Origin of the sequence: Nocardia ignorata NBRC 108230, assembly GCF_001612905.1 — a bacterium.
Classification (GTDB): domain Bacteria; phylum Actinomycetota; class Actinomycetes; order Mycobacteriales; family Mycobacteriaceae; genus Nocardia; species Nocardia ignorata.
Window position 1 is genome coordinate 115,343 of the sequence record NZ_BDBI01000031.1, and the last position, 56,604, is coordinate 171,946.

General features: G+C 68.5%; 58 protein-coding genes and 1 tRNA gene (2 of these 59 only partly in view). 24 read left to right on the plus strand and 35 right to left on the minus strand.

Features of this window, described 5'->3' with window-relative positions:
* The 3 genes in view from NI2_RS25180 to NI2_RS25190 are tightly spaced (at most 40 nt apart) and all read right to left on the minus strand, a layout consistent with a single transcriptional unit that may run on beyond the window.
* On the minus strand, nt 1–204 hold the 5' end (the start) of the coding sequence (locus NI2_RS25180; RefSeq protein ID WP_067495239.1) for a YcnI family copper-binding membrane protein. The gene continues 447 nt to the left of window position 1, outside the view; the window shows 204 of its 651 coding nt (coding positions 1–204); the start codon lies at nt 202–204; the stop codon falls past the left edge of the window.
* Nucleotides 205–244: 40 nt separating this feature from the next.
* Nucleotides 245–790, minus strand: a complete 546-nt coding sequence (locus NI2_RS25185; RefSeq protein WP_067495243.1) for a hypothetical protein — start codon at nt 788–790, stop codon at nt 245–247.
* A gap of 4 nt (nt 791–794) precedes the next feature.
* Nucleotides 795–1,466, minus strand: coding sequence for a DUF6474 family protein (locus NI2_RS25190; protein WP_067495246.1), 672 nt, complete (start codon nt 1,464–1,466; stop codon nt 795–797).
* A gap of 169 nt (nt 1,467–1,635) precedes the next feature.
* On the opposite strand from NI2_RS25190, the gene NI2_RS25195 reads away from it, so the two are divergent.
* The 4 genes from NI2_RS25195 (at nt 1,636) to NI2_RS25210 (ending at nt 7,842) form a co-directional block, all read left to right on the plus strand.
* A complete protein-coding gene (locus NI2_RS25195) occupies nt 1,636–3,351 on the plus strand; it encodes a TM0106 family RecB-like putative nuclease (RefSeq protein ID WP_371852009.1) in 1,716 nt (571 codons plus the stop codon).
* 53 nt (nt 3,352–3,404) lie between these two features.
* Nucleotides 3,405–5,363, plus strand: a complete 1,959-nt coding sequence (gene htpG, locus NI2_RS25200) for a molecular chaperone HtpG (protein ID WP_067495249.1) — start codon at nt 3,405–3,407, stop codon at nt 5,361–5,363.
* Between the two features lie 257 nt (nt 5,364–5,620).
* Complete coding sequence (locus NI2_RS25205) at nt 5,621–7,342, plus strand: GMC oxidoreductase (protein WP_067495252.1); 1,722 nt, start codon at nt 5,621–5,623, stop codon at nt 7,340–7,342.
* A 50-nt stretch (nt 7,343–7,392) separates the two neighbouring features.
* Nucleotides 7,393–7,842, plus strand: coding sequence for a GNAT family N-acetyltransferase (locus NI2_RS25210; protein WP_067495255.1), 450 nt, complete (start codon nt 7,393–7,395; stop codon nt 7,840–7,842).
* A 54-nt stretch (nt 7,843–7,896) separates the two neighbouring features.
* On the opposite strand, the gene NI2_RS25215 is transcribed toward NI2_RS25210, so the two are convergent.
* Nucleotides 7,897–8,664, minus strand: a complete 768-nt coding sequence (locus NI2_RS25215; RefSeq protein ID WP_067495259.1) for an SDR family NAD(P)-dependent oxidoreductase — start codon at nt 8,662–8,664, stop codon at nt 7,897–7,899.
* Between the two features lie 262 nt (nt 8,665–8,926).
* Between NI2_RS25215 and NI2_RS25220 the strand changes: the two genes are divergently transcribed.
* Together NI2_RS25220 and NI2_RS25225 are read left to right on the plus strand one after the other, a co-directional pair.
* Nucleotides 8,927–9,802, plus strand: a complete 876-nt coding sequence (locus NI2_RS25220) for an SDR family NAD(P)-dependent oxidoreductase (protein ID WP_067495262.1) — start codon at nt 8,927–8,929, stop codon at nt 9,800–9,802.
* Nucleotides 9,799–10,446 (plus strand): TetR/AcrR family transcriptional regulator, encoded by a 648-nt coding sequence (locus tag NI2_RS25225; RefSeq protein ID WP_067495265.1) that lies wholly within the window; start codon nt 9,799–9,801, stop codon nt 10,444–10,446. The genes NI2_RS25220 and NI2_RS25225 overlap by 4 nt, the downstream gene beginning before the upstream one ends.
* Here the strand turns inward: NI2_RS25225 and NI2_RS25230 are convergent.
* The 4 genes from NI2_RS25230 to NI2_RS25245 all read right to left on the minus strand — a co-directional run bounded on the left by NI2_RS25230 (nt 10,422) and on the right by NI2_RS25245 (nt 13,613).
* Nucleotides 10,422–11,129 (minus strand): TMEM165/GDT1 family protein, encoded by a 708-nt coding sequence (locus NI2_RS25230; RefSeq protein WP_067495268.1) that lies wholly within the window; start codon nt 11,127–11,129, stop codon nt 10,422–10,424. The two genes, NI2_RS25225 and NI2_RS25230, sit on opposite strands and share 25 nt — an antisense overlap.
* A gap of 359 nt (nt 11,130–11,488) precedes the next feature.
* Entirely contained in the window at nt 11,489–12,016 is a 528-nt protein-coding gene (locus NI2_RS25235) for a peptidase (RefSeq protein ID WP_067495270.1), read from the minus strand.
* A gap of 141 nt (nt 12,017–12,157) precedes the next feature.
* Entirely contained in the window at nt 12,158–12,781 is a 624-nt protein-coding gene (locus tag NI2_RS25240; RefSeq protein WP_067495485.1) for a superoxide dismutase, read from the minus strand.
* A 220-nt stretch (nt 12,782–13,001) separates the two neighbouring features.
* The gene (locus tag NI2_RS25245; protein ID WP_067495273.1) at nt 13,002–13,613 is read right to left on the minus strand and encodes a hypothetical protein; all 612 of its coding nucleotides are present in this window, start codon (nt 13,611–13,613) and stop codon (nt 13,002–13,004) included.
* A gap of 366 nt (nt 13,614–13,979) precedes the next feature.
* Here NI2_RS25245 and NI2_RS25250 point away from each other — a divergent pair, with 366 nt between their 5' ends.
* From NI2_RS25250 to NI2_RS25265, 4 genes are all read left to right on the plus strand, one after another.
* Nucleotides 13,980–14,339, plus strand: coding sequence for a rhodanese-like domain-containing protein (locus NI2_RS25250; RefSeq protein ID WP_084476747.1), 360 nt, complete (start codon nt 13,980–13,982; stop codon nt 14,337–14,339).
* A gap of 109 nt (nt 14,340–14,448) precedes the next feature.
* Nucleotides 14,449–15,396, plus strand: a complete 948-nt coding sequence (locus tag NI2_RS25255) for a DUF4328 domain-containing protein (protein ID WP_084476749.1) — start codon at nt 14,449–14,451, stop codon at nt 15,394–15,396.
* Complete coding sequence (locus NI2_RS25260) at nt 15,393–16,160, plus strand: glycerophosphodiester phosphodiesterase (protein WP_067495278.1); 768 nt, start codon at nt 15,393–15,395, stop codon at nt 16,158–16,160. The genes NI2_RS25255 and NI2_RS25260 overlap by 4 nt, the downstream gene beginning before the upstream one ends.
* Nucleotides 16,161–16,318: 158 nt before the next feature.
* Nucleotides 16,319–17,239 (plus strand): DUF5926 family protein, encoded by a 921-nt coding sequence (locus tag NI2_RS25265; RefSeq protein WP_067495489.1) that lies wholly within the window; start codon nt 16,319–16,321, stop codon nt 17,237–17,239.
* Between the two features lie 259 nt (nt 17,240–17,498).
* On the opposite strand, the gene NI2_RS25270 is transcribed toward NI2_RS25265, so the two are convergent.
* The 5 genes from NI2_RS25270 to NI2_RS25290 form a co-directional block, all read right to left on the minus strand.
* Entirely contained in the window at nt 17,499–18,047 is a 549-nt protein-coding gene (locus NI2_RS25270; RefSeq protein WP_067495280.1) for a ferritin, read from the minus strand.
* A gap of 86 nt (nt 18,048–18,133) precedes the next feature.
* Nucleotides 18,134–18,661 carry a ferritin gene (locus tag NI2_RS25275; protein ID WP_067495283.1) on the minus strand — a complete coding sequence of 176 codons (528 nt, stop codon included), beginning with the start codon at nt 18,659–18,661 and terminating at the stop codon, nt 18,134–18,136.
* Nucleotides 18,662–18,670: 9 nt separating this feature from the next.
* Entirely contained in the window at nt 18,671–20,131 is a 1,461-nt protein-coding gene (locus NI2_RS25280; protein ID WP_243750034.1) for an LCP family protein, read from the minus strand.
* A gap of 111 nt (nt 20,132–20,242) precedes the next feature.
* The gene (locus NI2_RS25285; protein ID WP_067495286.1) at nt 20,243–21,019 is read right to left on the minus strand and encodes a CPBP family intramembrane glutamic endopeptidase; all 777 of its coding nucleotides are present in this window, start codon (nt 21,017–21,019) and stop codon (nt 20,243–20,245) included.
* A 60-nt stretch (nt 21,020–21,079) separates the two neighbouring features.
* The gene (locus NI2_RS25290) at nt 21,080–21,841 is read right to left on the minus strand and encodes a DUF2470 domain-containing protein (RefSeq protein ID WP_067495289.1); all 762 of its coding nucleotides are present in this window, start codon (nt 21,839–21,841) and stop codon (nt 21,080–21,082) included.
* A 108-nt stretch (nt 21,842–21,949) separates the two neighbouring features.
* Here NI2_RS25290 and NI2_RS25295 point away from each other — a divergent pair, with 108 nt between their 5' ends.
* The 3 genes from NI2_RS25295 to NI2_RS25305 are packed head-to-tail and all read left to right on the plus strand — an operon-like array spanning nt 21,950 to nt 23,986.
* Nucleotides 21,950–22,366, plus strand: coding sequence for a hypothetical protein (locus NI2_RS25295; protein WP_067495292.1), 417 nt, complete (start codon nt 21,950–21,952; stop codon nt 22,364–22,366).
* A 40-nt stretch (nt 22,367–22,406) separates the two neighbouring features.
* Nucleotides 22,407–23,321: a prephenate dehydratase gene (pheA, locus tag NI2_RS25300; protein WP_067495295.1), complete on the plus strand. Its 915-nt coding sequence runs from the start codon at nt 22,407–22,409 to the stop codon at nt 23,319–23,321.
* Nucleotides 23,318–23,986 carry a histidine phosphatase family protein gene (locus NI2_RS25305; protein WP_067495298.1) on the plus strand — a complete coding sequence of 223 codons (669 nt, stop codon included), beginning with the start codon at nt 23,318–23,320 and terminating at the stop codon, nt 23,984–23,986. Before pheA ends, NI2_RS25305 begins: the two co-directional genes overlap by 4 nt.
* Here NI2_RS25305 and NI2_RS25310 read toward each other — a convergent pair.
* The 6 genes from NI2_RS25310 to NI2_RS25335 all read right to left on the minus strand — a co-directional run bounded on the left by NI2_RS25310 (nt 23,983) and on the right by NI2_RS25335 (nt 29,558).
* Nucleotides 23,983–24,813: an ESX secretion-associated protein EspG gene (locus NI2_RS25310; protein WP_067495301.1), complete on the minus strand. Its 831-nt coding sequence runs from the start codon at nt 24,811–24,813 to the stop codon at nt 23,983–23,985. The two genes, NI2_RS25305 and NI2_RS25310, sit on opposite strands and share 4 nt — an antisense overlap.
* Nucleotides 24,810–25,943: a PPE domain-containing protein gene (locus tag NI2_RS25315; RefSeq protein ID WP_067495304.1), complete on the minus strand. Its 1,134-nt coding sequence runs from the start codon at nt 25,941–25,943 to the stop codon at nt 24,810–24,812. The genes NI2_RS25310 and NI2_RS25315 overlap by 4 nt, the downstream gene beginning before the upstream one ends.
* Nucleotides 25,944–25,985: 42 nt before the next feature.
* A complete protein-coding gene (locus NI2_RS25320) occupies nt 25,986–26,297 on the minus strand; it encodes a PE family protein (protein WP_067495307.1) in 312 nt (103 codons plus the stop codon).
* A 110-nt stretch (nt 26,298–26,407) separates the two neighbouring features.
* On the minus strand, nt 26,408–26,758 hold the full coding sequence (locus NI2_RS25325) for a metallopeptidase family protein (protein ID WP_067495311.1): 351 nt from the start codon (nt 26,756–26,758) through the stop codon (nt 26,408–26,410).
* Nucleotides 26,755–27,819, minus strand: a complete 1,065-nt coding sequence (locus NI2_RS25330; protein WP_067495314.1) for a septum formation family protein — start codon at nt 27,817–27,819, stop codon at nt 26,755–26,757. Before NI2_RS25330 ends, NI2_RS25325 begins: the two co-directional genes overlap by 4 nt.
* Before the next feature lie 41 nt (nt 27,820–27,860).
* Nucleotides 27,861–29,558 carry an aldehyde dehydrogenase family protein gene (locus tag NI2_RS25335; RefSeq protein ID WP_067495317.1) on the minus strand — a complete coding sequence of 566 codons (1,698 nt, stop codon included), beginning with the start codon at nt 29,556–29,558 and terminating at the stop codon, nt 27,861–27,863.
* Between the two features lie 80 nt (nt 29,559–29,638).
* Between NI2_RS25335 and serS the strand changes: the two genes are divergently transcribed.
* From serS to NI2_RS25370, 7 genes are all read left to right on the plus strand, one after another.
* On the plus strand, nt 29,639–30,895 hold the full coding sequence (serS, locus tag NI2_RS25340) for a serine--tRNA ligase (RefSeq protein ID WP_067495320.1): 1,257 nt from the start codon (nt 29,639–29,641) through the stop codon (nt 30,893–30,895).
* A gap of 78 nt (nt 30,896–30,973) precedes the next feature.
* A complete protein-coding gene (locus NI2_RS25345) occupies nt 30,974–32,791 on the plus strand; it encodes a putative bifunctional diguanylate cyclase/phosphodiesterase (RefSeq protein WP_243750033.1) in 1,818 nt (605 codons plus the stop codon).
* A gap of 29 nt (nt 32,792–32,820) precedes the next feature.
* Nucleotides 32,821–33,114, plus strand: coding sequence for a type II toxin-antitoxin system Phd/YefM family antitoxin (locus NI2_RS25350; RefSeq protein ID WP_067495328.1), 294 nt, complete (start codon nt 32,821–32,823; stop codon nt 33,112–33,114).
* On the plus strand, nt 33,111–33,371 hold the full coding sequence (locus tag NI2_RS25355; RefSeq protein ID WP_067495331.1) for a Txe/YoeB family addiction module toxin: 261 nt from the start codon (nt 33,111–33,113) through the stop codon (nt 33,369–33,371). Before NI2_RS25350 ends, NI2_RS25355 begins: the two co-directional genes overlap by 4 nt.
* 96 nt (nt 33,372–33,467) lie before the next feature.
* The gene (locus NI2_RS25360; protein WP_307658080.1) at nt 33,468–34,739 is read left to right on the plus strand and encodes an MFS transporter; all 1,272 of its coding nucleotides are present in this window, start codon (nt 33,468–33,470) and stop codon (nt 34,737–34,739) included.
* Between the two features lie 3 nt (nt 34,740–34,742).
* Nucleotides 34,743–35,783: a DMT family transporter gene (locus tag NI2_RS25365; RefSeq protein ID WP_243750032.1), complete on the plus strand. Its 1,041-nt coding sequence runs from the start codon at nt 34,743–34,745 to the stop codon at nt 35,781–35,783.
* Between the two features lie 114 nt (nt 35,784–35,897).
* A complete protein-coding gene (locus NI2_RS25370) occupies nt 35,898–36,944 on the plus strand; it encodes a Gfo/Idh/MocA family protein (protein WP_067495339.1) in 1,047 nt (348 codons plus the stop codon).
* A gap of 67 nt (nt 36,945–37,011) precedes the next feature.
* Here the strand turns inward: NI2_RS25370 and NI2_RS25375 are convergent, their stop codons facing one another.
* Nucleotides 37,012–38,547 carry a Rieske 2Fe-2S domain-containing protein gene (locus NI2_RS25375; protein WP_067495342.1) on the minus strand — a complete coding sequence of 512 codons (1,536 nt, stop codon included), beginning with the start codon at nt 38,545–38,547 and terminating at the stop codon, nt 37,012–37,014.
* A gap of 114 nt (nt 38,548–38,661) precedes the next feature.
* On the minus strand, nt 38,662–39,549 hold the full coding sequence (locus tag NI2_RS25380) for a hypothetical protein (protein ID WP_243750031.1): 888 nt from the start codon (nt 39,547–39,549) through the stop codon (nt 38,662–38,664).
* A 65-nt stretch (nt 39,550–39,614) separates the two neighbouring features.
* Here NI2_RS25380 and NI2_RS25385 point away from each other — a divergent pair, with 65 nt between their 5' ends.
* Nucleotides 39,615–40,373: a lysophospholipid acyltransferase family protein gene (locus NI2_RS25385; RefSeq protein WP_067495346.1), complete on the plus strand. Its 759-nt coding sequence runs from the start codon at nt 39,615–39,617 to the stop codon at nt 40,371–40,373.
* Here NI2_RS25385 and NI2_RS25390 read toward each other — a convergent pair.
* Entirely contained in the window at nt 40,370–41,158 is a 789-nt protein-coding gene (locus NI2_RS25390; protein WP_067495354.1) for a helix-turn-helix domain-containing protein, read from the minus strand. The two genes, NI2_RS25385 and NI2_RS25390, sit on opposite strands and share 4 nt — an antisense overlap.
* Before the next feature lie 85 nt (nt 41,159–41,243).
* On the opposite strand from NI2_RS25390, the gene NI2_RS25395 reads away from it, so the two are divergent.
* Complete coding sequence (locus tag NI2_RS25395) at nt 41,244–42,098, plus strand: NAD(P)H-binding protein (protein ID WP_067495357.1); 855 nt, start codon at nt 41,244–41,246, stop codon at nt 42,096–42,098.
* 46 nt (nt 42,099–42,144) lie between these two features.
* Here NI2_RS25395 and NI2_RS25400 read toward each other — a convergent pair whose 3' ends face one another.
* Nucleotides 42,145–42,561, minus strand: a complete 417-nt coding sequence (locus tag NI2_RS25400) for a hypothetical protein (RefSeq protein WP_067495360.1) — start codon at nt 42,559–42,561, stop codon at nt 42,145–42,147.
* 222 nt (nt 42,562–42,783) lie between these two features.
* Here NI2_RS25400 and NI2_RS25405 point away from each other — a divergent pair.
* Nucleotides 42,784–42,856, plus strand: a tRNA-Gly gene (locus NI2_RS25405).
* A gap of 38 nt (nt 42,857–42,894) precedes the next feature.
* On the opposite strand, the gene NI2_RS25410 is transcribed toward NI2_RS25405, so the two are convergent.
* Both NI2_RS25410 and NI2_RS25415 read right to left on the minus strand, forming a co-directional pair.
* Complete coding sequence (locus NI2_RS25410) at nt 42,895–44,307, minus strand: lipase maturation factor family protein (RefSeq protein WP_067495362.1); 1,413 nt, start codon at nt 44,305–44,307, stop codon at nt 42,895–42,897.
* A 34-nt stretch (nt 44,308–44,341) separates the two neighbouring features.
* Nucleotides 44,342–44,986, minus strand: coding sequence for a histone deacetylase (locus NI2_RS25415; RefSeq protein ID WP_067495367.1), 645 nt, complete (start codon nt 44,984–44,986; stop codon nt 44,342–44,344).
* Nucleotides 44,987–45,320: 334 nt separating this feature from the next.
* Here NI2_RS25415 and NI2_RS34010 point away from each other — a divergent pair, with 334 nt between their 5' ends.
* Nucleotides 45,321–46,019 (plus strand): DUF6636 domain-containing protein, encoded by a 699-nt coding sequence (locus NI2_RS34010; RefSeq protein WP_067495371.1) that lies wholly within the window; start codon nt 45,321–45,323, stop codon nt 46,017–46,019.
* 110 nt (nt 46,020–46,129) lie between these two features.
* Here the strand turns inward: NI2_RS34010 and NI2_RS25425 are convergent, their stop codons facing one another.
* From NI2_RS25425 to NI2_RS25470, 10 genes are all read right to left on the minus strand, one after another.
* Nucleotides 46,130–46,801, minus strand: coding sequence for a MerR family transcriptional regulator (locus NI2_RS25425; RefSeq protein ID WP_243750030.1), 672 nt, complete (start codon nt 46,799–46,801; stop codon nt 46,130–46,132).
* 4 nt (nt 46,802–46,805) lie between these two features.
* Nucleotides 46,806–47,945 carry a serine hydrolase domain-containing protein gene (locus NI2_RS25430; RefSeq protein ID WP_067495373.1) on the minus strand — a complete coding sequence of 380 codons (1,140 nt, stop codon included), beginning with the start codon at nt 47,943–47,945 and terminating at the stop codon, nt 46,806–46,808.
* A gap of 141 nt (nt 47,946–48,086) precedes the next feature.
* On the minus strand, nt 48,087–50,336 hold the full coding sequence (locus NI2_RS25435) for a heavy metal translocating P-type ATPase (RefSeq protein WP_067495375.1): 2,250 nt from the start codon (nt 50,334–50,336) through the stop codon (nt 48,087–48,089).
* Between the two features lie 56 nt (nt 50,337–50,392).
* Nucleotides 50,393–51,322: a DUF8832 domain-containing protein gene (locus NI2_RS25440; protein WP_067495377.1), complete on the minus strand. Its 930-nt coding sequence runs from the start codon at nt 51,320–51,322 to the stop codon at nt 50,393–50,395.
* A gap of 20 nt (nt 51,323–51,342) precedes the next feature.
* A complete protein-coding gene (locus tag NI2_RS25445) occupies nt 51,343–51,543 on the minus strand; it encodes a heavy-metal-associated domain-containing protein (RefSeq protein ID WP_067495493.1) in 201 nt (66 codons plus the stop codon).
* A gap of 52 nt (nt 51,544–51,595) precedes the next feature.
* Nucleotides 51,596–53,011, minus strand: coding sequence for an MFS transporter (locus NI2_RS25450; protein WP_067495380.1), 1,416 nt, complete (start codon nt 53,009–53,011; stop codon nt 51,596–51,598).
* Nucleotides 53,012–53,149: 138 nt separating this feature from the next.
* Nucleotides 53,150–53,929, minus strand: a complete 780-nt coding sequence (locus NI2_RS25455) for a sterol desaturase family protein (RefSeq protein ID WP_084476751.1) — start codon at nt 53,927–53,929, stop codon at nt 53,150–53,152.
* Nucleotides 53,930–53,947: 18 nt separating this feature from the next.
* Nucleotides 53,948–54,733: a FadR/GntR family transcriptional regulator gene (locus NI2_RS25460; protein ID WP_067495383.1), complete on the minus strand. Its 786-nt coding sequence runs from the start codon at nt 54,731–54,733 to the stop codon at nt 53,948–53,950.
* Nucleotides 54,734–55,013: 280 nt separating this feature from the next.
* Nucleotides 55,014–55,658 (minus strand): hypothetical protein, encoded by a 645-nt coding sequence (locus tag NI2_RS25465; RefSeq protein WP_371852008.1) that lies wholly within the window; start codon nt 55,656–55,658, stop codon nt 55,014–55,016.
* A protein-coding gene (locus NI2_RS25470; protein ID WP_067495385.1) for an ABC transporter family substrate-binding protein crosses the window boundary here: on the minus strand, nt 55,655–56,604 show its 3' portion. The gene runs 721 nt beyond the window's last position; the window shows 950 of its 1,671 coding nt (coding positions 722–1,671); the start codon falls outside the window, past its right edge; the stop codon is at nt 55,655–55,657. Before NI2_RS25470 ends, NI2_RS25465 begins: the two co-directional genes overlap by 4 nt.

Sequence of the window (56,604 nt, forward strand, 5' to 3'; positions counted from 1 at the left end):
CAGGTTCGGCACGGTGACGCTCACCGAGGTGGTGGAGGCGGTGTCGGATTCGTTGGGCACCTTGAAGGTGGCAACGGTGTACTTGCCCTTGGCGGCGCCGGGCGCGTCGACGGTGACGTGCGCCGCCGCCGAACCGCAGGCGGCTAGCACGAGAGCGGCCGCGAGACCGGCCGTCGCCGTCCCACGGGTGATGAAGTTGTGCATGGAATGCCTTCTGTCCGAAGAGTTCTGATGTCGAGTGAGATCAGGCGGACAGCGGCGGCGCGCGCGGACAACGCACACCTTCCAGGCGGGCGCCGAGGGCGATGTCGACGGTTTCCGTCCAGCGCGCGGCACGATGAAGGACGGCGAGTCGCGGAACGGTGACTACCGCCCGGATCACGCCCGACGCAACGAGATACAACCGCTCGGCAACGAGAATCAGTGCGGCACAGACGAATGCGGCCAGCAGATGCGCCACGACCATCGGCGCACTCGGCAGGTGCAGCACGTCGAGAACGCCGCCGTGATGATCGAGCGTCCCGGTCAGCGCGTAGTGCCCGGCCCATTGACCCCCGAGGAGTGCCCCCGCTGCCCGCACCCACCCGGCATCGGCACGACGCGCGAAGTTGGGAAGAGCCCGGCGCCCGGCGAACGCGCCCGTCGCGAGCGAAACCAACAGCAACAGCGCTACTTCCGCCGAGCGCGGCACCCCACCACCGGCCATACCGTGCGCGGCGACGGCGAGCGCGCCGACGAGTACGCCGCAGCCACCACCGCGCAGGCGGGAGGTGAGCTGCGGCGTCGTCACAGGTTCAGCGCACGCCGAGGCGGGCCAGCGCGTCGTTCTCCAGGACCGACAGTTCGGTGGAGATGGAGGTGTGCACGGCCTTGCGGCGCGCCGCGGGCATCTGCTCGGCGGTGCGCACGGCGACGGTGAGGTCGGTCAGCCGCGAACGGGCCGCCTCGACGAACTTCTTGGTCTCGCCGTCGGGGGAGTCGGCCGCGATCTTGTCCAGCGCGTTCTCGGTGTTGGTGATGCGGGCCTGCAGGCGGGCGCCGTGGCCGCTGAACTCGCCGAGCTGGTCCAGACCGATGCCGAGCTGCTGTGCCTTGCGCGCGTCGAGCTGCCCGCGCACCAGGGTGGCGCCACGGTAGGCCAGCGGCGCGAGCACCGGGATCAGCACCCGCGCCACCCCGATGTACTTGCGGATCTGGGCCGCGCTGAACAGTTCGCGGTCAGCCTTGGCGGCCAGCTTCTGTGCCGCCTTCTCCTCGGCCTGCAGCGCGGCGATCTGCGCCTTGGCCACCTTGGCCTCGGTGCGGGCCTGCGCCTTCAGCGCGCGGCGGGTGGTCCGCTCGCCCGCCTTGGCCGCCTTGCGCTCGTTCTTGGCGCTGAGTTTCGCCTCGACGGCGGCTTTGTGCTTGAGCGCCTTCGCCTCCGCGCGACGACTTGGCCGCCGCTTACGCTTGCTGAACAACCCCATGAGATCAGGCCCTCCGTCATGCTCGCCAAGTCACGAGGCAGCGCCGTCCGGACCGGCCTGCCGTACTTCGTAGCGTAGTGGGATCAGGGTAGCGATTGGGCAATGTGTCGGGGGTAAGGACCATACTGCTGGTGTGCGTGCAGCCGAGGAGAACTTCGACAGCGGGCCGGTGACGATCCCGGCCCCGGCTTCCGCTGCGCTCGAAACCGAGCCCACAACGGCCACTTCGGCCGCTCGCGGCGGCTCCCCGGCGGCCTTCCTCGACGCGCGCTCGCTCATCGGCTGCCGCCACCGGCTGCGCCTGGACGCCGCCAACCCCGGCATGCTCGCCGAGGTCAGGGAAGACCCGGGCGTGCAGCAGCGGCGCGAGGCGGCCACCGCGTATCGCACCAAGGTCCGCGACGAACTGGTCGGCGCTGCCCCGGACGACTGGGTCGTGATCGATCCGGCGCTGCGTGCCGGTGCGCGCGCCGACGCGACCATGGCCGCGATGCGGGCGGGCGCGTCGCGTATCTGGGGTGGCCTGCTGCCCCAGGAACCCGACACCGGCCGCCGTGGTGGCGCCGAGTTCCTGCTGCGCGACGCCGATCGCGGCGGATATATCCCGATCATCGTCGTCAACCACAAGGTCACCGACCCGCGCCGCCCCGACCCGGCCGATTTCCACCCGCTCACCTCGGACCTGTTCCGCTGGGAGCCGCGCCGCGACAAGCACGTGAAGCTGCGTCCCCAGCCGCGCGACCAGCAGCGCCTCGCCCACCTCTACCGGATGTTGCAGCGCCACGGGCTGGCCAGTCCCGCGCTGGTCGGGGGCGCCATCGGTCTCGCGTTCGACCGCATCCTCGTGCACGACCTCACCGGTGTGCTCGCCGACTACGACCTGCGCTACGCCGACCGCATCGCGGTGGTGCGCGGCGAACTACCCACCCAGCCGTCGAAGGTGCCCGAGTGCCGGCAGTGCCCCTGGTGGGTGCGTGGCCCCGATTCGGACGAGCCCGGGTGTGAGGGCGCGTTGGCGGCGATGCGGGACGTGAGCCTGGTCGCGCCCGGTTCGCGGGCCGAGGTGCTGCGCGTGCACGGCGTGCAGACCATCGACGAACTGGCCGCCTGGGTCGGCGAGGAACCCGACGACTGGCAGCACGGCCCGTTCACCGAGACCGTCGTCACCGCGCGGGCCTGGATCGCCGGCGCGCCGCTGGTCCGGCGCTTCGACACCGTCAGTGTGCGCCGGGCCGACGTGGAGATCGACGTCGACCTGGAGAGCTACCAGGAAGACGGCGCCTACCTCTGGGGCACCCTGCTCGACGACGTGTACCGCCCCTTCGTCACCTGGGACCCGCTGCCCACCGACGACGAGGGCCGCTCCTTCGGCGAGTTCTGGACCTGGTTGATGGCGCAACGCGCGCAAGCCCACGCGGCGGGCAAGACCTTTGCCGCCTACTGCTATTCGCGCACCGCCGAGGACAAGTGGCTCTACGAGTCGGCCCGGCGCTTCGCGGGCAGGCCCGGTATCCCCACCCACGAGGAGGTGCGCGCCTTCGTCGACTCACCCGAGTGGGTCGACATGTTCCAGGCCGTCACCGACCAGTTCATCTGCCCGAACGGCAAGGGACTCAAGAAGATCGCCCCGGTGGCCGGATTCGGCTGGCGCGATCCCGAAGCCGGTGGTGAGGCGTCGATGGGCTGGTACCGCCGTGCCGTCGGTTACGACGCCGACAGCGACCTGTCCCAGCGCACCCGGCTGCTCGAGTACAACGAAGACGACGTGCGCGCCACCCAGGTGCTGCGCGAATGGATGACCACTAGAGCTGTAGTTGAGGTTCCCTCGCTCGAGGACTTCGCGCGCGGCGCGCCCGGTGGACCCGGAGGCGGTAGCGGAGCGTAACCACGCAGGGTCTTCGGGCGCGCCGCAATATGCACAGTAATAACATTGTCGGCGTGACAGAAGCAGTCGAAACACTCGAGTTCCAGGCCGAGACCCACCAGCTCCTCGAGCTGATGATCCACTCGGTGTACTCCAACAAAGACACGTTCCTGCGGGAGCTGATCTCGAACGCTTCCGACGCACTGGACAAGCTCAAGCTGGCCACGTTCCAGGACAAGGACCTCGTCGCCGACACCGCCGATCTGCACATCGAGCTGGAGGTCGACGGCGACGAGCGCGTCCTGACCGTGCGCGACAACGGCATCGGCATGTCCCGTGCCGAGGTGATCGATCTGATCGGCACCCTGGCCAAGTCCGGCACCGCCGAGCTGCGCCGCAAACTCACCGAAGCCAAGTCCGACGCCGCGGCCGAGGAGCTGATCGGCCAGTTCGGTATCGGCTTCTACTCGACCTTCATGGTCGCCGACAAGGTCACCCTCACCACCCGCAAGGCGGGCGAGACCGAGGGCACCCGCTGGGAAGCCGCCGCGGGCAGCTCCACCTACACGATCGACACCGTCACCGACGCACCGCAGGGCACCTCGGTGACGCTGGCGCTGAAGAAGCCCGACGAGGACGATCACCTCTTCGATTACACGCAGGAATGGAAGCTGCGCGAGATCGTCCGCAAGTACTCCGACTTCATCGCCTGGCCGATCCGCATGCAGGTCGAGCGGACCGTGATGGAGGGCGAGGGCGAGGACAAGGTCTCCAAGACCGTCGTCGAGGACCAGACGCTGAACTCGCAGAAGGCGCTGTGGACGCGCCCGCGCAGCGAGGTCACCGACGAGGAGTACAAGGAGTTCTACCACCACGTCAGCCACGCCTGGGACGATCCGCTCGAGATCATCCCGATGAAGGCGGAGGGCACCTTCGAGTACCAGGCGCTGCTGTTCCTTCCCTCGACCGCGCCGTTCGACCTGTTCACCCGTGAGCACAAGCGCGGCGTGCAGCTCTACGTGCGCCGGGTGTTCATCATGGACAACTGCGAAGAGCTGATGCCGGAGTACCTGCGCTTCGTCAAGGGTGTGGTCGACGCGCAGGATCTCTCGCTGAACGTGTCGCGTGAGATCCTGCAGCAGGATCGCCAGATCCAGATGATCCGCAAGCGCCTGGTGAAGAAGGTGCTCTCGACGGTCAAGGATCTGCAGTCGGCCGAGGATCAGACCAAGTACCAGACCTTCTGGACCCAGTTCGGCCGGGTTCTCAAGGAGGGCTTGCTGTCCGACACCGACAACCGCGAAACCCTGCTCACCGTCTCGTCTTTCGCCTCCACCGCCTCCGAGACCGAGCTCACCACGCTCGCGCAGTATGTGGAGCGGATGAAGGACGGCCAGGACGCGATCTACTACATGACCGGCGAAAGCCGCGCGCAGGTGGAGAATTCGCCGCACCTGGAGGCCTTCAAGGCCAAGGGGCTCGAGGTGCTGGTGCTCACCGACCCGGTCGACGAGATGTGGGTCGGCTCGGTGCCGGAGTTCGACGGCAAGAAGTTCCAGTCCATCGCCAAGGGCGAGGTCGACCTGGAGACCGAGGAGGAGAAGAAGGAGACCGAGGCCCTGCGCGAACAGCAGGACAAGGACTTCGCCGACCTGCTCACCTGGCTCGGCAAGACCCTGTCCGAGGTCGCCAAGGAGGTGCGCCTGACCAACCGGCTCACCACCTCACCGGCCTGCCTGGTCGGCGACGTCTTCGACTTCACCCCGATGCTCGAGCGCATGTACCGCGCCTCGGGCCAGGCGCTGCCGGAGTCCAAGCGCATCCTCGAGCTCAACCCCACCCACCCGCTGGTCACCGGTCTGCGCGACGCCTACGACGCGCGCAAGTCCGACGCCGACGAGGGCAAGGTCCCCGAGCTCACCGAGACGGCCGAATTGCTGTACGGCACGGCCGTTCTCGCCGAGGGCGGCGAACTCAAGGACCCCGCCCGCTTCGCCCACCTGCTCACCGAGCGTCTCACCCGCACCGTGTGACACGATGCCGCCCTCGGCGTGACTGCTTGTGCTGCGGCACAGCAGCTCTTGTCGGGGGCGGCTCCTCGCCTGGGGTGCGGCGGCAGCTCCCGCCGGCGGCTGGATGGTCTCACGGCTGGATGGTCGCCTGCGGCAGACGGCCCCGTGCTTGGGCGGTGTTGTGACAGTTCCCAGTCGTGCGTGCGCCGATATATGGCCTCGGGCAAGGACAGTCGAGCCGGATTACGGTTCGGCGCCCGGCTCGTAGGCTCGCGACAATGGTGGACGTGAACACCCATTACGACGTGCTGATCGTCGGATCGGGTTTCGGCGGCAGCGTCACGGCGCTGCGGCTGGTGGAGAAGGGATACCGAGTCGGCGTGCTCGAGGCGGGCCGCCGGTTCGCCGACGTCGATTTCGCCGCGACCAACTGGGACCTGCGCCGCTACCTGTGGGCGCCGCGACTCGGGTGCTACGGCATTCAGCGCGTGCATCGCCTGCGCGACTGTTTCATCCTGGCCGGAGCCGGTGTCGGCGGCGGGTCGCTCAACTACGCCAACACGCTGTACAAGCCGGGGGAGGCGTTCTTCGGTGACAAGCAGTGGGCGGGCATCACCGACTGGGAAGCCGAACTGTCCCCGCACTACGAGCAGGCCACCCGCATGCTCGGGGTGGTCCGAAACCCATTGCACACCCCGGCCGACACGGTCATCAAGGCGGTGGCCGAGGAGATGGGCGTCGGGCACACCTTCGTGCCGACTCCCGTCGCGGTGTACTTCGGCGAGCCGGGCCGCACCGACGCCGACCCGTACTTCGGCGGTGTCGGCCCCGCCCGCACCGGCTGCGTGAAGTGCGGTGAATGCATGACCGGTTGCCGGCACGGCGCCAAGAACACACTGGTCAAGAACTATCTCGGGCTGGCCGAGCAGGCCGGGGCGAGCGTGCTGCCGATGACCACCGTGACGGCCCTGCGTCCGCAAACCGACGGCACCTGGCTCGTCGACACCGAGCGCACCGGCAGCTGGGTCCGCAAGCAGCGCACCACGTTGTCCGCCGACCGCGTGGTGCTCGCCGCGGGCACCTGGGGCACCCAGCGACTGCTGTTCCGCATGCGCGACCGCGCCGTCCTGCCCGCGCTGTCGCCGCGCCTCGGTGTGCTCACCCGCACCAACTCCGAGGCCATCCTCGGTGCGGGCCGCACCACGGTGAATCCCGACATCGAGGTCACCACCGGGGTGGCGATCACCTCGTCGTTCCACCCGACGCCCGACACCCACGTGGAACCGGTGCGCTACGGCCGGGGTTCCAACGCGATGGGCCTGCTGAACACCTACCTCGTCGACGGCGACCAGCGCATACCGCGCTGGCTGCGGGTGCTCGGCATCGCGGGCCGTCACCCGATCCGCACCGTTCGCCTGCTGCGCACCACACGCTGGAGCGAGCGGACCCTGATCCTGCTGGTGATGCAGAGCCTGGACAACTCCATCACCACCTACACCAAGCGTGGGCTGTTCGGCCGCCGCTACACCAGCAAGCAGGGGTACGGCCACCCCAATCCGTCCTGGATTCCGGCCGGGCACGAGGTGACCCGAAGGGTCGCCGAGAAATTCGGCGCCACCGCGGGCACCACCTGGCCCGATGTCTTCGGTGTTCCGATGACCGCGCACTTCATCGGCGGCTGCGCCATCGGCGCCGATCCGGCCACCGGCGTGATCGACCCCTACCACCGGGTGCACGGCTATCCGGGACTGAGCATCGTGGACGGCTCGGCCATTTCGGCGAACCTGGGGGTCAACCCGTCACTCACCATCGCCGCGCAGGCCGAACGCGCGGCCGCGCTGTGGCCGAACCGGGGCGAGGCCGATCCGCGGCCGCCGATGGGGGAGCCGTACCGCCGGATCGCGCCGGTCCCTCCGCGTGCTCCCGTTGTGCCCGCCGGTGCCCCCGCGGCCCTGCGGCTGCCCATCGAACCGGTGGACCGGTCGGCGCTCGGCGCGTGATCCGGATCGAACACCGTGCCGAATAAGCGATTTCGGTCCACCATGGACATATGGGTGGGCACGAGATCCGGCGAGCACGTCCCGAGGACTACGACGAACTGATCGGGGTGGTCGACGACTGGTGGGGGCGGGCCGTGACGCACAACCTGCCGCGCATGTTCCTCGACCACTTCCATCGCACCAGCCTTATCGCCACCGACGACGCCGGAATCTCCGGATTCCTCATCGGTTTCGGCTCGCCCGCACACGCCGACGCCGCCTACATCCACTTCGTCGCCGTGCGTCCCGACGCCCGCAAATCGGGCCTCGGCCGCACCCTCTACGACGAGTTCTTCACGATCGTGCGCGCCGACGGCCGAAAACTGGTGTCGGCCATCACCTCACCGTCGAACTACACCTCGATCGACTTCCACCGCAGCCTCGGCTTCAGGGTCACCGGACCGGTCGCGAACTACAACGGCCCGGGCCGAGCCCTCATCACGTTCGAGCGCGTCCTGTAGAAACGCCGAACGGCGCCTCCCGAAAAGGAAGGCGCCGTTCGGTATTCGAGCTGCTTACCTGGGCGCCATGCGCAGGGCGCCGTCCATGCGGATGGTCTCGCCGTTGAGGTAGTCGTGGCGGGCGATGTACTCCACCAGCTGGGCATACTCGTCGGGGCGACCCAGCCGCGACGGGAACGGGACGCCCGCCTCGAGGTTCTTGCGGTAGTCCTCGGTGACGCCGGCGAGCATCGGAGTATCGATGATGCCGGGGGCGATGGTGTTCACGCGGATACCGAACTGGGCCAGGTCACGCGCGGCGGGAACGGTCATGCCGTGCACGCCACCCTTGGACGCCGAGTACGCGATCTGACCGATCTGGCCCTCGAACGCCGCCACCGACGCGGTGTTCACGACCACGCCGCGCTGACCGTACTCGTCCACCGGCTCGGTCTTGGCGATGGCGTCGGCCGCCAGCCGCATCACATTGAAGGTGCCGAGCAGGTTCACGGTGATGACGGTGCGGAACAGCTCGAGATCGTGCGGGCCGTTCTTCGACAGGATGCGACCCGCCCAGCCGACACCGGCACAGTTCACCACGATGCGCAGCGGCGCCGGGCCCTCGGTCACCTGGGCGACGGCAGCGGCGACCTCGTCGTTGCTCGTCACGTCGGCGGCGATCAGGGTGACACCGTCGGGCACGCTGTCGCCCGCGCGCTCGATGGACTGCGGGATGTCGAGACCGAACACGGTGGCACCCGCCTCGGCCAGGCGCTTGGCGGTAGCGGCACCGAGACCGGACGCGCCTCCGGTGACGATTGCGGCGGAACCAGAAATCTCCACAAAATCTCCTGTGTTATCGGCGGCTGGCGCCGCGGTTCGCGGCGCTGAACCCCGCCTCTTCCCTCCCTACGGGCACTCCTTCGTCGCACCCTTCGGTCAGTCCAGAGGCGGGGACGCGCCGCGAACTTGGTGGTTTTGCGGCCTTATCGGCCTTCTGCCAATAATGCACCATAACGCTCCGGGGTGTGGTGTGGCGCACCCCTACTTCGGTGTAGCCGAAATCGTCGCGAACAGCGGTGTTTGCCGGTGGTAGCGTGCCGTCATGAGATCGTTCGCCGGTCCGAGCGTGGCCGGGCGCAGGGTCCTGATCACGGGTGCCGCGCGCGGGATCGGTGCTGCGCTGGCGCGGCGGCTGGCGGCGAAGGGGGCGCGGGTCGCGCTGCTCGGGATCGAGCCGGAACTGCTCGCCGAGGTGGCCGCGGAATGCGGCGATGTGCCGTGGCGCTACTGCGATGTGGCCGACCCGGCCCAGGTGGGGCGGGTGATTCCGGTGCTGGTCGCCGAACTCGGCGGGCTGGATGTGCTGGTGGCCAACGCGGGGGTCGCCAAGCAGATGGCGATGGTCGGTGGCGACGCCTCGGTGCTCGAGGAGACGTTGGCGGTGAACGTGCTCGGTGTGGCGTACGCGGTGCAGGCGGCGGGTCCGTATATCGCGCACGCGGATGGGTACGTCCTGATGATGTCGTCCATCTCGAGTGCCGTGCAGCTGCCGCTCGGCGGCGCCTACAGTGCGTCGGCGGCCGCGGTGGCCGCGCTCGCGGAAACGCTGCGCTTCGAATTGTCCTCCACGGGCGCCAAAGTGGGCGTCACCTACTTCGCGGGGATCGACACCGACATGACCGTGCGCGGCTTCGACACCGCCGCCGCGCACACCATCCTCGGCGGCACGAGCCTGGCGGGGATCTCGCCGATCGGCCCGGCGGTCGACGCGATGGAACGGGCTGTGGCCCGCCGCAAGGCCACGGTGTACGCGCCGTGGTGGGTGGCGATGGCCCGGCCGCTACGCCCCTTCGCCCAGCTGGTCGTGCAACGACTACACGGCAACAGGGTGGCGCGCGCCGTCGAGATCGCCCGCAACGAGGACGCACCGTTCACCACCGACCAACCGGCCCGGCCGCGCAGAATGGAACGGCAATGAGTGAGGAACCCGGATCGACCCTGCGTCAGCTGCCGCGCGGGCGCCACCGCCTCTCGCGCGAGGAAGTGGTCGCGTCCCAGCGCGAACGCATCCTCGTCGCGATGGGGGAGGCGATGTGCGAGAGCGGCTATGTCGGCACGCCGGTCGCGGCGGTGCTCAAACGCGCCGGGGTGTCACGCGAGACGTTCTACGAGCAGTTCCGCTCCAAGGAGGACTGCTTCCGCGCCGCCTTCGACCGCGCCTCCAAGCTGCTCTCGGACCGGTTGCAGGACACCATCGCCGAACTCGCCGACGCCGACGCGCCGACCCGGATGGACCGCATCCTCACCGCCTACTTCCAGCACCTGATCGACGATCCCGCCTCCGCGCGGCTGTTCCTCGTCGAGGTGTACGCGGCGGGACCGGCAGCGATCGCGGCCCGGATGGACCTACAGCACCGGTTCGTCACGGTGGTCGCGGCGATGCTCGGCGCCGAAACCGACGAGCAGCGCTTCGCCTGCGCCACCTTGGCGGCGGCGATCGGCGCGATGGTCACCGGCAAGATCGCCGGGGGCGACCTCGACAGCCTGTGGGAGCTGAAGGATCAGCTCATCGCGTTGGCGCAGCGCTCGGGCACGGTTTACGGCAACGCCTTCGCCGGCTGATCCACCGGCTCGCGCTCACGCCGGGAGAACCGCCAGGCCAGCACCCCGGCGCCGGTGAATGCGGGGGCGAGCAGGGCGAGCGCGAGGGCGGCGACGCCGTCGACGCCGGGGACGAAGGCGTCGAGCAGGGTTTTCCCGGCGAAGAACAGGAACAGCAGACCCGAGGCGATGGCGATCCCGCGCTCGGGCAGGTGCTTACCCGCGAACTTGCCGACCAGAATCGCCAGCCCACCCGCGGCGACCATGCCCGCCACCGAGCCGATCCACACCGCGAGCCAGCTGTTGTTCGAGGCGAGCGCGGCCGCGGCGAACATGGTCCGGTCGCCGAGTTCGGCGAGCATGAAGGCGGAGATCACCACGAGGAACGCATTGCGGGTGCTGGGTGGTTCGGGGGCGGTCTCGGTGTCGTCGGCTGAGGTGAGCGCATCGCGCAGGGTCCACACGCCGACGGCCAGCAGGGTGAGCGCGGTCACCACCGCGATGGCGCCGGCGGGCAACGCCGTGCCGAGAAAGTGGCCGACACCCGCGGCGATGAGGTTCACGGCCACACTGGCGACGCTGATTCCGGCCAGGACGACCCACCAGCGGTAGCGCAGCGAGAACGTCAGCGCCATCAGCTGCGATTTGTCGCCCAGCTCGGCTAGGAAGATCACGCCGAAGCTCAGCAGGATCGTGGCGATCAATGAATTCAGCTCCCAGGTAACAACTTCCGGCCTGCGGCTGAGACGGGGATGCCTTCAGCCACACCGGTCGAATGATCGGTTTCGTGGCCGAAGGTCTCGCCCACCGGTGACTACCGGTTCGCGCAGCCGGACCGCGCCGGTGGTGGCGGCGATCAGTATGTCGACTGGGCGATTGCGGGCTACTCCCCTTCGCTGTCGTCCACCTTAGCGCGGTTGCTCCCGGAATGCCAATATCGCGTCACCGAAAGGTCAACGGACACAATAAGTTTGGCTGAGCGGCCCCGATAGTTCGGTTCCCCTGAATTCCGGATCGGGAAACCCTGTTGCCAGTGGTTCGCCAGACCGGTACCACGAAAGGCTCAGGCAGCCAACAGCATTGCCAGCACGGCGGTATCCGGGTCGCTGATGAGGTCCATGCCGACCCGGCTCACCAGGGAGGTGACGGTGCCGTCGAGTTCGGCCTCGGCCCAGGCGGCCCGATGCTCCAGACCCAGATGCGGCACGCCGGGCAGCAGCACGCACCCGGACGCGGCGCCCACGCACTCGGGCAGCGACGGCCGGGTCTGCGACGGCGGATGCAGCATCAGCAGGGCGGGCGGCACGTGCTCGGCGAAACGGCCCGGCTCGATCGCCTGGTCACCGACCACCGGGCCCTCGGCGAGGACGAGACCGACGGTGTCGGGTTCCGGATCGTCGGGCAACTCCTCACGGACCCCGAACACGGTGCTGGTGAGCAGCAGACCGGGAAGTGACGCCACCCGCACGGCGAGCACGAGCACCTGCGCCCACTCCTTGGTGGTATCCGGCCACCGCCCCGACACCACGAATCCCCGCAAACGACCATCCGCCTGAAACGGCGTGAACCCGATCGGCCCCTGAACAGTCATGACGACCTCCCGACTTACGGATAAGTCAGGAATAGCCCGCAACCCTATTGGCACACAAGTACCACTGAGTGCCAGGAACTGGTCATTCCACGCAAAAGGCCCCCCGGACGAACGCCGGGAGGCCCTTCACGGAAGTACTACTCACCCAAAGATGAGGCCCTTGCCCTGGTTGACGGCGCGGGCGAAGCGGTCCTGCACGTCGGCCCAGTTGACGACGTTCCAGAACGCGGTCACGTAGTCGGCCTTGACGTTCTTGTACTGCAGGTAGAAGGCGTGCTCCCACATGTCGACCTGCAGCAGCGGGATGATGCCGAGCGGCACGTTCGCCTGCTGGTCGTACAGCTGGAAGGTCAGCAGCTTCTGGCCGAGGGTGTCGTAACCCAGGACGGCCCAGCCCGAACCCTGCAGGCCGTTGGCGGCCGCGGTGAACTGCGCGCGGAACTTGTCGAACGAACCGAACTGGTCGTCGATGGCGGCGGCCAGGTCGCCCTCGGGCTTGTCACCACCGTTGGGGGAGAGGTTCTTCCACCAGATCGAGTGGTTGGCGTGACCACCCAGGTGGAAGGCCAGGTTCTTCTCGTGCAGGAAGATGGCGCTGTGATCGCCCGCTTCGCGCGCGGCTTCCAGCTTCTCCAGCGCGGTGTTCGCGCCGGCGACGTAGGCGGCATGGTGCTTGGAGTGGTGAATCTCGTTGATCTGCCCCGAGATGTGGGGCTCCAGTGCGCTGTAGTCGTAATCCAGATCCGGCAGCGTGTACTCGGCCACGTTGTCCCTTTCCTGTGTCGGGCTGTGTGCGCCCATCCGATCGAGCACACCAACCATCATTCGTACACCCGATCGGTGCAACTGCACACACTCGGCTCTGCATTCCCCCTAGTTCTCGGCCCGCCCGCCTCTGGACTGACCGGAGGGTGCGACGAAGGAGTGCCCGGAGGGAGGGAAGAGGCGGGGAACAGGGCCGAGAACCGCGACGCCAGCCGCAATGTCACAGCGGGGGCGCGACGTCTGCCTTCGATGCGCGGGCGTCGCCCGAGTCGTGGGCGGCCCACCAGCGGCGACCTCCCTCGACGAACTCGGCCATCGGGATCTCGCGGCCGTCCAGGTCGGTAATTGTGATCTTGTCGAACCATACCCGGACGTCGAGTTCGCGCGGATCGATGCCCTCCTCCTGCGAGAACTCGATGACATGCGCGGCGATGCGCTGGTCGAGCACCGTGTCGAAGCTGAGCAGCTCGCTCCACAGCGTCCAGCCGCTGTCGTCGACGTCGATGAACTCCCAGCCGTGCAGGCCGCCGCCGCCGAAGCTCTCGATGGCCTCGTCGAGCTGGTCGATGGTGAGGGGAAGGATGCGGGCGTCGATATCGTCCCAGCGCTGGATGCGCAGTGACGCGGCGACGCGGGTGACACCGGTGAAGGTGAGCAGCACTTTGCGCTCACCGGGTTCGGCGCCGTCGGCGGGCTGGGTGAGCACCGCCAGGCACAGCTGCAGCTTGCCCGCGTCGGCGTCCACCTCCACACCGAGACAGGTCGATTCGGACAAAGCGGTATTCAGGCCGTTGCGGTCGAAACTGTCGAGTAGCCCCCTGCTCTGGTTCATGCGCTCAGGCTACCGATCCGCCCGCCCAGATCCCACGAAATGGGATTTTCACTAGTGATGTCGTTTTTATGGAACCGAAACGGTCCGGCGTGCGTCCAAGTAGATGTCGGGATCATTGCGGACGCGAAATCCCGACGTCAGCGGCGAACGACCGCTCCGGGATGTCAGGAGGGGAGTCCCGGATCGGTCGTTCCCATGCCGCGCGAACCAGCGCGAATCCCCCTCGACGGGCGACTCGCCCGGATTATGTGCTGATCGATTGCTGAGACCTGTGGATCGGGCTGTGGATTCTGTGGATAGCCGAGATCGGTCCACAGACCACGCACACGGCGCCCGGCACCGCTTCGGGCATGGCAGGATCGAGGCGTGACGAGCTCCGATGTCCCCACGGTGCCGGTGGGCGAGGTACCGGCCGGGTTCGACCGCGCGGAACCGGTCCCCGGCGCCCAGCTGCTCGACGTGCGCGAACCCGACGAATGGGAACTCGGGCACGCACCGGGCGCCGTCCATATCCCGATGGTCGACGTCCCCGCCCGCCTCGACGACATCGACATCGACGCCGAGGTCTACGTGGTGTGCAGGCAGGGCGGGCGCTCGATCGAGGTGGTCGAGTACCTGACCCACATCGGGTACGAGGCATGTCATGTGGCCGGGGGCATGGTCGCCTGGCAGCGGACCGGCCGTCCGGTGGTCGCCGACGGCGACCACGAAGCCAAGATCTACTAGTCCGGAACGGGGTGCGCGGGTGAGTTCGGTGGTGCAACCATGTGCACGCTGTGGCGCGCGGTGGGCCGTGCAGGGCGCGCCGATGCACTGGTGCCCGCGCTGTCGTGGCGTGCTGCTGTCCCCGGGCAAGGTCGACGCGCCGCCGGAGAAACGCAACTACCGCTGGGTCGCCCGCAGGCCCGATCATCGCGACCGCCGCGTCAGCGCACGCACCGTGCGCGCCGACCCCGGCCCGACTCCCCGCTACACCGAGGTGCCGCGCTGGGGTCTGCTCGATCCGCCGCCCGCCCAGCCGCGCGCACCGCGCAGGCCGTTGCGCGGCATCGCCGACCGGCGTGACCGGCTGCTCGTCATGATCGCGGCGGCGTTCGTGCTCGCCGGTATCGCCGAATACGGCCGCTACCTGATCCTGCTGCAGAACCGCACCCGCCTGATCCCGAGCTGGCTGCTCTGGATCTCCGACGCCACCGTGTGGCTGTTCGGGACGCTCGCGCCGATCCTCGCGCTGCTGACGGCGCTGTCGCTGGTCGCGTGGCTGATCGAGGCCCGCCGGGCCGCCTTCGCGGCGCACGGCAGTCGCGACCCGCGCCGATCGTGGACACTGATCGCCGGTTGCGTGATCCCGGGTGTGAACCTCGTCTGGCCCGGTGTCTTCCTCACCGAACTCGCCGCGGCACATCCCGATCCACGCGCACTGCGCGCGGTGCGGATCTGGTGGGCCGCCTGGGCGACGAGCGGGGTGCTGTTCCTCGCCGCGACGCTGTGGCGCAATGCCTCTACCCTGCAAGCCGAGGCCGACGGCGTCTCGTTCACCGGGTTCACCGACCTGTGCGCGGCCGGCTTCGCGGTGCTCACGCTGTGGACGGTTCGCCTGCTCGAGGGACGTGACCTGCGCGGGAATCCCCGTTCGGCGCACCGTCTGCTGATCGCCGCCGACCCGGCGCAGGAGGTCATCGCCCCGGTGGAACCGGGCGGTGCGAGTACGGCCGAGGAGACAGAAAGTTCGGAATCCGCCGAGCCGGGCGAGAATCCGCACAAGGAGGTTGTGGCCAAGTGAGTCAGGGCAATCGCGCGCCGTTCGTCGTCGCGCACCGTGGTGCGTCGGGGGAGCTTCCCGAGCACACTCTCGCCGCCTACGAACTCGCCCTGACCGAGGGCGCCGACGGGGTGGAATGCGATGTCCGGCTCACCCGCGACGGCCACCTCGTGTGCGTGCACGACCGCACCGTCGATCGCACCGCCGACGCGACGGGCCTGGTCAGCGAGCTGACCCTGGACGAGTTGCGCGACATGAACTTCGGCACCGAGGACGCACCGGCGGGCGTGCTCGCCCTGAGCGACCTCATCGGCCTCGTCCTCGACTGGCGCAGCCGCCCGACCAAACTCTTCATCGAGACCAAACACCCCGTGCGCTACGGCGCTCTGGTGGAGAACAAGGTGCTCGCCGAACTCCAGCGCTTCGGCATCGCCACCCCCGCCTCGGCGGATCATTCGCGCGCGGTGGTGATGTCGTTCGCCGCCACCGCGGTGTGGCGCATCCGTCGCGCGGCGCCGCTGCTGCCGACGGTGCTGCTCGGCGAATCCTCGCGCTTCCTCGGCGGCGGCGCGGCGACGACGGTCGGCGCAACGGCGGTCGGTCCGTCGGTGAAAACCCTTCGTGAGCACCCGGAACTCGTCGACAAGGCCGCCGCGGCGGGCCGGGCCACCTACTGCTGGACCGTCGACGATCCCGAGGATGTGCAGCTGTGCGCCGACCTCGGCGTCAGCTGGGTGGCGACCAACCACCCGGGCCGCACCAAAGCGCTGCTCGCCACGCTGTGACATCAGCGGCCGGGGCCGCGGTTCTCGGCGCTCGACTCCGCCTCTTCCCTCCCTCCGGGCACTCCTTCGTCGCACCCTCCGGTCAGTCCAGAGTCGGAGGCGCGCCGAGAACGGGGGCGCGGGGCCGCGACGTGATCGGCGGCCATAAACTCCGTGCCGTGGGTAAAAGCAAGCGGAACAGTCCTAAGCCCGACAGTAATCGGGCTCAGCGTCTCGCCGAGCGGCGTGCGGCGCAGGAGCAGGCATCGGCGGTCGTGACGCGACCGTTCGAAGGTCTTGCTGCCGAATGTGATCTGGTGGCGCTGCGGGAGTTCGTGCCGTCGGCGACCGCGACCTTGAAGCTGGCGCCCGGCGTGGCCGCGCAGCGCGAGGTCACCCTGGCGACGGTGCTGCCCGGCGCGGTCGCCGCCCTGGTGCGCGCCGGTGACGAGCCGGTCGGCTTCGTCGGCACGCAGATGCAGTTCCGTGGCGCCGATCCGTCGGCCGATATCGCCGCCGCGATCCTGTGGACGCAGTCGGCCGAACCTGGCGAGTCGCTCACGGCCCCGGAGACCGTCGAGGGCGGGCCGCGCTTGGCGGACGTCATCGATCCCGGTGCCGACCTGGAGCTCACCGTGCACCAGGACTTCGACTGGTGGGTGCCCGAGGGCGTGACCCCCGACCCGCAGGTGGCGGCGACCATCGAGCAGGCCAAGCAGGCGATCATGCCCTCGGCCCGCCTGGATCTCGGTGCCGACGGTGTCGGCGCGGCGTGGTGGGTCGACGCGGGCGAGAAGGCGCACGTGCGCTGGGTGCGTCCGGAGGACGAGGACGCCCTGATGCTCGCGCTGGCGCGGGTGCACGCGGCCGGCGGCCTGCACATGGGCGAGGGCTCGCGGTTCGCCGGTTCCTTCCGCACCCACGGTGTGCTCGTTCCGGTTTTCGATCTCGATCCGGAGCGTCACCCCACCGAATGGGAGGCGCCCGCACGCGAATTCGGCGCGCGCCTGGCCGAGGCGCTGGCCTCGGACGTCCCGATGACGAGCGAGGAGCGGCGTTCGCGCGATGGTCTGCGTTCGCGTCAGGTCACCCTGCGCTGAACATTTCCGTGCGGATGAAATTAATGAAACATTCCACTTTCACACTGTTCGGTCGGTTAGGTTGACCCCAACGCCGACGCTCGGCGTCAGTGAAAGTCGGAGGACATCATGGAATTTCTCGGCTCTGTTGCCGGTCTCGCACAGATGGTGATCGGCACCATCCTCGCCAACACCGGCTCGGGCGGTTCCGGCTCCGGCTGGTGAGACGACGAAGGGATCGGCCCGGTACGCCCGGGTCGATCCCTTCACCACTTGCGGGTCAGACGCTGCCGCCGGCGACCGACGGCGCGCCCGAGGCGTCCTTCGGGGTACTCAGCTCACGCCACATGAAGGCCTCCAGATCGAACAGGTTCGACCCGGCGCGCTCGGCGATATTGAGCAGCGTCGTCATGGCGGCGACCTCTTCGACCTGTTCCTTCAGGAACCACTGCATGAACTGCTCGCCGAGGTAATCGCCCTCTTCGCGGGCGGTACTCGCCAGCCGCACGATCTGATCGGTGACCGTCTTCTCCTGGGCCAGCGCCAGCTCGATCGGCTCGCGGGCGTTCTCGAAGCTCGACTTCGCCGCGTCGATGCCCGCGATCTCGACGCTGATATCGCGATCGAGGAAATACTGCACGATCATCATCGCGTGATTGCGTTCTTCGACCGACTGCGCGTAGAACCGCTTGGCCAGCTGCGGCAAGTCGTTGTTGTCGAACCACACCGCAATGGCGATGTACTGATGTTCGGCGTTGAACTCATGCCGGATCTGGTCTTGGAGCAGGCTGTGGAATTTGCTGCGGGGGGGTTCCGGATGAATCGACATGTCGGCCACATTAGCGCTGGTCAGAAGGCTTGTCATCCAAGTGCAGCCTTATTGAGGACAGTATTTCCTAAGCAAGTATTTCCTAACTAAGCCCGGCCTTCACCCGCCATTTTCGGAGCCGTCGCATACGTTTTCGCAGTTCCCGGCAGTTCGCGCCGAACAAATTCTTCCACATCGAACAAATTGCCGTCGCGATCGAGCACCGCGAGCAAGGTGGTGAGCGCGGCGACCTCGTCGACCTGCTCCCGCAGGAACCATTGCGTGAACTGCTCGCCGAGATAGTCACCGGCCGCGCGAGCAGTCGCCGCGAGCGCGCTGATCTGGGTGGTGATCGTCTCCTCGCGTGCGAGCAGGAACGCGATCGCCTCGCGCGGGGCATCGAAATCGGGACGAACCTCGTCGAGCCCGCCGACCCGCACCGCCACGTCCCGGTCCAGCAGGTACTGCACCATCCGCAGCGCGTGCCCGCGATGTCGCGCCGCATGGGCATAGGTCTGGTCGGCGAGCTGCGGCAATCGCTGCGCGTCGAAGTAGACGGCCGCGGCCAGGTACTGCTGGGCCGCGGTGAGTCCGTGGCGGATCTGGTCACGCAGGAGTTCGGTGAAGTCGGCCATGCGTCGACGTTACCGGGTGAGCAGATCCTCCGGAATCTGTTGATCCTTGGCGAGCGCGTCGAAGAAGCCGGGCGCCTTGGCCTTGTCCCAGAGCAGCACATTGCCCACATCGGTATCGGTGAAGCCGCCGATCGGCACGCTGGTCGTCACCGTGTCACCGCGCATCGCCCAGCCGAGCGCGCCGAGGTTCCAGATGTGGTCGCCGTCGTCGACCTTCAGCGAGCCTGCCACGCCCGTCGCCATCGGCCACAGCGCGAACGGATTGGCGAGCGTGCCCATGCTCGTCGCCTTCTTCAGCAACGCCGACATGAACATGCGCTGATGATTCATCCGGTCCACATCGGCGTTCGGGGTCGCGCGGGTGCGCACGAAACCCAGTGCCTGCGGGCCGCTGAGTTCCTGACAGCCCGCGGGCAGGTCCAGACCGGCCAGCGGGTCGACGATCGGCTGGTCCAAACACATTTCGATACCGCCCAGCGCGTCGACGACACTGGCGAAACCACCGAAACCGATCTGGGCGTAATGGTCGATGCGCACGCCGGTGGCCACCTCGACGGTCTGTACGAGCAGCGGTGCGCCACCGAGCGCGAAGGAGGCGTTGAGCTTGTCCTTGCCGTGGCCGGGGATGCTCACATACGAGTCGCGCGGCAGGCTGACCATGGTCGTCGGGCCGGACGACGGGATGTGCACCAGCATGATCGTGTCGGTGCGTTCGGGCCCGGTGTCACCGCCGGTGGCCAGTTCGGCTTCCTGGTCCTCGGACAGGTCACCGCGCCCGTCGGAACCGACGAGCAGCCAGTTCGTGCCGGGGGTGTCGCCCACCCGGTCGCTGTAGGAGGCGAGGGCGGGGATGCGGGTCAGCGAGTTGTCCAGGTAGATGACACCGGCGATCATGCCCGCGATCAGCGCGACGACCACCACCGTGAACCAGCGGAACGGGTGGCGCCTACGACGGGGACGCGGTGGACGTGGTGCGCGGCCTCCGGCCACCGGCGGTGGGGTGCGTCTGCGTGGCGGCACCGCGTCGTGATGGGGTACCGGTCGCTGTGTCGGGGCGTGCTGCACCGGTTCGCGTCTGCGCGGCTTCGGCTCGCGTGGAGCCGGGGGCGCCTGTGGGGGCTGAGACGCCTGTGAGTAGGCGAGCGGTTGGTTGTCGCGGCCGTCGCGGTGCAGGACCTGGGTGGGTTCGATGTGCGAGGCGGGGCGGCGGTCGTGCGGGGTGTGGCGAACGGTCGGGCCGTCGGGCGCCGGGTAGCCGGGTCGACCAGCGCCGGGCGGGGGCGGCACGGGACGCCGCGCGTCGGGTGCGGGGCCGGGGCGGCCGGGAACGGGCGGGGGTCGCCGGGCGTCGGGCGCGGGTCGGCCCGGGACAGGCGGAGGTCGCCGGGCATCGGGCGGCGGGCCGGGGCGGCCGGTCGGCGGCGGCACCCGGCGCCTGCGTGGATCATCGCGTGGGTTGTCGCCGTTCATCACTGTCGAACTCTACTGATCGTGGGGTGCGCGGGGTGGGTTTGCGTGCGCGGTCACTACTGCATACCCATGGTCGACCCGACCGTTAGCGCGCCGCGCGGTGACACGCCGTCACGGTAGCCAACCGACGCGTCCGCGCAGCACGTTGTAGCCGAGATAGGCGACGGCATCGATGAGGGCGTGCGCCAGGATCAGCGGCCACAACCGGTTCGTCCGCTGCCAGTATCGGCCGAAGATGAGACCCATCACGATATTGCCCAGGCCACCACCGAGGCCCTGATACAGGTGGTAACTGCCACGAAGCAGCGCCGAGGCCAGCAGCGATTTGTTGTCCGACCAGCCGAGTTTGCGCAGCCTGCTGATGAGGTAGGCGACAACGATCACCTCCTCGGCGACCGAATTCGCACAGGCCGACGCGATGAGCACCGGCAGCCGCCACCAGTGTTCGTCGATCGAGTTCGGCACGATGGTCACGCTCACTCCGAGCGCGTGGGCGAGCAGATACAGGCCGAGCCCCGGTATCCCGATCACCGCCGCGAGCGCCACGCCTGCGATCGCGTCGGTGCGGCCGAACCGGGCCAACCCGACCAGGCGCGGCCCGATTCCGCTGCGCCACAACAGGTAGAGGCCGAGCGCGGCCCACGCCGACAGCCGCGTGATGCCGACGAGTTGGAACAACAGGTCGATGACCGAGTTGTTCGAGCGCGACGCGTTCAGCGCGACCGTCCGCCCGCCGACCCCACCCGGTGACAACGCGGAATCGAGCAGTGAAAGCCCCGCACTGATCCCGCTGAGCCCGAATGTCACCAGCAGTACGACGCCGATCTCGACCCGGATCCCGAACCGCTCGCGTTCGCTCAGCTGGGTCTCGGGAGGTTCCACGCGCATGCCGCGCAGTGTAGGCAGGGAATGTCGTCCTGCTGCCGTTCAGCCTTGATGTCTGGGTGGTTATCTGCGGCGCAGGCCGTTCAGGAAGGGGCAGCCGGCGAGGAGGCGGACGGCCTTGCTGAGCGATTCGACGTCGTCGGCGGGGGCCGAGAAGGGTAGGCGCACATCGTGATCGGCGTCGATGCTCTCCACGCGCAGTGTCATACCGTAGCGGTCGATCGACAGCGGGTGGACTCGGCCGCCCTGCAGGCGGGCGGGCAGGTGGCGCGCGAGTTGGGCGATGAGGTCGGCGTGGTCCTCGGCCATGTGGGCCAGCCAGGCGCCTTCCATCTCGCAGAACGGGTCGGCGGTGGCCGCCCGCAGGTCGGCGTGGTCGACGGATTCGGCGCCGGAGGTGTCGGCGAGCACCGCCGAATTCACCACCACCCGAAGCAGGGTCGCGCCGTGGCCCACGTCGAGCAGGCCGGGATGCGGGAAGTCCTTGGCGATTTCGACAGCGAGCGCGCGCTGGGCGTGTGGCGGCACCTGACGCACCCAGCCGCGCAACCACACCAGTGCGCGCACGGGTTCGCGCAGCGGCAGGGGTGCGTGGTCGGTGAGTTCGAGCACCGCGGAGGTCTCGTTGGCGGTGGCGGCGAGGGCGGCGGCGAGCGAGTCGGCGGGTACGGCGATCACCGCGTCACCGCAGCGGCGCAGGTGATGCAGGGTGGTCGGCACGGGGTCGATGCCGGGCAGTGCGAGCACCGCGGTCTCCGCGCGCAGACACGCACTGCGAACGCGCTCGGCAGTGGTGGGCGCGAGAATCGTGGTGGGGCTCGACATGTCAACCTCCGCGACGGTGAATAAGGTAACCCTAAGCTAAGTTACGCGGCGGGTTCGCGCAAGAGGTCCGCCGCCGACACGCCGCAAGCGTGCCTCTACCGTGGTCGAATGGCGCACGACGACACCACCTCTCCCGGCGAACCCGTGCTGGTCAGCCTGTCGGCCCCTCGCCGAAGCCTCGTCGCCGGCTTGATCCGACCGCTCGGCAGCACTCCCGACGGCACACGCGTCGTCGACGTCGACATCCCCGACCCCGAACTGGCCGCCGCCCTGGTCGAGGCGGCCCACGCCGACAGCGGCTTCGTCGCCCGCACCGAGCGCGGCCCCCGCGCGCTCGCGGTCATCGCGGGCACGGTCGCCGCGCTCTGCGGCGAGGACATCCCCTCCGCGCTCGCCGCACCCGATCTCCCGTTCCTCACCGCACTGAAACCCGCCGCTATCGAGGCGACCCGAACCGTGCTGCTCGCCATCGAGACCGGCGATGAGCAGTCGGTTCGCGCGGCGGTGTCGGTCCTCCAATCCTGACGCGGGGCGCGCGGACCGCCCGTCCAGCTAATCTTTCTGTGTGCCGCGTATCGCGTATTTCGGGCCATCCGGAACCTTCACCGAGATGGCGCTGGTGCAGTTCGAGAAATCGGGGGCGTTCGACGAACCCGTCGAGCGCATCGCCGCGCCCAGTCAGGGTGCGGCACTAGACCTGATCCGCTCCGGTGAGGTGACGGGCGCCGTCGTCCCGATCGAGAGCTCGGTCGAAGGCTCCATCCCCGCCACCCTCGACTCGCTGGCCGTCGGTCCGCGCCTGCAGATCGTCGCCGAGACCGAACTCGAGGTCACCTTCACGATCCTCGCCCGGCCCGGCACCGCCCTCGCCGACGTGCGCACCCTCGCGGCCTACCCGGTGGCGGCCGCGCAGGTGCGCGAGTGGGTGGCCAGGAACATGCCCGAGGCGACGCCGTTCATCTCGGCCTCCAACGCCGCCGCCGCCGAGGACGTGGTCGCGGGCACCGCCGACGCCGCCGTCTCCACCGCCCTCGCCGGTGAACGGCTCGGCCTCGTCGCCCTCGCACAAGGTGTGGCCGACCACGAGCAGGCCATCACCCGTTTCGTGCTGGTGCGCAGGCCCGGCGTCGCCCCGCAGGCGACCGGTGCCGACCGCACCTCCGTCGTCCTCGAACTGCCCAACGAACCGGGCTCGCTCATGCGGGCCTTCGCCGAATTCGCCACGCGCGGTGTCGATCTCACCCGCATCGAATCGCGGCCCACCCGCACCGGCATGGGCACCTACCGGTTCTACCTCGACTGCGTCGGCCATATCGACGACCCGGCCGTCGCCGAGACCTTGAAGGCGCTGCACCGCACCGCCCGGATCCGTTTCCTCGGTTCGTGGCCCGCCTGTTCGGCGGTCGGCACCCCGCCGCCGTCGGACGAACCCGCCGCGGAATGGTTGACGCAATTGCGAAAGGGGGTCGCGGACCTATGACAAACCGCGCGAAGCTGATCCTGGTCCGCCACGGCGAGACCGAGGGCAATGTGGCCCGCATCCTCGACACTCAGGTACCCGGCCTGCCACTCACCGAACGCGGTGTGGCGCAGGCAAAAGCATTCGGCGGCACGCTGATTCGCCCGCCCCGGGTGCTGGTGTCCTCGGAGGCCCTGCGCGCCCGCCAGACCGCGGGCTACATCGAGGCCGCCACCGGCACCACCGCCCAGGTCCTGCCCGACCTCTACGAAGTGCAGGTCGGCGAACTTCACGGCCGTGCCGACCGCGACTCCCACGAACTGTTCCAGCGGATCTACCGCGGCTGGCACCACGGCGAACTCGACACGCGAACCCCCGGCGGCGAATCCGGCCGTGAGGTGCTCGACCGCATCCTCCCGGTCCTGGCCCAGCTCCGCACGCAGTACCTGGAGGGCGACGAGGACGGCGACGTGGTTGTCGTGAACCACGGCGCCGCAATGCGTTTGGTCGGCAAGGAACTGGCAGGCGTCGCACCGCCGTTCACCACCAACAACCACCTCGACAACACCGAGACGATCGAGCTGCTCCCCACCGAGGACGGTGGCTGGGAATGCCTGCGCTGGGGCCGATTCACCCCACCGTTCACCGTGAAGGCCGACCCCACCCCGGACGACCCGATGGGCTAAGCGCCCTGGACGGTGGCCTTGAATTCCTCTCGGAGCGGGAGGGATTCGATGAGGTCGGCTACCGCTGTGCGGAGGCGGGCGTTGGTTCCGGTGGCGATGGACGACCACTTCACGCCGTCGTCGGCGACGCTCGCGGTGATGATGAAACGTCCTGCGCGCGTGTTGAACACGGCGATGTGGTTGTCCTGCACATCGCGGGTGCCGTCACCGTAGGCCACGCCGACGATCTCGGCGTAGGAGTGGATTTCGACCAGCGCCGAGGCGAGCGTCTTCGCGTCGGTGGCGGGCTTGCCCACCTCGCTGAGCCGCGCAGCGGTGGCGGCCGCGTCACCGGTGTCGCCGAAGATCGGGGCGAGCTGCTCGGTCGGCGCGTTCATGCCGTACAGCTCGAGCGCCTCGGTGGCGCCGAGGGCTTGCAGCACCGCACCGGGGAGGTCGAGACCCGCGTCGTCGATGACATAGGAGTCCGGCCCGCGCAGGGCGACGACCGCGCGATCGTCGCCCTGCGCAAGACAGAACCGGTTCACCTGGCCGGCGACCACCCACCGCAGCGCGATGATCCACTGCGGCCGGTAGAGCACCCGCAAGCGCTCGGCGAGTTCGGGTACCACCACGTCACCGAACAGCAATTCCCGTTCGGTGAGCAGCTTTTCGGCTGCCTCCATGGCCGCGTCGTGCGCCGAGACATGGTCGTAGCGGCCCATGGCGTCGAGCACCACGGGCATCTCGTCGAACTGCAGCTTCTCGAGCAGGAACTGCATCTCGTCGAGCGAGAGCACCACCGCCTCGAGCAGCGATCCGCCGCCGCCCCCGCCGAGCACCGTCACTTGGCCGATCCGGTGAGATCGGCGCCGATCACTCCCTCGGCGACATAGCGGCCATCGGTGAACGCCTCGTCGGAGCGCCCGTAGTCGTTCGCGTCGTGTTCCTCGTCGTCCTCGCCCTTGGCGCGGTTGCCGAGCAGCGGGTTGGCGGCCGGCGCGGTGGTGCGCGCGGGCGCGGTCTCCGAGCGGGCGACAACGGTCTCGCCCACCGGCGCGGCAGCGGGAGCGCTCGCCGACGGTGCACCCCAGCCTTCGGGCAGCTTCAGCCCGCTGCCGCCGAGCGACACGCCACCGAGGCTCGCCGACGCGGTGGACATGCCACCCATCGCGGCGACTCCGGCACCGGCACCGGCGGCCATCGCGGGCGCGACACCCGCGGCGGCGGGAGCGGTCGAGGTGGCTGCCGACAGCGCGGTCGCACCGATATTGCCGACCGTGCCGACACCACCGGACACGACACTGCCCGCCACGTTCGCGGCCTGGGTGGCCGCGCTGACCACGCCGGGGTTGGACACGAACGCCTGCGCGGCGGCCACGGCGGTCTGCAGCGGATCGCCACCGCCGAACTCGCCCTGAGTGGCCGAACCGGCACCGCTGGCGATGGCGGGCGGCATGGCGAACTCACCGGGCGTGGTGACAGTTGCGGTGGTGGCGGCCTCGTAGGTCTCCATCACCAGCGCGGCGCGGATATCCATCGCGTGCCGGGCGACCTCGGCCACCTCGAACGCACCGGACACCACGCCGGGCGGGTTGGCCGAAGCCGCGACCGCCGCATTGGTCGCGGCGATCTCGGGAAGGCTCGGCATAGCGATCGAGGCGACCGTGTAGGCGGTGGCATTGGCGGCGGCCTTGGCGCTCATGGTCGCGGCCATCACGCTCTGCTGCCCGGTCCACTGCAGGAACGGCGCGAGCCGACCGAGCACGGCCAGACCGTTGAGGCCCTGCAGGCCGACGCCGACCTCGGCGATCACGCGGGTGACCGTGAAGGCGGCATCGCCCCAGGCGGCGGCAAGAGTGCCCCAGGAGGTGGCGGCGGCCGAGATCGGAACGGCATGGGCGCCCGCGTTGAGTGTGGTCGAGTTGACTTCGGCCATGCGCGGCAGCCAGAAGACCCCGGTGATCCCTGCGGTCATACTTTTTTCTCCCCTGAATGAATGATCGTCGGCGGGTTCGGGCTACACCTGGACGGCGTTGATAGTTGCCGCGCCGGCGATATCCTCGCCGATGTGGGTGACCAGCTGCGAGCGCAGGGTCGCGGCCGCGTGGTGCAGCTCGAGAATGCCCTGGGCGATGGCGCCGTCGTGCGTAGCCGCGGCGCGGTTGAAGTGACCCGCCGCCAACAGCGAGACCTCTTCCGCGCCCGAAGGCAGCACGTGCGTGGTCGGCCCGGCCAGCGCGGCCGCTGCGGCGAGCCGCTCGGCGAGCAGATCCAGTTCGGCGGCTGCGGCGAGAACGATTTCCGGTGCGACGAGAACGTGTCCAACCATGACCCGACTCCTTCTAGTGGCGACTAACGGGAACCACGAGAATTCCCCCTACGAGTGATAGGACGCGAGAGCGGGTCGTTCGGTTCCATCGATTTCCCCACCCAACTTCGCTAGCCCCATCCCAGCTCATGTAGCCGGTCGTCGTCAATCCCGAAATAGTGTGCTATTTCGTGGATCACGGTGATCGCGACCTCCTCGACCACCTCGTCGTCACTGCTACAGATGTCGAGAATAGCCTCCCGATAGATGGTTACGGTATCGGGAAGCGAACCCGCGTAGTAACTGTCGCGTTCGGTGAGGGCGACGCCGTGGTAGAGACCGAGCAGCGATGGCTCCTCGTCGTTACGTGCCTCCACCAGCACAACGACGTTGTCGATCGCCCCGGTGAGCTCGGGTGGGATGAGGTCGAGCGCGTCGCCGACCAGCTCCTCGAACCGGTCGGGCGACATCCGTTCGGTCATCGCGGTTGTGGCTGCGGCGGCAGCGGTGCGGCGCCCGGCAGTGGGGCCGGGGTGGAGCGGCCGGTGTTGGGCGGCGGAACCGGAGCCTGTCCGTCGATCAGGATTTCCCCGCGCGCCGAACCGACGATCGGCGCGAAACCCTCACGGTCGGCGCCCTTTCCGAGCCAGCAGTCGAGTTGTCTGCTGCCGGCGAGCCAACTGGTCGGTTCGAGATAATCGAAGAACAGCGTGAGCGTCTTGTTGCGGATCGCGTCGGGACTGCCGAGGTATTCGGTGGACAACCGATTGCATTCGGCCTCGACGAACTTGTCCTGATCGGCCTCCGAGGGTGGTCCACCGGTGAAGTTCTTCCCCAGGTCGACGTTGCCGACGATCTCGACGGCGTGCGGTTGCGCGCAGTCCACCGGGTCGGTCGGGAGGTTCTGGTTGATGCCGAGGCAGGTGCCGACGGCGTGCACCTTCGACTGGTCGCCCTGGGTCGCCGAACCGGTCGAGGCCGGACTGGCCGACGTGGCGGCCACCTGCAGACCGCACCGCAGCGTGCGGTCACCGTGCTGCCAGCCCGCCGGGCTCGGCGACATCACGTTCACCATGTACTTGCCGCGCGGATCGAACCGCCCACCGAGGTAGCGCTGCACCGCGGGCACGCAGTGCTCGTCGCGCAGCTCGGTCATCCGCAGCGAGTCCGGGTGCCGGGTGCCGTCGCCGAACTCGCGGCCGGGGTAGGCCTTCAGGTCGACGACACCGGCCACCTCGAACAGGTGCTGGTCGGCGCAGTTCACTTTCAGCAGGTCGCTGCGGTCGGGCTTGCCCCAGGTCAGGCAGTCGCCCTCGTTGGCGCTGCTGAATTCCTTGTCCCTGACCACGGGCGCGGCACCGGGCTGGTGTGCCTCCACCTTGTCGGATTCGAAACCGGTCACCGTCATCGTGACCAGCGCCGCGAGCACCGCGCCGAGCGCGCCGATCAGCAGTCCCCACCGCAGTTTCGTCGCCGACAGATGCAGCGGACCGGCGCCGCGTTCAGCGGTTTTCTCGGCCGGGTCGCTCTGATGATCGGACACGACGGCGATTGTATGGGAGCCGATCGGCGCGGCGGGCGGGCTCAGCCGCGCAGGGCCGAGACGAAGATGCCGGGCAGTCTGCGCAGCTTGCCGTCACCGTAGAAGCCGGTGAGCTTGCGACCGGTGGCCGCGGCGGTCTTGTTGGCGACGAACCACGGCGGTTTCGGGGTGGTGGCGAATTCGCCCGCGAACAGCGATCGGGGCGCCGGGCGGAACGGTCCGCGCACCACCGTGCGTTCGACGTCGTCGAGCAGGAAGGCGTTGTGGACGACGCCGATGCCGCTCTGGATGTCGTCGATGGTGTGCCCGGGGAAAGCGCCCCAGCTCGCACGTGGCGTCAGGAACGCCAGACCGGTCCACGAGTTGATCGCGACGGTGCCGTAGCGCAGGTTCGCCACGGCCGTGTCGAAGGCGTCGCCGAGTTCGCTGATGCTCGTCGGATGCGCGAGCAGGTTGGCGCCGAGGGTGCCCATCAACTCGTCGTTGGCGAAATCGACCGCCTTGTCGAGGAATTCCGCGCCCGTGCCGGGCAGTTCGACCACGCCGAGGACGGGGGAGAAGTACTCGGTGCGCAGCAGTGGGGTGCCGGTCATCGGCAGGTTCTCGACGAGGACGCGGCCGTTGGCACGCCCGGCGTCGGGGTAGCTGGTCAGCGCGCCCTCGACGCGGGTGTCGCTGCCGGGGTAGTAGGCGGTGCGGACGGGGGCGTTGTCGATGGCGGCGCGCAGTTCGGTGAGGAACTGGTCCTTCTGGTCCCAATCGGCGCTGAGCACGACCGTCTGCGCGGCCACACAGTTGTAGCCGCCGTTGTGCAGGCGCATCGTCGCCACGTGCTCGGCCTGGAACTTCAGGTCGGCCTTGTTCCACTTGCCCGGCACGATGATGCACGGCGCCACGCCGCCGAGTTCGCTGGTGATCGGCTTGGTCAGCGCGGGCTCGCCGGCCTGCTTGCGGCGCTGCGCGTCCTCGCCGACACCCCACACGATCGCGTCGTGGGTCGGCGCGCCGCCGGTCATGTGCACGTGGTCGACCTTCGGATGGTTCACCAGGTAACCGCCCTCGGGCGCGCCGCCGGTGAGGATGCGTACCACGCCGAGCTCGATGAACGGCGCGAACACCGCCTGGAACACCGGCAGCAGCGGATCGGTGATCGGGTTGAGCTTGAGCGCGACCACCCGGTTGTTGGCGTAGAGCTCGTAGAGGGTGTCCAGCGGCGCGATGGACATGATGTTGCCCGCGCCGAGCACCGCGCCGACACCGTTGGTCTGCTTCGGATCACGCTGTGCCAGACCGGCTTTGCGCCGCGCGGTGGCCGCGTCGACACCGGGACGCAACCACACCTCGGCGCTGAACCCGTTGAGCAGCAGCCAGTCGTAGAAGCCGTGTGGCAGCGCGGGCACGCTCACCCGGCCGCCAGGAGCGGTACCGAGGTCGACGCCGTCGATCGGGCTCGCGCCACGCTCGAGCGCCGCCAGCGACTCGCTCAGCGCCTTGGCGCTCGCCAGCAGCGTCATCGGGCCCGACATCCACTCCTCACCGAGCAGGGGGCTGTCGGCGTCGAGTTTCTTGATGGTCCTTGCCGCGGCCACCCACGACTCGGCGTCGCGTGCGGTGAGCGCGTGCAGCTCGTCGAGCAGCTCGCGGCGGCGGCGCAGATCGGTCGCGGCCCAGGTTTTCGCCCCCTCGGTGAGATCGTCGAGCGCGGTATCGATGACGGCGGTGTCGAAAGTGGTACTCACCCCGCAACTATGCCCCCGTCCGGGCACGTTGGCATAGGCCGAAATTCTGAGGATCGCGTAAACAACTAGGCTGTTTTCTCATGATCGACCTCCGATTCCTGCGCGAGAACCCGGAAGCCGTCCGTGCCTCGCAGCGGGCCCGCGGTGAGGACCCCGCGCTCGTCGACGCCCTGCTCGAAGCCGACGCTGCCCGCCGCGCCGCCGTCGCCACCGCCGACTCCCTGCGTGCCGAACACAAGGCCATGGGCAAGGTGATCGGCAAGGCGAGCAAGGAAGAACGTCCCGCGCTGCTGGCCGCCGCCACCGACATGTCGGCCAAGGTCAAAGAGGCCGAGCACGCCCAGAGCGCGGCCGACGCCGATCTCGACGCCGCACATCGCGCCATCTCCAATGTCGTGCAGGAAGGTGCGCCCGCGGGCGGCGAAGACGACTACGTCGTGCTCGAAACAGTCGGCACCCCAGCGCAATTCGACTTCGAGCCGAAGGACCATCTGGAACTCGGCGAGTCGCTGGGCCTGATCGACATGGAACGCGGCGCCAAGGTGTCGGGCTCGCGGTTCTACTTCCTCACCGGTCACGGCGCGCTGCTGCAACTCGGTCTGCTGCAATTGGCGGCGCAGCGGGCGGTGGCCAACGGCTTCACCATGATGATCCCGCCGGTGCTGGTGCGCCCGGAGATCATGGCCGGTACCGGGTTCCTCGGTCAGCACTCGGACGAGATCTACCACCTCGAGGACGACGACCTGTACCTGGTCGGCACCTCGGAGGTGCCGCTGGCTGGGTACCACGCCGACGAGATCCTCGACCTGAGCGCGGGCCCGAAGCGGTACGCGGGCTGGTCGTCGTGCTTCCGTCGCGAGGCGGGCAGCTACGGCAAGGACACCCGCGGCATCATCCGCGTGCACCAGTTCGACAAGGTGGAGATGTTCGTCTACACCACCCCCGACCAGGCCGCCGAAGAGCACCAGCGCCTGCTCGCCTGGGAACGCGAGATGCTCGCCGCGATCGACGTGCCCTACCGGGTGATCGACGTGGCCGCGGGCGACCTCGGCAGCTCGGCCGCGCGCAAGTTCGACTGCGAGGCGTGGGTGCCCACCCAGCAGACCTACCGCGAGCTCACCTCCACCTCCAACTGCACGACCTTCCAGGCGCGCAGGCTCTCGGTCCGCTACCGCGACGAGAACGGAAAAGCCCAGATCGCGGCGACCTTGAACGGCACGCTCGCGACCACCCGCTGGATCGTGGCGATCCTCGAGAACCACCAGCAGGCCGACGGTTCGGTCCGGGTGCCCGAGGCGCTGGTGCCCTTCGTCGGCACCGACGTTTTGACACCGTAGAGCTTTCCACTGTTTGCTGGTCAGGCATTTGTGTGATGTGGCAAACATCGGAACCGAACAACATCTAGGCTGGTGCTCGTGCGAGGAATCGGGGCGCGCGGCGATACCCGAACCCGGGTGCGGGCGGCATCGGCGTTGGCGACGGCAAAAGTCATGGCCAGGACAACGGGGGCGTTCTACGTTCTCGGCGGTGTCCTCGGCCTGACCATCACTGCCGTAGCGCCGGGCGACGACGGCAACAGACTGCTGGTCGGCACCGCCGCCGCGGTCGCGCTGCTGCTCGGTCTGACGCTGCTGGCCTGGGGCCCGCGCATGCCGCACGCGCTGCACCACCTCTACCTGGCGACCGCGACCGTGCTGGTCACCATCGCGGTGCATTCGTTCCCGAACCTCGTCGGCGGGATCACGCTCGCGTCGTTCTATGTCTTCATCGCCTGCGACGCGGCACTGTTCTTCGCCTGGCCACAGGCCGCCGCGCACATCGGTCTCGCGATGGTGCTGTGCCTGTGGGTGCTGCCCGATCGCGGGCTGCCGTGGTGGTCGGGCCTGATCCCCGCCGGGGTCACTTTCGGGGCCGGGGTGGTGGTCGGCATCCTCACCCGCATGGCGTCCGACGCCGATATCGACGTACTCACCGGCCTGCTCAACCGGCGCGGCTTCGAAAAGCAGCTCAACCCGGCGATCGACGCGGCCGGACGCGGCGGGCAGGGCCTGTCGCTGGTGCTGGTCGACCTCGACCGTTTCCAGAAGATCAACGACCACCTCGGTCACCGCGCCGGCGACGCCGTTCTGCAGCGCGTGGCCGACACCTGGCTCGACCTGCTCGCCCCCGACCAGGTGCTCGCCCGCTTCGGCGGCGACGTATTCGCGCTGCTGCTGCCCGGCACCACCGAGCAGGCCGCGATCCTGCTCACCGAACAGCTGCGTGCGGCGGTGACCATGGGCTGTTCGGCCGGTGTCACGTCGTGGCAGCCGGGCGAGTCGGGCTCGCTGCTGATCAGCCGTGCCGATGTGGGGCTGTACCGGGCCAAGCAGGCCGGACGCAACCGCACGGTGCTCGAATCGTCGCGGCAGTTGCCGCTCGCGGTCGAGCTGCGCGAGGCCATCGACACCGGCGCCCTCGACGTGCACTATCAGCCGATCGTCAGCCTCACCGAGGACGGCGGTCAGGCCGTCGGTGTCGAAGCATTGCTGCGCTGGTCGTCCAACGCGCAGCCCGAGGTCACCACCGAAGGCCTCATCCGGGTCGCCGAGGAATACGACCTCATCTCCGACCTGGACGAACTGGTGTTGCGCCGCGCCTGCGCCGACGCCGCTCGCCTGCAGGAGAGCTTCGCCTCCCTGAATCTGACACTGAACGTGAACGTCTCCAGCCTGGAACTGGCCGAAACCGACTACGCCGAACGGGTCGCCACCATCCTCAACGACACCGGTTGGCCCGCCGACCAACTCGTGCTCGAGGTGACCGAAAGCGAACTGGCCGCCGAATCCCAGACGGCCATCGCCAACCTGCACACCCTGCGCGACCGAGGCGTGCGCATCGCCATCGACGACTTCGGCACCGGCTACTCCTCACTGAGCCGCCTGGCGACCATCCCCAGCGACATCCTGAAGGTCGACCAGTCCTTCGTCGCCGCCATCCGCTCCGATTCCCCCGCCCCGCCCCTACTCGGCGTCATCGCCGCCCTCAGCAAGTCCCTCGACCTGCAGGTCATCGCCGAGGGCGTGGAAACCGAATACCAGGCCGCCGTCCTCACCGAACTCGGCTTCGCCCTTGCCCAGGGCTACCACTACAGCGACTCCCACCCGGTCTCCGACCTCATCAACGACCTCAACACCCCCCACTCCGACGACGACGATTCCCTCGCCGCCAACGGCTGGATCCCTCTCGGCTGATCTGTACAGAATTCCTGTACAGTGATTTCATGAGGCAGATCAGCTACACCGAAGCCCGCGCGACATTGGCGAGTGTGCTGGACGCCGCCACCGATGACCTCGAAGAGGTCGTTGTCACCCGCGCGGGGCACGACGCGGCCGTCGTCGTTTCACTACGGGAGTACGAGGCGCTCAAGGAAACTGCGCATCTACTGGGCACTCCCGCGAATGCACGGCACCTGCAACGCGGGCTGGAAGAGTTCGCGGCGGGTGGCTTCGCTCCGCAGGCGCGCCTCGATGTTCCCGATGGTGATGCAACCGGTGACTCGGCCGGTGTCGCGTGAAGCTGGAGTTCTTCTCCGAAGCCTGGGCGGACTATGTCTGGACAGTCGCCAATGACCGTGCTGCCGCTCGCAAGATCAACCGCCTGTTGGACGACATCGCGACCAATGGTCAAGCCGATGGGATCGGCAAGCCGGAGCCACTGCTGCACAGTCTTTCGGGCTGGTGGTCGCGCCGGATCACGCAGGAACATCGGTTGGTCTATCGGGTCGACGGCGGTGTGATCCGGATCTTGTCGTGCCGTCATCACTACGAATAACTGCTTGACGGGTGGTTGGCGCCGGCGAACGATGGACGCATGCGGATGCTCATCTACGGCTGTTGACCTTTCTCGCTGTGTAGGCGCCTGGCGGCGGTGGTGAGTCGTGCGCCGGGCAGCGTGCGTGGGCTCGGGGTTCGCGCGGTGGTGTTCAAGGGCTCGCGGGATCTGCTGCCCATCTACGCGCTCTACGGTGTGCTTTTCGCTGATCACGGGCTCGGGACCGCGCAGATCTCGTTGCTGCTCGCGCTGTGGTCGGTGACGGCGTTCCTGCTGGAGGTGCCGTCCGGGGCGTGGGCGGACACGGTGTCGCGGCGCGGTCTGCTCGTGTTCAGCGCCGTGCTGCAGGCAGCCGGGTTCACGATCTGGATGGTCGCTCCCTCGTTCGCCGGGTTCGCGGTGGGGTTCGTCGTGTGGGGGATCGCCGGTGCGCTGGAATCGGGCACGTTCGAGGCGTTGATCTACGACGACCTGGTGGCGCGAGGGGAAACCGCCCAGTACGCGCGCATCATGGGCTGGGCGCGGGCCGCGCAGGAGTCGACCGTTCTCATCGCGATCGTCGCGGCCGCACCGCTTTTCGCGTGGGGTGGGTACGGCCTGGTCGGCTGGGTGAGCGTCGGCGTCGGTGTGGTCCACACCGTCACCGCGCTGGCACTGCCCCGGGCACCGGTGGCCATTTCGGCCACGGAAGTCGATGCGCTGGAAGACGAACGGACGCCACCTCCCGGAGTCACCACACCACCGGGCGTTGTCGAGGCGGATCGACCGGTACGCAAGCGCTATGTGGCGATGCTCCGGACCGGGATCGCCGAGTCGATGCATGTGCGACGAGTGCGCCGCGGCGTGCTGCTCGGCGCACTTCTCTACGGCGTCACCGCTTTCGACGAATACTTCGGCCTGCTCGCCGTTTCCGGCGGTGCCTCGCCCGCCACCTCCGCCTTGCTCGTCGGCGTGACCGTCGCGGGTTCGCTGGCCGGTTCGCTGTTGGCGGGGCGCACCGAGTCCGCGCCCGCGCGGCTGGTCGGAGTCGCCCTGTTCGTCGCGGGGCTTCTGTTCATCGCCGGTGCGTTGGCTGTCGGAGCAGGTCTGCTGTGGATCGGATTCCTCGGGATCGCCGTGGCGTACGGGATCGACTTCAATGCCGAGGTCGTCGCCGGCGCGCGCCTGCAGGATGCGATCGAAGGGCGCGCCCGGGCAACGGTCACCTCGGTGGTCGGCTTGCTGTCGGAGGTGGTGGCGTTGGCGGTCTTCGGTGTCGTTGCCGCTGCTACACAGTGGGTTTCGATGTCTGTGGCGATCGCCGGGTTGGGAGTGGTGTTGTTGGCGGCCGGGCTGGTCGCACCGAGTTGGTTGCCGGGACGGAAATGATCGTTGGCAACCCGGCCGAGTACGGATCGCCACCGAGCCGCCGTCGGTTCGCGCGTCGGTAGTGTCGAAAGCTACGACGGCGGAAAGGGCGGAGTGGTCGGACGCAACGGTCTCGGAGCGATCTTCGGGTTCTGCATAGGCGGCGGTGTCGCGGTGCAGGGACGGATCAACGGGGCACTCGGAGCGGAACTCGGCGACGGTGTCGCGGCCGCCACGATCAGTTTCGGAATCGGTCTGCTGGCCCTGCTGATCGCCTTCGCGGTCAGCCCGACCCTGCGATCGGGCCTCGGCTCCGTCCGCACCGCCACAACTGACGGCAGCCTGCGCCCCTGGTACCTCTTGGGCGGCGTGTGCGGTGCGTTCTTCGTCGCGAGCCAGGGCCTCACCATTGCCGCCATCGGCGTCACCGCCTTCACCGTCGCCGTCGTCGCAGGCCAGCTCCTCAGCAGCCTCGTCGTCGACCGGGTAGGTCTCGCACCGAACGGCCGGACACCGATCACCTGGTGGCGGGTGCTGGCCGCCGGCCTCGGCATCATCGGTGTCGTCCTCGCGGCGAGCGGCCGCGACGCCCCCGCCCCCGCTGACACCGGTGTCCCCGACTACCTGCTCATCGCCCTACCTGCCCTCGCGGGCATCGGCCTGGCCTGGCAGCAGGCGGTCAACGGCCGCGTCGGCGCAGTCGGCGGTCCCTTCCCCGCCACCCTCGTCAACTTCACCGTCGGCCTGATCGCCCTCTGCCTCTTCGACACCTACACCCTCCTCACCAAGGGCCTCCCCACCCAATTCCCCACCACCCCCTGGCTCTACCTAGGCGGCCTGATCGGCGTAGCCTTCATCGCCCTGGCCGCGATCACCGTCAGCATGATCGGCGTCCTCCTCCTCGGCCTCACCTCGGTAGCAGGCCAACTCGTCGCCGCCCTCCTCCTCGACACCGCCGACGGCCGCCTGGCGCCCTCGGCCCTCCTGAGCTGCGCGATCGTCCTGGTCGCGGTGATCATGGCGAGCCGCGCCAGCACCTCGTCAGCCGACGATCCCCGCAGCTGACCAACCGTTGTCACGGCGGGCGCTGTACATTCCTGCGCCGGGCCGTGGAGAAACTACCGAAGCGGTGAACGAGGAGGGGATACTCGGGCGGGGATCGTCGACGGAAGGGTCGGGATGGATCAGCTCGGGGTTGCGGTTGTCGGGTTCGGGTTGGCGGGGGCGGTGTTTCATGCGCCGTTGATCGCGGCGGAGCCGAGGATGCGGGTGGCGGCGGTGGTGACGTCGTCGGCGGAGCGGGCCGCGCAGGCGCGGGCGCAGCATCCGGGGGTGCGGGTGTGGGAGAGCGCGGAGGAGATGTTCGCCGAGGCCGACGATGTGGATCTGGCGGTGATCGCGACACCGAATCGGACGCATGCGGAGCTGGCGGTGAAGGCTTTGGTCGCGGGGTTGCCGGTGGTGGTCGACAAACCGTTCGCGGTGAAGTCGGCCGATGCCGAGGAGGTGGTCACCGTCGCCGAGCGGGCGGGGCTGCCGCTGAGCGTTTTCCAGAACCGCCGCTGGGACAACGACTTCCTGACCGTGCGGGCGTTGATGGACGGCGGTGAGCTCGGTGAGGTGCGCCGGTTCGAGTCGCGGTTCGAGCGGTGGCGGCCGGTGTCGAAAGGTGGCTGGCGTGAGGTCGGCTCCGCCGAGGACGGGGCGGGGATCCTGTTCGATCTGGGCAGCCACCTGGTGGATCAGGCACTCACCCTGTTCGGCCCGGTCACCGAGGTGTACGCCGAACTCGACCAGCGCCGCCCGGACGTGCAGGCCGACGACGACGCCTTCATCGCCCTCACCCACGCCTCCGGCGTCCGCTCGCACCTGTGGATGAGTGCCGTCGCGCCCCAACTGGGTCCGCGTATGCGAGTCCTCGGCTCCACCAACGCCTACACCGTCTCGGGCCTCGACCCACAGGAAGACGACCTGCGTGCCGGCCGCCGCCCGGACGACGGGAACCCGTGGGGCACAGTCACTCCCGACAAATGGGGCACCTTCGGTGCAGGCGGGGACCTGAAGACGATTCCCACCCTCCCCGGTGACTATCCGGCCTTCTACGCCCAGATGGCCGCCGCCCTACTGGACGACGCCCCGGTTCCGGTCGAGCCCCACGACGCCGTGGAAACCCTGCGCATCCTCGAATACGCCCGCCACGTCGCCACTCCACCCGAAGACGACTGATCCCACCCACCCGGCAAGCCGACGGCCGGCCCACGGCGGGGGCTGTGTCGGGTGGTCGCCGCCCGGATCAGAGCTTGGCGGAACGCAGTTCGTGCCCCTTGGACGTCTTGCAGCGCCCCGACTCCAGGTCCCACTGCCACCCGTGCAGGTTGCAGGTGAGGTTGTTGCCTTCCACCACACCGAATTTCGACAGGTCGGCCTTGAGGTGCGGGCAGCGGCGCTGCACTTCCCAGCCGTCGAGTTCGATGGTGGCCGAGTCGTCGTGCGCCTCGGCGAACCAGCCGTCGGCGTAGGCGATGCGCTCGTCGGTGAGGCACTTGAAGAAGGTGTAGAGGAATTCGTTGTAGCCGCCGATACGCCACGCCTGGAAGCGGGTGGACAGGAAGATCGTGTTCACCCAGTCCGGTTCGTCGTCGCGCAGCACGGTGCGCACCAGTTCGGGGGCGATACGGAAGCCGTAGCGGTAGCGCCCCTCGCCTTCGATGGGCTCGCGCACGGTGCGCTGCGGGAAGTCCAGGACGATGGTTTCCTCGCCGAGCACCAGGCCCACGGGGTAGCCGATGCCGTCGCTGATGAGCGCGCTCTGCTTCATGATCGGCTCGAACAGCTCGCGCAGCGGCTCGAGCAGCGAACCCTCGCCGTGCTCCCACGTCGCCTTCTCAGCGGCGAGCACGGGTGCGAAGCGTTCGGCCATGTCGGCGATGTAGGCGGCCTTGTCGCCGTAGATGCGCTGCGGGTCGAAGGGGTGGGTGAGGTCGAGTTCGGCACCGCGCACGTCGGCGACGGAACCGGGGATCATCAGGATTCCGCCCTTGTTGCCGTGGATCTCCATCTGCTCGAGAAACACGATCTGGTCGGGGAAGATGTTGCCCTCGTCGCCGCGGTCGTCGTTGAGGCAGCGCAGTTCGTCGTCGAGGAACACCGGCGGACCGGCCGAGGGCACCACCCAGGTGGCGCCGACCTGCTCGATGTAGGAACGGGCCCGGTCCATGCCGCGCTGACGCTTCTGCTTGCCGAAGTTGGCCTTGGTGCGCGCGGGGATGTCGTAGACGGCCGGGTACCAGATGGCGCCCGAGTACTGCAGCAGGTGAATGTCGATGTGCCCGAACGCGTCGTGGATCACGTCCATGTCGACGGGGCGGGCGTCGTTCATGTTGAAGCAGGTGGTCTCGCCGTCGGAGACGAGGATGCCCGAGTCGCCGATAGGGCCGTCGGCGGGTGCCCGCAGCGCGACGATCATGATGTCGAGCGAACCCTTCGGCCCGGTGACGGTGTGCTTGACCGAGTCCTCGGTCTCGAAGAACTCGGTGAAGCCGAGCGCCTCGAGTTCGCGGCGCAGATCCGGCACCGGGTAGTCGGGCAGCAGGACCGTCGCGTTCTTGTTGACGTGCTCGCGCAGCAGTGCGGCGTCGAAGTGGTCGCGGTGCAGGTGCGAGACGTAGAGGTAGTCGACGTCGCCGAGCGCCGCCCAGTCCAGGCCGGTGTTGTCCGGGAACGGGAACCACGACGCGAAGTAGGCGGGGTTCACCCACGGGTCGCACAGGATGGTCCCGGCCTCGGTTCGGATGTGGAAGCCAGCATGTCCGACACTGGTGATCTGCACGAGCTATGTCCTCCTACCAGGATCTGATTCGCCGACGCACCGGGCTCGACCTGGTGACGCGAGCCGCCGCCGAGCTCTGACCACTGCGGCGGCACCAGCCAACAAGGGTAGTGGCTAAACCGTTACATCACCGATGCAGTAGCCCTCGGGGGTCGAGACGACGGTGAATGTGCGCGTCCTGGTGCCCCCGGGGGAGGTGGTCACCGGGACCTGAACCGCCAGGTAATCCCCCTGAACTCGTTCGGATGATAGCTCTTGGTCGGCGAAGGAGGTGACATTGCCTACTTTGCCCGAGTCGGTGGCCAGCGGGGGTGCTGTGGGGTTGCCGGTGCCCTGTGGGTCCCAGGTGGCCGGGCTCGCCGCGCAGGTCAGGGGGTGTATCTGTTCGGTGTCGTCCGAGTTGAGAGGTTTGCCCGTTGCGCGGGCCAGGTAACGGCGGACGGTGTGACGCGCGTCGGCCTCGTCGTAACCCGGCTCGACACCGGCGGCGAACACCCGGCCGCAGGCGTAGCCGGTGGCGATGTCACGCTGCTCCACGGTGATCGTCGTCGTCGCGTTGCGCCAGGTGACGGTGTCGGCGGTCGCGGTGCCCGGCCTGCTCAGGGCGGCGAGGATCGACTGCGGGTCGACGTACATGTCGGCGACGGTGCGCGGCGGGATGGTCCAGCACTTGTCCTGTAGCTCGGTGACCGTCGCCGAGCGCAGGTCGGCGGCCCAGCGGCGCACGGCGGTCACGGCATCCGGGTTCCCCGCCACCGCACCGACCTGCGGTGTGTCGGCGGGGAGCGGCTCGGTGGTCGGTACCGGTGTGGTCGCGGCCTCGGTGGCGGTCGAAGACGCGGCGGCTGCCGAGGTGCTGGTGGCAGGCGCGACCACCGGTTCGTCGCCCGGAATGCCCGATACCGAGTCGCAGCCGGCGATCAGCGCGGCGGCGGTCAGGCCCGCGGCCAGCGCACTCGCGCGACGGGTCGGAGCAAACGGGGGCAGCTGAGCGCGTTGCACTTCGACGTTCCTCATTCCTTGGCCGGGTGCCGGAAGCGGCGATCTGCGACTACGCTAGCTGAATTGTGGAACCCGTCTACCGGTCGATCATCGGCCTGGCCCGAACCGTCTTCTTCCTCGAAGGTCTGAAGTTCACCGTCAAGGGGGCCGAAAACATCCCCGCGACAGGTGGTGCCGTGGTGGCGATCAACCACACCGGCTACATGGACTTCACCTACGCCGGCCTGCCCGCGCGCACCCCCAAGCGCTACATCAGGTTCATGGCGAAGGCGGAGGTGTTCGACAACAAGATCTCCGGCCCGATCATGCGCGCCCTCAAACACATTCCGGTCGACCGCACCGCGGGCGCCGACTCCTACAAGGCGGCGGTGAAGTACCTGCGCGACGGCGAACTCGTCGGCGTGTATCCCGAGGCGACCATCAGCCGCAGCTTCGAGATCAAGGAATTCAAGTCCGGCGCGGCCCGCATGGCGCTCGAGGCCGACGTGCCGATCATCCCGATCGTCATCTGGGGCGCCCAGCGCGTGTGGACCAAGGGCTTCCCGAAGCGCCTGGGCCGCACCAACACCCCGATCTCCATCGCCGTCGGCAAGCCGATCAAGCCCTACGAACCCGTCGGCGACCTGACCGCCGAGCTGCGCGGGACCATGCAGGCCATGCTCGCCGACCTGCAGAAGGACTACGAACACGAGCCCGGCGCCTACTGGGTGCCCAAGCGCCTCGGTGGCAGCGCTCCCTCGCTGGAGGAGGCCACCGCTCTCGACAACGCCGAGGCCGCCGAGCGGTTGGCCCGCAAGGCCGAGCGGGCGAAGCCCGAGAACTAGGCGGGCGACCGGCAACGCATCGGTGGTGGCAGCTCGCCGCGCAGGTAGGCGGCGGGCGGCACACCCATCAGGGTCCGGAAGTCGGCCGTGAGGTGGGACTGGTCGTAGTAGCCGGTCGCCGCCGCGAGGTCCGACCACGGCGCCTTGCCCGCGGCTGTGAGGACGCGCCGTACGCGGTCGATCCTAACGAAATGCCTGGGCGACAACCCGATTCCGGCGGCGAAGAGCGAGCGCAGCTGGCGTTCGCTGACCGCGAGCCGGGTGGCGAGGTCGGCGACGGTCGGTGCCGCCCCGACCTCGGAGATCGCCTCGCGCAGCACTATCCGGTGCGCCCGCTCGGTTGCGCTTTCCGAAACAGCCTGCGGCAGCCTGACTCCCAGGTGCTTGATCGCCTCGGCGGTCGACAGGTGGGTCAGGGAGTCGGTGATCGTGGCGAGCGGCCCGGGCAGCTCGGCGAGGGAGACCACGCGATCGGTTAGCTCGGCGGCCGACACCCCGAGCAGCTGACCGGTGGTCCCCGGCGCCAGACGCAGTCGCACGCAGCCGCCGGGCCGCTCGGCCTGGGAGTACGCCGCCTTCGTCTGCGCGCCGATGACGAAAGCCGCCCTGCGACCCGAGGATTCGGTGCGCACGACCACCGTTGTCGAGGTGACGGGCGGATGGGCGAACGGTTGAGTGATGTCGTGACGCGTAGGCGTCGCGGTGAGTTCCGTGAGCCACGGTCGCAGCGAATCCGGGGTCGGGACCCGTGTCTCGATCCGGCCCGGGGTCAGGTACCTGCTCACACCGTCAACAGTAGGTGTCCGCGCAGCGACTGTCCGTGCCGATTTTTCCTATCCGCGCACCGGGTCGGGCCGACATGCTCGACGCATGATTCTGATCACCGGTGCCACCGGCACCATCGGTAGAGCCCTGGTTTCCCAGCTCGCCGCCGACGGCGTCGCGGTCCGCGCCACCACCCGTGACCCGCAGAACGCGACCTTCCCTGCCGGGGTGGAGGCGGTGGGCGTCGACTACCGCGACCCGGCCACGTTCGCCCCCGCGATGGCCGGAGTCCAGGCCGCTTTCCTCAACGGCCTGCCCGGTCCGGACGACACCGGTGTCGACGCCGCCCTGGTCGAGGCCGCGCGCGTAGCCGGAGTGCGCCGCGTGGTGAAACTGTCCATCATCGGCGCGGGCGACCCACGCCTCGGCGCGCCGGGCGGCTGGCATGTGCCCGGCGAGGACGCGGTGCGCGACTCCGGCCTGGAATGGACGATCCTGCGCCCCAACACTTTCGCCTCCAATACGCTCAGCTGGGCCCAGCCGCTGAGCACGGGGCAGCCGGTGCCGAACCTCACCGGTGACGGCAGGCAGGCGGTCGTCGACCCACGCGATGTCGCCGCGGTAGCCGCTGTCGCCCTGCGCACCGGCGACCACCACGGTCGGACCTACACACTCACCGGTCCCACCCTGCAGACCGCGCGTGAGCAGGCCGCCGTGCTGGCCGCGGTGCTCGGTCGCCCGATCGCCGTCACCGATATCGCCGAGGACGACGCACCGGAGTTCATGCGGTCGGCGGGACTGTCGCCCGCGTTCGTCGAAGCGGCTTCGCAGGGCCAGTCCTTCATCCGGCACGGCCACAACGAGCTCGTCACCGACGACATCGCCGCCGTGCTCGGCCGCCCACCCCGCGACTACGCCGAATGGGCCGCCGACCACCGCACGGCCTTCACCGAGCATTGATCCGTGTCGGGCCCGCAAGCGGTGCTCCGGACCCGATACCCCCCGATCAGTTCATGCTCAGCACCCACGAGCCGTTGCAGCCCCAACTGGTGTTGCGTTTGGCGTCGTAGGTCCAGACGGGGTTGATCGGTGGGTTCACCCGCACATGCCACCGGCCCGACGGCGACTTCACGGCGTTGCCCTCGCGGGTGACGATCTTGACGTCGTCGTGGCCGAACGACCAGGAGCCCCGGCTGGTCGGGTAGTCCAACCGCATGCGGACCCGGCCGCCGGTGTGGTTCTGCACCACCAGGCAGGAACCGGGGTGGTTGATGTCGATGGCGTAGTCGCTGAAACCCTCCTCGCCGCCGTTGTCGGTGGTGTCGACGAAGCCGACGGCATCGGTGATGTCGGCGTTCGCGGGGCCGGCGACCATGACGGTCGTCACAGCCACGGCGGCGGTGAGCAGTCCGAGAGTCTTCAATCCCTTACCTCCCCTGAGTGGCGGCAATGGTTGCCGACCTGCGAATAAGCCTCCCGCGCAACGGCTTCCGCATTCTTATCGCGGGCTTAACGGTGTGCCCGATCGCCGGGGCGGCGGACCGTCCGAGCGGCGGTCAAGGGGGCCTGATTTCGTGTTTCGGGGGAGGGCACGCTAAAGTTCCTTCTCGCACCACGAGGCCCGGATCGGGCCGAGGACGTGCACGCGGATGTAGCGCAGCTGGTAGCGCATCACCTTGCCAAGGTGAGGGTCGCGAGTTCGAATCTCGTCATCCGCTCAACGAAAGCCCGGCCTGGATGCCGGGCTTTTCTGCTGTCAGTACCGGTTCAGGCGGTCACGCGTGAGTGGCGGCAGGAACTCGCCGATGAGTGTGCGGCGCCACCAGATTCGCTGCCCGAACAGTTCGGCCGGGGTGCTGAACTCGTATTCGTAGAGGTGGGCACGCACATAGTGCGGTGGGGCGTCGGGGAACGGATTGGGACCGAGCAGGCGCAGGGTGTCGGGGTCGTTGCGCAGTAGCCGCGCGGCCAGCGGCAGCGCCCACGAGCGGGCGTAGGCGGGCGAGATCGCGGCGAACCACATCAGCCAGTCCAGGCGCAGGTGGTAGGGCGCGAACTGGCGTGGCATGCGACGCGGGTCGCCCGGTTTGCCTTTGAACGCGTATTCGCGCCACACCGTGTCGTCGGTGAGGTGGGTGCCGTCGGTGCCCTCCAGCACGATCTCGTAGCGGGTCCGGCCGATCGACCCGAACGCGCCATAGGTGTTGACCAGGTGCAACGGGTCGAAGGAGGCGTTCATCTGCTGATTCGGCGAGAGCATATTGCGCACCGGCCGGTAGCTCGCCACCACCACGAGGGCCACGTAGGCGACGCAGACGCCGACGAACCAACCCGGCGCAGCGGGCGTGGACTGTCCGCCGGGCAATGACAGCGCGGTGGCGGCCAGCAGCAATGTCACCCAGTTCAACCAGGCGAAATTGCCCGACAGCACAAGCCACAGCTGGGTGACGATGACGATCGCCGCCGCGATACTCGCCACCGGCTGCGGCGCGAACAGCCCGAACGGCACGATGAGCTGGGCGAAGTGATTGGCCGCCACCTCCACCTTGTGCAGCGGTTTGGGTAGGTGATGGAAGAACCAGCTCAGCGGACCGGGCATCGGCTGGGTTTCGTGGTGGTAGTACAGGCAGGTCAGGTCGCGCCAGCACGGATCGCCGCGCAACTTGATCAGTCCGGCACCGAACTCCACCCGGAACAACAGCCACCGCGCGGCCAGCAGCACGAGCAGCGGCGGGGCGATGGTGTCGTTGCCGAGGAATATCGCCAGGAAACCGGCCTCGAGCAGCAGTGATTCCCAGCCGAAGCCGTACCACAGCTGACCGACGTTGACGATCGACAGATAGAGCACCCACAGCGCGAACCACAGCAGCACGGCCGCCCACAGCGGCACCGCGTCGGCCAGACCCGCCGCCACCGCGACCGCGAGCACCACCCCCGTCCACGACACGGCGGCGAACAGCCGATCCGAATAGCGCAGATGGAACAGGCTCGGTGACTGCCGCCACGACGAGCGTTCGAGGAAGCGGGGAATCGGCAGCATGCCGCGTTCGCCGAGCAGGGCCCGGAACTGGAGTGCGGCGGTCAGGAAGGCGACGGCATAGATCACCGCCAGGCCGCGCTGGAAGATCAGCCTGCCGTACCAGTATTCCGGTGCCGCGAACCACTGCATGCGCTCGCTCCTGGGAGATCGGCCCTTCGGTGGACTACCCGGTGTCGTGCGTCGATAACAGGGCGGCGCGCAGTTCGCGCTCGTCCCATTGTCCGGCGACACCGGGTCGCGTCCGCAGGTAATCGACGATCCGGTCGGTGTCCCAGCCCTGACCTTCGCGCAGCCCCGCCCCGATCATGGCGAGATATCGGGCCGAAGGGCGCTGTAGCTCAACGGCTTCCGGTAACCAAGGGGCCGTGAACGTCAGGATCGGCACGTCGTCCTCGTCACCGAGATGGACAACGGTTTCGTAGCGTCCCGGTCCGAAGCGGACCCGTCCCTGTTCGACGACCCGTGACACGTCGAATCCGCGGCCGGGCGTGCGGTACATCTCCTGGTCGAGCATGTCGGCGAACTGGTCGAGGGTGAGCAGATACCCCCTGGCGACGGCATCGGTCGGCCAGCCCGGTGCGGTCTGGTCGGTGTAGAAGGCGACGCCGCCGGTCCATACCGGACTCTGCCAGGCGAAATACACGGTGCCGGGCACGGTGAGTGCGCTTGTCTTCGCGGGCGGGGTGGGGTCGCGAAAGCCCGCGTAGAGGTGGTCGGTGCCGGGTGGAGTTCCACCGAGGCGGTAGTAGTCGAAGCGGGCCGCGCACATGTTGGAGCCGTATGCCGCGTACCAGATGTGTAGCGTCACAGGCTCATTCCTGGCAGGTCTCGGTTCGGAACACCGAAGAAACGGATTGATCCACCCCCTCGATTGTCCCTGTGAGAGCGGGAGAACCGAAGGCCGCAAAAATCTAGAACGATTGGTCGAAATACTGCCGCTGGGCACTCGCTGGCGACAGCCCGCCGAGGAAAGCGTGGGATCAACAACATGCCGAGATGTACCGGAATCCCTGCAACGACAACGTGAGAGCGGATGTCGATCCGGAAGGTCAGAGGGTTCGTGACCGCTCGGCTGTAACGACCAACCCCATCATCAACGAATGACCATTCGGTCGGGAAAGCTAACGAGCGGAGATGTTTTCATGCGTACTGTCCTCATGGTGGCAGCTGTTGTGGCATTGACCGGAGGGCTCACCGCTTGCGGCGCGGAGTCGGGTTCGAGCCTGCCGAGCACTACCACTCAGCACTCGGCCACCTATTCGTCGGACGCACCGAGCACTGCCCAGCCGTCCAGCGCACCTGATGCCGGTTCATCCGACGCGAGCTCACCGGGGGCGACTTCGCCTGGCGCGGGTTCGCCGGGCGCCGGTAACCCTGACACCGAGGCGCCGGATACCCCGAAACCGTCGACCGCCCCGGCCCCGGACAAGAACGGCTTCACCACGGTCGACGCGGCCAAATACCTGCTCGACGGCGGCTACTACTTCCAATCACCCACCGGGAACATCATGTGCGGCATCCTCACCGCCGCCCCGTACGGTGTCGGCTGCCAGCTGGGCAAGGCGAATATCATCTCGCCGAAGCTGCCGAACTGCACCGACGCGCCCAACCGCAAGGTCGCCGCACACCTCTATCAGGGCAAGTCGGAGCTCCTGTGCACCAGCCAGGGCATCTTCGTCGGTATCCCGCAGGACGGCTCACCCGCCGGCGGCGCGGTCCTGAACTACGGCCAGTCCGTCACCGTCAACGGCTACACCTGCGACTCCTCATCGCAGGGCGTCCGCTGTATGGCCGACGGCCATGGTTTCGCGATCTCGGCCGACGACCAGCACGCCTTCTGAGCGCCGCGTTACCTCGGGATGTGGATGCCCGCCGCGCGCAGCTTCGTCTCGACGAGGGCGCCGAGCACGCCTGCGGTGGAGGTGGGTTCGTGGCCGTGGTGGGCGATGAGCTAGTAGCGGGTGGCCGCCTCGGTGCGGGCTTGCATACCGGTCACGATTCGCAGATGCGCCGGGTTGGCGAGGTAGTGCTCGATCATCTCGTTGGCGAGATTCTCGATGCGGGGATCGTCGGGTGCCCAAGCCGCGGCCTCGACACCACGCCGCAGCAGGGCGACGAAGTTCGGGTCCTCGATGGCGTTCTCGACGTCGGTGAGGTAGTCGTCGAACCCGTCGGGGACCAAGGCCCGCGCCAGCACCCAGCCCTCCCTGGTCGCAGCGACCTCGGCCTCGGGAAAACCGAGGCTCGGCATCCGTTCCAGCATCGCGACCGCGCGGTCGGGCAGCAGGGCTCGATTGCCGTCGCTGAGCCGGTGCAGCGTGTCGCGCCGGGCGGTGAGCTCCTCGATGCGCTCGGTGAGCTGACGTCCGACCTCGGCCAGGGCGGTGGCGAACTGGTCGGCGTCGGCGTCGAGCAAGGGTTCGATGTCGGCCAGCGGCACCCCGGCGGCGGCCAGCGTCCGCACCTGGACCAGCCGCAACAGTTCGGCCGAGCCGTACCGCCGGTACCCGGCGCTGTCCCGTTTGGGCTCGGTGACCAGGCCGAGCTTGTGATAGTGCCGCACCGTCTTCACCGTGACACCGACGAACGCCGCCGCCTGCCCGATCGTCACCCCGTTCCGCATGCGCTCAGCTTGCCTTGTCCGACAGAGCGTTTCCCGGTTCACCGCCGAACACCGCGTCGACCAGCGTCTTCTGCGTGACCTGGAAGACCGGCGCCAGTGTCATCTCCGCGTCGTCGACGAAGGTCAGGTACGCGGTCATGGTCACGCTCGCGTCGGGGGTGCTGTACATCAGTGTCGCGTAACCGGCGATCCCGCCGTTGTGGGTGATCAAGGTGGCGCCGCCCTCGGTTTCCTGCACGAACACCCCGAGCCCGTAGGGCATGCCGGGGATCCCGGTGTCGTGGGTGCGCAGCATCTCGGCCAGCAGCGGTTCGGGCAGCAGCGTGCCGTCGAGCAGGGCGCGGATGAAGGTGTGCAGGTCGGCGGTGGTCGAGATCATGTCGCCGCCGGTGCAGACCCAGGACGGGTTGTGCAGGGTGACGTCGACGGTGTGCTGCTCGCCGCCGTCGCTGTAGCGGTAGTAGGCGTGCGGGTGCGGTTCGGGCAGATCCGTCGAGGCGCCGGGCAGCACGGTGTCGGTCATGCCGAGCGGGCCGAAGATCAGGCGCTGCGCCTCCTCGGCGAGCGAGCGGCCGGTGACCTGCTCGACCAGCAACCGGGCGATGATGTAGTTGGTGTTCGAATAGCTCCAGCCGGTCCCCGGCTCGAATCGCGCAGGCTTCGAGAGGGCGAGGTTCGCCAGGTCCTCCGGTCGGTAGGTCTCGAACCGCTTGTCGACCCACTCCTTGCCCGCGATGGTGGAGGGCACGCCGGGCACGATGGTGCCGTCCTCGTACAGCTCGCCGGTGATATTGAAGATTCCGCTGGTGTGCTGCAACAGCATTCGGACGGTGACCCGTTCGTCGAGTGCGTAGTCGGGCAGGTAGCCGATCGCCGGTGCGTCCAGCTCGATCCGGCCCTCGGCGACCAGCCGAAGCACGATGGCGGCGGTGAAAGTCTTGGTGTTGCTGCCGATTCGGACGTGACCGTCGACGGGCGGCGGTGTGGTGGCGCCGAGTTCGCTCACCCCGGCGCTGCCCACCCACTCGCCGTGGCGGTCGTGCACCCGCAGTGACGCACCGACGAAACCGTTGTCGACGATGCGCTCGATGAGTTCCTGGAGTTCCGGACGGTCCTGAGTGGCTGGGGTGTTCGTGTTCGACATGGTGATCGCTCCTGTTCGCGTGATCGGCTTTCCGCCGCTGCGACCAAGGCTCCACCCTGACCTTGGGTCAACCGCAAGAGTGATCTGGATCACCGAAAGAGCGGGGCGGCAAGGTAACTGCCGCCCCGCTCTTTCCGCGCGCTACTGCGCGGTCGACTTGAACCGACGCAACCGCAGGCTGTTGCTCACCACGAAGACCGAGCTGAACGCCATCGCGGCACCGGCAAGCATCGGGTTGAGCAGGCCCGCCATGGCCAGCGGGATCGCGGCAACGTTGTAGGCGAAAGCCCAGAACAGGTTGCCCTTGATGGTGGCAAGGGTGCGGCGCGAGAGGCGGATCGCGTCGGCCGCGGCCCGCAGGTCACCACGCACCAGGGTGAGGTCGGCGGCCTCGATGGCCACGTCGGTTCCCGTGCCCATCGACAGGCCGAGATCGGCCTGAGCCAGGGCGGGTGCGTCGTTCACGCCGTCACCGACCATGGCGACGACCTTGCCCTCGGCCTGCAACCGCTTGACCGTTTCCACCTTGTCCTGCGGCAGCACCTCGGCGATCACCTGTTCGATGCCCACCTCGGCGGCGATGGCGTTCGCCGCGCGGGCGTTGTCGCCGGTGAGCAGGATCGGGGTGAGGCCGAGCCGGCGGAACTGCGAGATGGCCTGTGCGGAGGTCGGTTTCACCGCGTCGGCGACCACGAGCACGCCGCGTGCCTTGCCGTCCCAGCCGATCGCCACGGCGGTCTTACCCGTCGATTCCGCGTCGGCCATGGCGGCGGCGAGGTCGTCACCGAGGGGCTGCGACCAGTCGGCCAGCAGTCGGGCCCGGCCCACGATCACGGCGTGACCGTCGACGACACCCTGCACGCCGAGACCCTCGATATTGGCGAAACCCTCCACCTGGGGCAGCGTTCCGGCATCGCGTGCGGCCTTGGCGATCGCCTGGGCGATCGGGTGCTCCGAGGAATCCTCCAGCGCACCGGCCAGTTCCAGCACGCGGGCCTTGTCCTCACCCTCGGCGGGGATCACGTCGAGCAGGGTCATCTTGCCGGTGGTGACGGTGCCGGTCTTGTCCAGCACGATGGTGTCGACCTTGCGGGTCGATTCCAGCATCTCGGGGCCCTTGATGAGGATGCCGAGCTGCGCGCCGCGTCCGGTGCCGACCATCAGTGCGGTCGGGGTGGCCAGGCCGAGGGCGCACGGGCAGGCGATGATGAGCACCGCGACTCCGGCGGTGAAGGCGGCGGCGATGGAACCGCCGGTGCCCAGCCAGAACCCGAGGGTGGCGACGGCCAGCGCGATGACGATCGGGACGAAGATGCCCGAGATCTTGTCGGCCAGGCGCTGGGCCTGCGCCTTGCCGGTCTGGGCGTCCTCGACCATCTGCGCCATCTGGGCGAGCTGGGTGTCGGAGCCGATTCTGGTGGCGCGCACCAGGAGTCGTCCACCGACGTTCACGGTCGCACCGGTGACGGTGTCGTCCACGCCGACCTCCACCGGCACCGATTCGCCGGTGAGCATGGAGGCGTCGACGGCCGAGGAACCCTCGGTCACCACACCATCGGTGGCGATCTTCTCACCGGGGCGGACGACGAACACGTCACCGACGGCCAACTGCTCCACCGGGATTCGTGTCTCCACACCGCCCCGCACCACGGCCACGTCCTTGGCGCCCAGCTCGAGCAGCGCCTTCAGCGCGGCACCGGCGCGGCGCTTGGACCTGGCCTCGAAGTAGCGTCCGGCCAGGATGAACGTGGTGACGCCCGCGGCGGCCTCGAGGTAGATGCTGCCGGTGCCGTCCATCCGGGCGATGGTGAATTCGAACGGGTGCGTCATACCCGGTGTGCCCGCGGTGCCCCAGAACAGTGCGTACAGCGACCATCCGAACGCGGCGAGCGTGCCCATCGACACCAGGGTGTCCATGGTCGCGGTGCCGTGCTTGAGGTTGGTCCAGGCCGCCTTGTGGAACGGCAGCGCGCCCCAGATCACGACCGGCGCGGCCAGGGTGAGCGAGAGCCACTGCCAGTTGGTGAACTGCAGAGCGGGGATCATCGCCATCGCGATCACCGGGACGGTGAGCACCAGCGACACCAGCAGGCGGGTGCGCAGCGATGCGGTCGGGTCGTCCTCGGTGGGCGCGTCGGTGGTCTCGGGCTGCTTCGGGGCGGGCAGTGCCGCGGTGTAGCCGGCCTGCTCGACGGTGGCGATGAGGTCCTCGGGGGACACGTCACCGGTGACATCCACGCGCGCCTTCTCGGTGGCGTAGTTGACGGTCGCGGTGACGCCATCGAGCTTGTTGAGCTTCTTCTCGATGCGGTTCGCGCAGGAAGCGCAGGTCATGCCACCGATCACCAGTTCTACCTGGCCGGTGCCCGGTGGGTGTGTCACGGCGGTCATGGGATGCTCCGATCGTTTCCTGATATCGATTCTTGCTGAAGGTTTGCGGGTGGTGCTCAGTGGCCGTGGCTGGGGGTGCCGTGGTCGGCCGGTGCGCTGGTCGGTGCGGGAGTGCTCGCATCCGACTGGGCGACGCGCAGGGTGAACTCGGCGGTGCGGACCACGCCCTGGTGCTGGAAGTCGAGGAACAGGCGGTAGTCGCCCGCGCTCGGTGCGTTCACCACGAAGTCGATGCCGGGACCGGCCGGTGTCACGCCGTCGCCGGGCGTGCCTTCGGGGTGAACGTGCAGGTAGGCGAGGTCGGCGGCGCGCAGGGCGACCAGGTGACCGTAGGCGCCGAGGTAGGGCTGCAGGTCGGTGACCGGCGTGCCGTCGCGGCTCACCGACAGCGTGACCTTCGAGGACTGGCCCGGAGCCACGGTTCCGTTCAGCGCGACGGTGTACTCGCCGACCTTGGCGGTGGCCGCCGGTGCGGGCAGCGCCTGGACGTCGTAGTTGCCCGCCACGCGCAGGTCGGCACCGAGGGTCAGGTTCGACCCGCCCGCCGGGGTGAAGTCGGCGAACACCCGGTAGTCACCCGCCCGGCTCAGGTTCAGCGGCACCGACCAGGTGCCCGCGGCGTCGAGCACCGGGTGGACGTGCTGGAAGGCGGCCATGTCGCGGCGGACCACGATCAGGTGCAGGTCTTTGTCGTGGCTGGTCTGGTACTCGGTGAGCGGTGCGCCGCTCGCGTCGAGGATGCGGAACGAGACGGGCGTCTGTGCCGCGCTCTTCACGACCGTTGTGTCGAGCGCCAGCGTGTAGCCCTGGTCGGTGACCAGCAGGCCACCGGGCAGGTCGTCGGCCGGTGCCGCCGCCGAGTGCTCGCCGTGCCCGGCCGGAGCCTGGGTGGGCTCCGGACCGACCAGGGCGCCGACACCCAGAGCGATCCCGAAGACCGCCGCGAGGCCGAGGGTGAATCCGGCGAACTTGCCTGTTGCGTTCATCGGGATGCTCCGTTTCGGTTTCAGTCTGCGAGCTGGAAGCCGGCGGCGGTGACGGCGTCGGCGAGGGTGGTGCGGTCGGGGGCGGCGCCTTCGATGGTCACCGAGCCTGCGGCCAGGTCGACCTCGACGCCGGTGACGCCGGGCAGGGCGCCGACCTTGTCGCGCACCTTGTTGGTGCAGCAGCCGCAGGTCATGCCGGTGACGGTCACGGTGGTGCTCATGATGTTCTCCTCTGTCGTCGTCATAGTTACCATACCCCCCTAGGGTAAGCTGTCAAACCTGGGCGGGGGTCTTGTCCTCGGCGGGGCTGCGCAGGGTCGCCGCCGCGATGCCCGCGCCGACGAGAGCCAGCAGGCCCGCGCCGAGGAAGGCGGCGGAGTAGCCGTCGGTGAGTGCCGTCGGATCGCTCAGTTCACCCGCGCCGAACGCGGCCGCCACCGCCGTCATCGCGGCCAGGCCGAGCGCCGAACCCACCTGGTAGCTGACATTGACGATGCCCGAGGCGAGCCCGCCCTCCTCCGGTCGCGCCGCCGAGATAGCGGTGCCGAGCGAGGGGATGAACGCCAGCGACATACCGCCCGCGGCCACCAGCGAGGCCGGCAGCACGTCGACCCAGAAATTGCCGGTGGGGCGAACCAGCGACATGATGCCCAGGCCGAGACCGAGCACCACCAGGCCGGTCACGATCATCGGCTTGGCGCCGAACCGCTGCATCGCCTTCGGGGCGAGCACGACCATGCCGAGCATGATGAGCGTCGTCATCGGCAGCAGCGCCGCGCCCGAGGGGAACGCGCTGTAGCCGAGTACCTGCTGCAGGTACAGGTTGAGGAAGAACCACATCGGCACCCACGCGGCGGCCAGCGCGAACTGGGCGAAGTTGGCGGCGGCCAGGTTCGGTGCGCGGAAGATGCTCAGCCGCATCAGCGGTTCCGAGCGGCGCGACTGGATGGCGACGAAGCCGGCGAGCAAGGCGGCGGCCACGGCGAGCACACCCCAGGTCTGCCCGGATGCCCAGCCGACCTCCGGCGCCTGCACGATGGCGTACACGGCCGCGGCCAGACCGGCTGTCACAGTGACGGATCCGGCGAGGTCGATGGATCCCTTACGGGCGGGCGCGGCGGGCATCAACAGCGGAACCGCGATCAGCGCGAGCACGGCGATCGGGATGTTGATGTAGAAAACCCAAGGCCAGCTCACATATTCGGTGATGACGCCACCCAGGAACACGCCCGCCGTACCGCCTGCCGGCGCAGCCGCGCCGTACACCGCGAGTGCCTTGGTGAGTTCCTGTGGCGTACCGCCGAACAACATCATCAGCAGCGTGAGCGCCGACGGTGCGATCAGCGCCGAACCGGCTCCCTGGATCGCGCGACCGGCCAGCTCGACGCCGACCGAGCCCGCGGCACCGGCGATCACCGAACCGACGGCCAGCACCAGCCAGCCGGCCCCGAACACCCTGCGGGCGCCGAACAGGTCCGACAGCCGTCCGCCGAGCAGGAGCAGACCGCCGAAGGCGATCACGTAGGCATTGAAGACCCAGGTGAGATTTCCGGGGGTGAAGCCGAGTTCGGCCTGCATCTTGGGCAGCGCGATCCCGATGATCGAGGTGTCCATGATGACCATGAATTGCGCGGCGGCGATCACTGCCAGCGCCCACCATCTGCGGGTGGATTGCGATTGCGTAGTCACGACTTTCGTCCTTTCGAGCGGAGTGCGTCTCGTGGACGATACCTTACCCCCCTAGGGTATGAATGTGTCAAGAGTGGATTCGCTCGAACGGAGAACGCCCGGCTCGCGGGGTGCGAGCCGGGCGTCAGGGACGGAGGGTCAGTGTGCGTGCAGGTTTCGGGCGGTCGGTGAGGTCGGCGTGGTGGCCGGGTCCGGCGCGGTGCCGAGCAGTCGATCGGCCGTGCCGGTGGTGGTTACCGTGAACCAGTAGTGCTCGTTCTTGTAGTGGTGATGGCGATGATTACGCCAAATCGCCCGATACGCGGCATGTTTCGGCTTGTAGTCGGTGTGGATCAGGTAGTGCGTCCACTCGTAGAGCAGGCCGAGAACGGTAATGGTGAGCAGGAAAGTGAGGCCGAGGCCGAGGCGCGGGAACGCGAGCAGCGCGATGGCCACCAGGGCCGCGATGGTGAGCAGCAGCGACTTCGGCGGGATGAAGATCAGCGGCACATCGCGCGGGTCGGTGTGGTGGGCGCGGTGTTTGCGGGCCAACTCGCTGTCGAGAGTGATCGGACCCAGATGCTGTGGCCGCCAATGCAAAACGGTGACATGGATGATCCATTCGATCAGCGGGAATGCCGCGAGGAACAGGATCGGCACCAGTGCGTCGGTGAGCCGCCAATCCCCGACCAGCACGCGTGCGACCGAGGCGACGATCAGTACCGCGCCGATCATCCACGGCGACGGATGCCGAAGGAATTCTCGCCCCGCCGCGTCCAGGGACACGCTGCGGCGAATTCGGGCCGAGCTGCCGGCGGATTCGCTTCGCTTCGTGGGAGGCAGGTGCTCGCCGGAGCCCGAGCCGGTCCGTTCGGCAGCCTTCTCGCCTGTGCCGGTGACGGTTTCGTGCGACGACGTTGTCGGACGGTCAGTAGTCATGGTGCTTCCTCGGGTGGATCATGCCCCGTCGAGGGCATGGATGAGAGCGGTGGTCGCCGGCTCGAGCAGTGCCCGAGCGCATTCGGCGGCCCGTTCCGGCTCGCCCGCGTCGATCGCGGCGGCCAGGTCTCGATACGCGCCCCCATTGCCCACCTCGGCGGACATGATCGGCGCGAGCGCGGCCAACGCGGGTTCGTAGGCGGCGCGCAGCATGGAATACATCAGCCGGAACGCGATCGAGTCGGCGAGATCGAGCACGTGATCCCAGAATTCGAGCGCGATCCGCTGCTGGGTGAGTGGATCCGATTCGGCGACAAGCCTTTCGACCGAGTCGTGCAGGAGCGTCAACACGCCGTCCACCGCCGATTCCGCGATGGGCGTCGGCGCGGCCTCGGCCGACGGGGTCGTGCCGCCCCCGCGAGCGGCCTCCCCGCGCACCCGGCGCGCGGCGAGCTCGGCGATCTTCGGCCCGTTGTGCAACCGCGCCTCGAGGATGCTCCGCGCGACCGCCGGATCGATCGAGTCCCCCCGAAGCAACAGCCGTGGCAGCACCTCCAACCCCGAACTGCGCCGATAATCCAGCACAGTCGTGGCTTCCCCCTGCCGCACCGAGACCAACCCAGCCGCCGCCAACCGCTGCAACGCCTCCCGCACCGCAGGCCGTGAAACCCCCAGCGCCTCGGCCAGCTGCCGCTCACTCGGCAACGAACTCCCCACCGTCAGCTCCCCACCCAGAACCTGCTCGGCGATCTGCTCGAACACGTCCCCGGATACCGACCGCTTCACAACAGGAGTCCACGCCATACCCCCAGCATGCGCCCCGTCTGGCCAGCTGGTCAAGTGGTAAGACCAGTCCGCGACCCTAGCACGGCACCTCGGACGGACGGCTATCAGTCCGAGCAGGCAAAATCCCGCTTCGGCGCAGGCTTGGGCGGTAGCGGTTCGAAGGCGACCACAGCCGCGACTGTCGCAGCGCCCGACCGGTACTCGCCCCACGCTCAACCGATCTGGACGCGCGATCACCACGCTCTGGTGGCGGAAGCTACTCGGCCGATGTCGCCATCAGAGCGTGGTGATCAATCGTTCAGCTGGGGTCGGAGCCTCGGATGGCGGAGAGCCAGGTGGCGGTGGCGGCGGCGACGGTGGTGGCGCCGATGAAGGCGGGGAGGCCGCCGTTCATGACGTAGACCCAGAGAAGGCCGGCGAAAGGGGCGGCGACCGTGGATTGGGCGTCGAGGATCAGGCGCCGGGTTGGGGTGAAGGCGGGTGGGTCGGCGGGACGGGTGGGGTTGTCGACGAGCTTGCCCGGGGGCTCGGTGGTGCGTGCCCGGCCGGAGGGGAAGAACCGGGTCGAGCCCGCGGAAATCGAGCGCGGGGTGATGTCCAGGTCGGTGGGGGTGAGGGTGGACAGTGCCGGTTCGTAGAACACCGGCTGCCACACCGTGCACTCACCCGCGCTGATCTCCAGGAACGACCGGCTCACCAGCCGATGCTGCTGCCGAACCCGCCGCCCCGCCGCGATCCCGCGGCCGTCCTGCCGCGCCGCGACCCCGCTGGGCAGCACCCCGAACGCCAGCGCCAGCTGATAGCCGGTGTACCCGAGCACCCCCAACGCCACCACGGCCAGCGCACTCACCTGATCCAGGTCGGCGAACGGCACCCACGCCGCGATGACGACGAGGGTGCCGCAGGTGACCGCCAGTGGATAGGTGAGGGCTCGCAGGCTCACTTCAGAAAGCCGACCTTGGTGTAGTCGGGTGACGCGAGGCCGAACGCTCCGTAGTTGGCGAGGTTCTCCCGCACGGCGTAGGTGCCCGAAGCCTGTTGCAGCGGAATCGAATAGCCGGAAGCGAAGATCAGCTTGTCGCATTCGTTGGCGAGTTCGCGCGCCTTGTCGGGATCGAGTTCGGAGATCGTGCGTTCGATGAGCGCGTTCAGCTCCGGCGACCCGATCCGGGCCTTGTTGGACTTCAAGTTGTTCGGGTCGTAGGCGTAGATCTGCGGCAACGCACCGAGCGGCAGCACGCTTCCGCCCCAACTGAACTGGGCCAGTTCGAAGTTGCCCGGGTCGATCACGTCCTTGAAAAGCCCCGCACCCGGCACCGTCTGGATGTTCAGCTTCACGCCGATCTGTGCCAGGTTCTGCTGCACGATCTGCGCGGTCTGTACCCAGCCGTCCTGCTGGTACATCACATCGCGGAGTTCGAGCTTGCGCCCGTCCTTCTCGCGAACCTCACCGTTGAGTTTCCAGCCGAGGTCGTCGAGCATCTTCGCCGCCGCGGTCGGGTCGAAGGAGATGGGTCCGGAATTGTCCTGGTACCCCTTCTGTCCCTGCATGTAGATGTGGTTGTTCAGCGGCTTCGGATCGTCGACCACGCCGTTCTGCGCGGCATTGACGATGCCCTGCCGGTCGATCGCCTTGGACAGCGCGATCCGCAACTGCGGGTCCTCGAGCAGCGAACCGGGCGCGCCGTTGAACGTGATGTGCGACCAGCTCGGTTCCGGCGTGCGCCGCAGCACCACGCCCGCCGCCTGCTTGGCGCCGGTCACGTTCTCGATCCCCGACATGTAGGCGACGTCGAGTTCGTTGTTCTGGATGGCGGGCAGCCAAGCTGAACTGTCGAGCACGCTGAAGGTGATCGTGTCGAGTTTGGGTGTCGCGCCCCACCAGGCCG

Bases quoted from the DNA above. Each gene is read 5' to 3' on its own strand.
- NI2_RS25190 (WP_067495246.1), bottom strand. From the start codon at position 1,466: ATGGGGTTGTTCAGCAAGCGTAAGCGGCGGCCAAGTCGTCGCGCGGAG.
- NI2_RS25205 (WP_067495252.1), top strand. From the start codon at position 5,621: ATGGTGGACGTGAACACCCATTACGACGTGCTGATCGTCGGATCGGGT.
- NI2_RS25210 (WP_067495255.1), top strand. From the start codon at position 7,393: ATGGGTGGGCACGAGATCCGGCGAGCACGTCCCGAGGACTACGACGAA.
- NI2_RS25220 (WP_067495262.1), top strand. From the start codon at position 8,927: ATGAGATCGTTCGCCGGTCCGAGCGTGGCCGGGCGCAGGGTCCTGATC.
- NI2_RS25225 (WP_067495265.1), top strand. From the start codon at position 9,799: ATGAGTGAGGAACCCGGATCGACCCTGCGTCAGCTGCCGCGCGGGCGC.
- NI2_RS25235 (WP_067495270.1), bottom strand. From the start codon at position 12,016: ATGACTGTTCAGGGGCCGATCGGGTTCACGCCGTTTCAGGCGGATGGT.
- NI2_RS25245 (WP_067495273.1), bottom strand. From the start codon at position 13,613: ATGAACCAGAGCAGGGGGCTACTCGACAGTTTCGACCGCAACGGCCTG.
- NI2_RS25270 (WP_067495280.1), bottom strand. From the start codon at position 18,047: ATGTCGATTCATCCGGAACCCCCCCGCAGCAAATTCCACAGCCTGCTC.
- NI2_RS25275 (WP_067495283.1), bottom strand. From the start codon at position 18,661: ATGGCCGACTTCACCGAACTCCTGCGTGACCAGATCCGCCACGGACTC.
- NI2_RS25280 (WP_243750034.1), bottom strand. From the start codon at position 20,131: ATGAACGGCGACAACCCACGCGATGATCCACGCAGGCGCCGGGTGCCG.
- NI2_RS25285 (WP_067495286.1), bottom strand. From the start codon at position 21,019: ATGCGCGTGGAACCTCCCGAGACCCAGCTGAGCGAACGCGAGCGGTTC.
- NI2_RS25290 (WP_067495289.1), bottom strand. From the start codon at position 21,841: ATGTCGAGCCCCACCACGATTCTCGCGCCCACCACTGCCGAGCGCGTT.
- NI2_RS25295 (WP_067495292.1), top strand. From the start codon at position 21,950: ATGGCGCACGACGACACCACCTCTCCCGGCGAACCCGTGCTGGTCAGC.
- NI2_RS25305 (WP_067495298.1), top strand. From the start codon at position 23,318: ATGACAAACCGCGCGAAGCTGATCCTGGTCCGCCACGGCGAGACCGAG.
- NI2_RS25315 (WP_067495304.1), bottom strand. From the start codon at position 25,943: ATGACCGCAGGGATCACCGGGGTCTTCTGGCTGCCGCGCATGGCCGAA.
- NI2_RS25320 (WP_067495307.1), bottom strand. From the start codon at position 26,297: ATGGTTGGACACGTTCTCGTCGCACCGGAAATCGTTCTCGCCGCAGCC.
- NI2_RS25325 (WP_067495311.1), bottom strand. From the start codon at position 26,758: ATGACCGAACGGATGTCGCCCGACCGGTTCGAGGAGCTGGTCGGCGAC.
- serS (WP_067495320.1), top strand. From the start codon at position 29,639: ATGATCGACCTCCGATTCCTGCGCGAGAACCCGGAAGCCGTCCGTGCC.
- NI2_RS25350 (WP_067495328.1), top strand. From the start codon at position 32,821: ATGAGGCAGATCAGCTACACCGAAGCCCGCGCGACATTGGCGAGTGTG.
- NI2_RS25370 (WP_067495339.1), top strand. From the start codon at position 35,898: ATGGATCAGCTCGGGGTTGCGGTTGTCGGGTTCGGGTTGGCGGGGGCG.
- NI2_RS25395 (WP_067495357.1), top strand. From the start codon at position 41,244: ATGATTCTGATCACCGGTGCCACCGGCACCATCGGTAGAGCCCTGGTT.
- NI2_RS25410 (WP_067495362.1), bottom strand. From the start codon at position 44,307: ATGCAGTGGTTCGCGGCACCGGAATACTGGTACGGCAGGCTGATCTTC.
- NI2_RS34010 (WP_067495371.1), top strand. From the start codon at position 45,321: ATGCGTACTGTCCTCATGGTGGCAGCTGTTGTGGCATTGACCGGAGGG.
- NI2_RS25425 (WP_243750030.1), bottom strand. From the start codon at position 46,801: ATGCGGAACGGGGTGACGATCGGGCAGGCGGCGGCGTTCGTCGGTGTC.
- NI2_RS25430 (WP_067495373.1), bottom strand. From the start codon at position 47,945: ATGTCGAACACGAACACCCCAGCCACTCAGGACCGTCCGGAACTCCAG.
- NI2_RS25435 (WP_067495375.1), bottom strand. From the start codon at position 50,336: ATGACCGCCGTGACACACCCACCGGGCACCGGCCAGGTAGAACTGGTG.
- NI2_RS25440 (WP_067495377.1), bottom strand. From the start codon at position 51,322: ATGAACGCAACAGGCAAGTTCGCCGGATTCACCCTCGGCCTCGCGGCG.
- NI2_RS25445 (WP_067495493.1), bottom strand. From the start codon at position 51,543: ATGAGCACCACCGTGACCGTCACCGGCATGACCTGCGGCTGCTGCACC.
- NI2_RS25455 (WP_084476751.1), bottom strand. From the start codon at position 53,929: ATGACTACTGACCGTCCGACAACGTCGTCGCACGAAACCGTCACCGGC.
- NI2_RS25460 (WP_067495383.1), bottom strand. From the start codon at position 54,733: ATGGCGTGGACTCCTGTTGTGAAGCGGTCGGTATCCGGGGACGTGTTC.